Annotated in this window: 34 protein-coding genes; 20 read left to right on the top strand and 14 right to left on the bottom strand. The window is 65.5% G+C overall.

What is annotated here, in order from left to right:
- Positions 1 to 12: 12 nt before the first annotated feature.
- Positions 13 to 1,023 (bottom strand): LacI family DNA-binding transcriptional regulator, encoded by a 1,011-nt coding sequence (locus tag AB0M88_RS25385; RefSeq protein ID WP_364106285.1) that lies wholly within the window; start codon positions 1,021 to 1,023, stop codon positions 13 to 15.
- A gap of 262 nt (positions 1,024 to 1,285) precedes the next feature.
- On the opposite strand from AB0M88_RS25385, the gene AB0M88_RS25380 reads away from it, so the two are divergent.
- The 7 genes from AB0M88_RS25380 (at position 1,286) to AB0M88_RS25350 (ending at position 13,837) form a co-directional block, all read left to right on the top strand.
- On the top strand, positions 1,286 to 2,371 hold the full coding sequence (locus AB0M88_RS25380; protein ID WP_364106283.1) for a substrate-binding domain-containing protein: 1,086 nt from the start codon (positions 1,286 to 1,288) through the stop codon (positions 2,369 to 2,371).
- Between the two features lie 58 nt (positions 2,372 to 2,429).
- Positions 2,430 to 3,203, top strand: a complete 774-nt coding sequence (locus AB0M88_RS25375) for an ATP-binding cassette domain-containing protein (protein ID WP_364106281.1) — start codon at positions 2,430 to 2,432, stop codon at positions 3,201 to 3,203.
- Positions 3,200 to 4,411 (top strand): sugar ABC transporter permease, encoded by a 1,212-nt coding sequence (locus AB0M88_RS25370; protein WP_364106279.1) that lies wholly within the window; start codon positions 3,200 to 3,202, stop codon positions 4,409 to 4,411. The genes AB0M88_RS25375 and AB0M88_RS25370 overlap by 4 nt, the downstream gene beginning before the upstream one ends.
- Positions 4,412 to 4,454: 43 nt before the next feature.
- Complete coding sequence (locus tag AB0M88_RS25365; RefSeq protein ID WP_364106277.1) at positions 4,455 to 5,687, top strand: family 1 glycosylhydrolase; 1,233 nt, start codon at positions 4,455 to 4,457, stop codon at positions 5,685 to 5,687.
- A 150-nt stretch (positions 5,688 to 5,837) separates the two neighbouring features.
- Entirely contained in the window at positions 5,838 to 7,211 is a 1,374-nt protein-coding gene (locus tag AB0M88_RS25360; protein WP_364106275.1) for a PHB depolymerase family esterase, read from the top strand.
- A 94-nt stretch (positions 7,212 to 7,305) separates the two neighbouring features.
- Entirely contained in the window at positions 7,306 to 10,302 is a 2,997-nt protein-coding gene (locus AB0M88_RS25355; protein WP_364106273.1) for a glycosyl hydrolase, read from the top strand.
- A 97-nt stretch (positions 10,303 to 10,399) separates the two neighbouring features.
- Positions 10,400 to 13,837 (top strand): glycosyl hydrolase, encoded by a 3,438-nt coding sequence (locus tag AB0M88_RS25350; protein ID WP_364106271.1) that lies wholly within the window; start codon positions 10,400 to 10,402, stop codon positions 13,835 to 13,837.
- Between the two features lie 470 nt (positions 13,838 to 14,307).
- Here the strand turns inward: AB0M88_RS25350 and AB0M88_RS25345 are convergent, their stop codons facing one another.
- Together AB0M88_RS25345 and AB0M88_RS25340 are read right to left on the bottom strand one after the other, a co-directional pair.
- The gene (locus AB0M88_RS25345; protein ID WP_364106269.1) at positions 14,308 to 14,442 is read right to left on the bottom strand and encodes a hypothetical protein; all 135 of its coding nucleotides are present in this window, start codon (positions 14,440 to 14,442) and stop codon (positions 14,308 to 14,310) included.
- A gap of 1,080 nt (positions 14,443 to 15,522) precedes the next feature.
- Positions 15,523 to 15,717: a hypothetical protein gene (locus AB0M88_RS25340; RefSeq protein WP_364106267.1), complete on the bottom strand. Its 195-nt coding sequence runs from the start codon at positions 15,715 to 15,717 to the stop codon at positions 15,523 to 15,525.
- 256 nt (positions 15,718 to 15,973) lie between these two features.
- Between AB0M88_RS25340 and AB0M88_RS25335 the strand changes: the two genes are divergently transcribed.
- Both AB0M88_RS25335 and AB0M88_RS25330 read left to right on the top strand, forming a co-directional pair.
- The gene (locus tag AB0M88_RS25335; protein WP_364106265.1) at positions 15,974 to 16,681 is read left to right on the top strand and encodes a hypothetical protein; all 708 of its coding nucleotides are present in this window, start codon (positions 15,974 to 15,976) and stop codon (positions 16,679 to 16,681) included.
- A 909-nt stretch (positions 16,682 to 17,590) separates the two neighbouring features.
- A complete protein-coding gene (locus tag AB0M88_RS25330) occupies positions 17,591 to 17,836 on the top strand; it encodes a hypothetical protein (RefSeq protein WP_364106263.1) in 246 nt (81 codons plus the stop codon).
- Between the two features lie 937 nt (positions 17,837 to 18,773).
- Here AB0M88_RS25330 and AB0M88_RS25325 read toward each other — a convergent pair.
- The 8 genes from AB0M88_RS25325 to AB0M88_RS25290 all read right to left on the bottom strand — a co-directional run bounded on the left by AB0M88_RS25325 (position 18,774) and on the right by AB0M88_RS25290 (position 34,035).
- Complete coding sequence (locus tag AB0M88_RS25325; protein WP_364106261.1) at positions 18,774 to 19,643, bottom strand: YaaC family protein; 870 nt, start codon at positions 19,641 to 19,643, stop codon at positions 18,774 to 18,776.
- A gap of 388 nt (positions 19,644 to 20,031) precedes the next feature.
- Positions 20,032 to 21,897: a UvrD-helicase domain-containing protein gene (locus AB0M88_RS25320; RefSeq protein ID WP_364106259.1), complete on the bottom strand. Its 1,866-nt coding sequence runs from the start codon at positions 21,895 to 21,897 to the stop codon at positions 20,032 to 20,034.
- Positions 21,894 to 24,101, bottom strand: a complete 2,208-nt coding sequence (locus AB0M88_RS25315; RefSeq protein WP_364106257.1) for an ATP-dependent endonuclease — start codon at positions 24,099 to 24,101, stop codon at positions 21,894 to 21,896. Before AB0M88_RS25315 ends, AB0M88_RS25320 begins: the two co-directional genes overlap by 4 nt.
- Positions 24,102 to 24,830: 729 nt before the next feature.
- The gene (locus AB0M88_RS25310) at positions 24,831 to 26,114 is read right to left on the bottom strand and encodes a hypothetical protein (RefSeq protein ID WP_364106255.1); all 1,284 of its coding nucleotides are present in this window, start codon (positions 26,112 to 26,114) and stop codon (positions 24,831 to 24,833) included.
- A 786-nt stretch (positions 26,115 to 26,900) separates the two neighbouring features.
- Positions 26,901 to 28,211: a Wadjet anti-phage system protein JetD domain-containing protein gene (locus AB0M88_RS25305; protein ID WP_364106253.1), complete on the bottom strand. Its 1,311-nt coding sequence runs from the start codon at positions 28,209 to 28,211 to the stop codon at positions 26,901 to 26,903.
- Complete coding sequence (locus AB0M88_RS25300; RefSeq protein WP_364106251.1) at positions 28,208 to 31,786, bottom strand: SbcC/MukB-like Walker B domain-containing protein; 3,579 nt, start codon at positions 31,784 to 31,786, stop codon at positions 28,208 to 28,210. The genes AB0M88_RS25305 and AB0M88_RS25300 overlap by 4 nt, the downstream gene beginning before the upstream one ends.
- Complete coding sequence (locus AB0M88_RS25295; protein WP_364106249.1) at positions 31,783 to 32,514, bottom strand: DUF4194 domain-containing protein; 732 nt, start codon at positions 32,512 to 32,514, stop codon at positions 31,783 to 31,785. Before AB0M88_RS25295 ends, AB0M88_RS25300 begins: the two co-directional genes overlap by 4 nt.
- A gap of 21 nt (positions 32,515 to 32,535) precedes the next feature.
- A complete protein-coding gene (locus tag AB0M88_RS25290) occupies positions 32,536 to 34,035 on the bottom strand; it encodes a DUF3375 domain-containing protein (protein ID WP_364106247.1) in 1,500 nt (499 codons plus the stop codon).
- Between the two features lie 1,424 nt (positions 34,036 to 35,459).
- Here AB0M88_RS25290 and AB0M88_RS25285 point away from each other — a divergent pair.
- From AB0M88_RS25285 to AB0M88_RS25265, 5 genes are all read left to right on the top strand, one after another.
- A complete protein-coding gene (locus AB0M88_RS25285) occupies positions 35,460 to 36,749 on the top strand; it encodes a hypothetical protein (protein ID WP_364106245.1) in 1,290 nt (429 codons plus the stop codon).
- Between the two features lie 250 nt (positions 36,750 to 36,999).
- Positions 37,000 to 37,959, top strand: coding sequence for a hypothetical protein (locus AB0M88_RS25280; RefSeq protein WP_364106243.1), 960 nt, complete (start codon positions 37,000 to 37,002; stop codon positions 37,957 to 37,959).
- 401 nt (positions 37,960 to 38,360) lie between these two features.
- A complete protein-coding gene (locus AB0M88_RS25275) occupies positions 38,361 to 40,235 on the top strand; it encodes a hypothetical protein (protein WP_364106241.1) in 1,875 nt (624 codons plus the stop codon).
- Between the two features lie 512 nt (positions 40,236 to 40,747).
- Entirely contained in the window at positions 40,748 to 41,284 is a 537-nt protein-coding gene (locus AB0M88_RS25270; RefSeq protein WP_364106239.1) for a hypothetical protein, read from the top strand.
- On the top strand, positions 41,281 to 42,318 hold the full coding sequence (locus AB0M88_RS25265) for a site-specific integrase (RefSeq protein ID WP_364106237.1): 1,038 nt from the start codon (positions 41,281 to 41,283) through the stop codon (positions 42,316 to 42,318). Before AB0M88_RS25270 ends, AB0M88_RS25265 begins: the two co-directional genes overlap by 4 nt.
- 15 nt (positions 42,319 to 42,333) lie before the next feature.
- Here the strand turns inward: AB0M88_RS25265 and AB0M88_RS25260 are convergent, their stop codons facing one another.
- On the bottom strand, positions 42,334 to 43,455 hold the full coding sequence (locus AB0M88_RS25260; RefSeq protein WP_364106235.1) for a site-specific integrase: 1,122 nt from the start codon (positions 43,453 to 43,455) through the stop codon (positions 42,334 to 42,336).
- Complete coding sequence (locus AB0M88_RS25255) at positions 43,439 to 43,816, bottom strand: hypothetical protein (protein ID WP_364106233.1); 378 nt, start codon at positions 43,814 to 43,816, stop codon at positions 43,439 to 43,441. Before AB0M88_RS25255 ends, AB0M88_RS25260 begins: the two co-directional genes overlap by 17 nt.
- A gap of 717 nt (positions 43,817 to 44,533) precedes the next feature.
- On the opposite strand from AB0M88_RS25255, the gene AB0M88_RS25250 reads away from it, so the two are divergent.
- From AB0M88_RS25250 to AB0M88_RS25225, 6 genes are all read left to right on the top strand, one after another.
- Positions 44,534 to 45,187, top strand: coding sequence for a hypothetical protein (locus AB0M88_RS25250; RefSeq protein ID WP_364106231.1), 654 nt, complete (start codon positions 44,534 to 44,536; stop codon positions 45,185 to 45,187).
- Positions 45,188 to 45,950: 763 nt separating this feature from the next.
- Positions 45,951 to 47,177 (top strand): IS701 family transposase, encoded by a 1,227-nt coding sequence (locus AB0M88_RS25245; RefSeq protein ID WP_364106229.1) that lies wholly within the window; start codon positions 45,951 to 45,953, stop codon positions 47,175 to 47,177.
- A gap of 354 nt (positions 47,178 to 47,531) precedes the next feature.
- Positions 47,532 to 53,405 carry a putative Ig domain-containing protein gene (locus AB0M88_RS25240; RefSeq protein ID WP_364106227.1) on the top strand — a complete coding sequence of 1,958 codons (5,874 nt, stop codon included), beginning with the start codon at positions 47,532 to 47,534 and terminating at the stop codon, positions 53,403 to 53,405.
- Positions 53,406 to 53,414: 9 nt separating this feature from the next.
- On the top strand, positions 53,415 to 53,912 hold the full coding sequence (locus AB0M88_RS25235; RefSeq protein WP_364106225.1) for an Imm1 family immunity protein: 498 nt from the start codon (positions 53,415 to 53,417) through the stop codon (positions 53,910 to 53,912).
- A gap of 77 nt (positions 53,913 to 53,989) precedes the next feature.
- Positions 53,990 to 54,406, top strand: a complete 417-nt coding sequence (locus tag AB0M88_RS25230) for an Imm1 family immunity protein (protein ID WP_364106223.1) — start codon at positions 53,990 to 53,992, stop codon at positions 54,404 to 54,406.
- A gap of 1,152 nt (positions 54,407 to 55,558) precedes the next feature.
- The gene (locus AB0M88_RS25225) at positions 55,559 to 56,569 is read left to right on the top strand and encodes an ATP-dependent DNA ligase (RefSeq protein ID WP_364106221.1); all 1,011 of its coding nucleotides are present in this window, start codon (positions 55,559 to 55,561) and stop codon (positions 56,567 to 56,569) included.
- Positions 56,570 to 57,370: 801 nt separating this feature from the next.
- Here the strand turns inward: AB0M88_RS25225 and AB0M88_RS25220 are convergent.
- On the bottom strand, positions 57,371 to 57,671 hold a 301-nt coding region (locus tag AB0M88_RS25220; protein ID WP_364106219.1), incomplete at its 5' end, for an ATP-binding protein.

Raw genomic sequence — 57,671 nt, 5'->3', positions numbered from 1 at the left:
GCCCTCAAAGCGTCAGACGGTGTCGCGGCTGATGACCTGGATGGCCTCCGGCCCCGGACCGGGCGGCGGAGCAGCCCCCTCAAGCACGTTTATCACCGAGATCGCCAGATATTTGCCGAGTTCCGACATCCCGGTAGCGACCGTGGTGAGTGCCGGCGAGGTAAGCGCTCCGGCAGGAATGTCGTCGACCCCGATGACCGCGAAATCCCCCGGCGCGTTCAGGCCCTGAGCCCGCATTCCCGCCAATACAGCCAGGGCGACCTCGTCGTTGTAGGCGCAGATTCCGGTGATCTCGGACTTCAGCCGGCGCCAGTAGGCGACCGCCCGGCCGGACGAAACGGCGTTCAGGGCGGTCACGCGCGTGACCGGTTCGCTCAGGCCCAGCTCGGCGCAGGCCTGCCGGGCGCCGTTGAGCCGCGGCTGGGCGAAGGCGGCCAGGCGATCGTCGTCGGGCAGGGCGAACCCCAGGCGGCGGTGGCCGGCGGCGGCAAGGTGCTCGACCTGACGGTGCCCGATTCCGCTCTGGAAGTCGGCGAATGTGCCTCCGCCGGCGAACGCGAAGGCCGGGGTGAGCACCGTGATTCCGGAGCGGCGGACGACGTTGGCCTCGTCCTCGCTGAGCGCTTGGTGGTTGATGACCGCCGCGGGATTGATCGCTTTCCAGAGGTCGGCGATCGGACGCGCCGACCGGGGGTGCGCATGCATCACCAACGTCAGGCCGGCGGTCGCCAGGGCGAGCGTCAGGTCCTCCACCAACCGTGCGATAGCGGCGCCGATGGGCCACTCCGGTGTCAGGAACAGCACGACGTCGCTGCGCCCGGAGCGCAGGGCCCGGGCGGCGGCGTACGGGGTGTAGCCGAGCCTCTCGGCCGTGTCGAGCACTCGCCGCTTGGTCGCCTCGGAGATGGACTGGTTGGGAGCCCCGTTGAGGACGTAGCTGACCGTGGTGCGGGAGACGCCACTGTGCCGGGCCACCTCGGCGCTGGTCACGCGGGCGGTTTCCCGCGGTTCCGGTGCCGGCACGGTGACCTCCAGTTCCGTCCGCTCCGTTCGAAGACATGTCTTGCCATCGATCAACCCGAAGCCTACAGTGCGGTTACTGACACGTGTCACCATTGTCACAGACCGATGACGACCCCAGCAACGTGAAATCACCCATTCAGAGCCTCGAGCGTTCTTGAATCGTTTCACACCGTCGTCTGGTAGCCGCCGCACCCCGGCCGACTGCCGTCAAGCTCCCGGCGCCGTCCGGCGCCGTCCAGACCCGAGGGAGGGTCTCGTGCGGATGCGAACCATTGCGGTCCTCGCGATGCCGATGCTGTGCGCCGGCGCGCTGGCCGCCTGCACCAAGTCCACCGAACAGAGCTCAACCCCGGCCAGGAACGGCAGCTGCAAGATCGCGCTGCTGCTGCCGGAGAACGCCACTCCCCGATACGAAGGCGCTGACAAGCCGTACTTCGAGGCCGAGATCGCCGCGAAGGCGCCCCAATGCAAGGTTCTGTACTTCAACGCGGCCAACGACGGGACCAAGCAGAAGACCCAGGCCGAGACCGCGATGACCCAGGGCGCTCAGGTACTCGTACTGGACGCCGCCGACACGAAAGCGGTCGCGAGCATCATCGAGGAAGCCAAGGCCAAGGGCATCAAGACGATCGCCTATGACCGCACGCCGAACGGGCCGGCGGCGTACGAGTTCACCTTCAACTCCCAGCAGGTGGGCCAGTTCCAGGGCCAGGCACTCGTAGACGCCATGACCAAAGCCGGTGTGCCCAAGGGCTCGTCCATCGTGATGATCAACGGGGACACCGGCAACCTCGAGGCCAAGAAGTTCAAGGCCGGCGCGCACAGTGCGATCGACTCGTCCGGATACAAGGTGGGTGCCGAGTACGACACTCCCCTGTGGTCTCCCGACACCGCGACGACCGAGATGAGCCAGGCCATCACCAAGCTAGGCAAAACGAATGTCAAGGGCCTGTACGTCGCGAACGACACCATGGCCGGCGCCGCCATCAACGCCATGCAGCAGGCCGGAATCACTCCCCTGCCGCCGGTGACCGGCCAGGACGCGGCCACCGACGGCCTTCAGCGCATCCTGCTGGGCAAGCAGACCATGACCATCTACAAGCCGTTGAAAAAGGAAGCCGCTGCCGCCGCGGACGCCGCCATAGCCGTCGCCACCGGCCGACCGGTCTCCACCACGACGTCGGTCACCAACCCCAGCGGCGACGCGATCCCGGCCGAGTTGCTGACCCCGGTCGTCGTGACCGCCGCCAACGTGAAATCCACGGTCGTCGCTGACGGCTTCGTCAAGGTCTCGGCGCTGTGCAGCGGCGACACCCAGCCCGCCTGCCAGAAGTACGGCATTTCCTGAACGTGGCTCGGGCGCGCCACCCGACCGGGGTGACGCGCCGCGGGAAGGGACACTCCAGATGGCTGCCATCATGCGGTTGACCGACATCTCCAAGCGGTACGGCGCCGTCCAGGCGCTGAATCGCGTCAACTTCCACGTGAACGCGGGCGAGGTCGTTGCGCTGGTCGGCGACAACGGCGCCGGGAAGTCCACGCTGATCAAGGTGATCGCCGGAGCCGGGCCGGCTGACTCCGGCACCATCGAGTTCGACGGCGCACCGGTTTCGCTCACCCACCCGCACGACGCCACCCGCCTCGGCATCGCCACCGTCTATCAGGACCTGGCGCTGTGCGACAACCTCGACGTCGCCGCGAATCTGTTCCTCGGCCGCGAAGAACTGCTGAGCCGGCCCTGGCGTTACCTGCGGCTGACGAACAAGGTCGAGATGGCCCGCCGGGCCCGTGACCTGCTGGCCACCCTGCGAGTGGAGATCCGTGACGTCCGGGTCGCGGTCGCGGCTCTCTCCGGCGGCCAGCGTCAGGCCGTGGCGATCGCCCGGTCACTGCTCGGCGACCCCAAGGTGGTGTTGCTCGACGAGCCGACGGCGGCCCTCGGGGTCGCCCAGACCGCCCAGGTCCTCGAACTCATCGCCGAGCTGAGAAGTCGCGGTCACGGGGTGGTCGTGATCAGCCACAACCTGGCCGACGTCTTCGATGTCGCCGACCGCATCACCGTGCTGCGCATGGGCCGCAACGCCGGGGACTACCCGGTGCGTGACACCACCCAGCAGGAGGTCGTCGCGGCGATCACCGGGCTCGATGCCCGGGCCACCACGACAGGGGATCAGGCATGAAGACCGCTGACGAGACCATCTCCCCCGCGCCGGCCACCGCACCTGCCCGTCCGGCCACACCACGGCTGCGTTCCGGTGACATCGGGGCGCTGCCCGTGCTCGCCGGCCTGCTGATCATCTGGATCACCTTCCAGTCCCTGAACGGCGCGTTTCTGTCGCCGGACAACCTCTACAACCTGTCCCGCCAGATCTCGTACGGCGGTGTGGTCTCGCTCGGCGTCGTCATGGTGCTGCTCATCGGCGAGGTCGACCTGTCGGTGGGCTCGGTCAGCGGGCTGGGCGCCGCGGTGCTCGCGGTGCTGGTCGAGTCCCACGGCTGGAACCCGGTACTGGGGATCGTGGTGACCGTCCTGCTCGGCGCGGCGGCCGGGTTGGTCCAGGGCTTCATCCGGACCCGGTTCAACGTGCCGTCCTTCGTAGTCACCCTCGGCGGGTTGCTGCTCTTCTACGGCTTGCAACTGAGGATCCTGGGCAGCACCGGCACCATCCGGTTCCCGTTCGGGCAGGCCGTGGCGCAGATCGAGAACCTGACGTTCACCACCGCGACCAGCTACGGGTTCGTGGCACTCGCGACGGCCGGATACCTTCTGGCTCTGGCGAACAGCCACCGCCGTACCGCCAAGGCCGAACTGCCGAGCAGATCCTGGCTCGGCATCGGCGTTCGCACTGCCACGCTGGCCGTGGTCGCGACGCTCAGCGTCTGGGAGCTCAATCGAGGCAGCGGGCTCCCGCTGGCCCTGGTGATCCTGGTCGGCCTCGTCCTGGTGTTCTGGGTGCTGACCACCCAGACTCGGTACGGGCAGCGCGTCTACGCCGTCGGCGGCAACGCCGAGGCCGCGCACCGGGCCGGGATCAGTGTCACCGGAATCCGGATCTCCGTGTTCTGCCTCTCCGGCGCGACCGCGGCCTTCGGCGGCGTGATGTCGGCCTCCTACGTCGGCGCCGCCTCCCAGGAGCTCGGCGGCGACACACTTCTGCTGTACGCCATCGCGGCCGCGGTGATCGGCGGCACGAGCCTGTTCGGCGGCCGTGGCAGTGCCTGGGCCGCCCTGCTCGGCTGGCTGGTCATCGGTTCGATCTACAACGGCATGTATCTGCTGAATCTGGAGTCCGACATCCAGTACATGATCATCGGGGCGGTTCTGATCGGCGCCATCGTCATCGACGCGGTCACCCGCCGCAGCCGCAACAGCCCGATCCCCCGCTGATCGCCGCCCCGCCGCCGGCGCACACCCGCGACAAAGGAGACCCGTGAGCAGTTCCGGACAAGCCGACTTTCCGCCCGATTTCCTGTGGGGGGCCGCCACGGCCGCCCATCAGGTCGAAGGCGGCAACGTCAACAACGACTGGTGGGACTTCGAACACGGCCCCGCCACGGCAGCCAACGAATCCTCGGGCGACGGCATCGACCACTTCCACCGCTACGCCGAGGACTTCGCCCTGCTGAAGTCGTTGGGGCACAACGCACACCGCTTGTCCCTGGAATGGTCGCGGATCGAGCCCGCGCCGGGAGAGTTCAGCCGGACCGCGCTCCACCACTATCGCAGGGTGCTGGTCGCGCTGGCGGACGCCGGACTGACCGGCTTCGTCACGCTGCATCACTTCACCCTGCCGCGCTGGTTCGCCGCCCGCGGCGGCTGGCTCGGGCCGGACGCCGTCGCGCTGTTCGGCCGCTACTGCCGGCGGGTGACCACCGAACTCGGCGACCTCATGCCGTTCGTGTGCACCATCAACGAACCACAGATGCTGGCCTTGCACGGCTATCTCGAGGGCTATCACCCACCCGCGCTGACCAATCCAATCCTGTGGAAGCGGGTGGGGCCGGTCCTGCTGGACGCGCACCGCGCCGCCGTCGACGCCGTGCACCAGGCGAGCCCGGGCTCGCAGGCCGGGCTGGCGGTGCAACTTCCCTTGCTCGCCCCGGCCCGCGAGGACGAAGCCTGCCGCTCGCTGTGCCGGGAGCTGGAGGCCGAGATCATCGACCTCTATCTCGACGGTCTCACCAGAGCCGACCGCGGCGACTGGCTCGGCATCCAGTACTACCGCAAACAATGGGTCGATCCGGCGTTGCCGACCCTGTTCGCCGCTCCCCCGGCGGGCTCGGAGCTGACCCAGATGGGGTGGGCCGTGCACCCCGAGGGACTGACCCGGATGCTGCATCGCGCCGCCCGCACCGGCCTGCCCCTGTACGTCACCGAGAACGGCATCGCCACCGAGGACGACACCGAACGGATCAGCTACCTCAACCGGCATCTCGCCGCGCTGGCCACCGCGATCGCCGACGGGGTGGACGTACGCGGCTACCTGCACTGGTCGGCCTTCGACAACTTCGAATGGGCCGAGGGCTACCGGCCCAAGTTCGGGCTCATCGCGGTCGACCGGCAGCGGGACTTCGCCCGCACCCCCAAACCGAGCGCACACGTCCTGGCCCGGGTCGCCACGACCGGTCGCCTCGACGCTGCAACAAGCCAGGCCGCCATCTGAGCGTCATCTGACCCTCCGAGGAGGGCGGGGATCCTCCATGTCGGTACTGACACGTGTCACTCCTGGAAGGAGACGAACATCGTGAAGCTCCACCGCACAACACAGCAATCGCCATCGCGGCGAAGGCGGTCGCGTACGGCCGTCGCCGCCGTGGCCGTCGCCGGCCTGCTCGGCGGCTTCGCCGCAACCGATCCGGCGTCGGCGCAGGACCGGCCGGGGCCGGGAAGCGACTGGCGTTCGCTGCCCGACGGAACCTACGTCGGGCATACGACTCCGGGCGATGACCTCATCTCCTACCGCCTTCAGGTCACCGTCGCCCATCACCGGATCACCGCCGCCGACTTCTGGGAGCTCTGGGACGGCTTCGACTACTCCGCCGCGTCGGACACCTACATCCAGCAGTGGATCATCGACCCGGCCCGGCGAGCCGCCTATCTCGCCGCCGCGCCCACCTACCTGGCCCGCATGGACGCGGCAACCGCCTATGACACCGCGCTGGTCGGGCACACCGGACCGGACCGGCTGCCGCCACCGGCCGGCGACCCCTCGGTCCACCGGGCACTGCTCGAGGCCTGGAAGAACGTGCTGCAGTTGCGGCTGCGACTCAACCAGCACGTGAACCAGACGCTCGGCGACAACGGCGACGCCCCGCACACCTGGAACGAATACATCCCGCCGGCTGTCACGAAGAACCCGCGCAAACCCGTTCCGCTCGTCTTGTCGCTGCACGGGTCGGGCAACTCGATCGTCAAGGCCGAAGGCCTCGGATTCCCGTTCCTCGGCGCCCAGCAGGACTTCGTCACCCTCGTTCCCGACGACAGCAACAACGGCAACACCTACGGCAACGACGGCTCCTGGAACGTCGCCCCGGCTCCCGGCGGAACCCAGCTCAGCGACGTCGACTTCCTGCTCGCCCTGATCAAGCACGAGGAGGCCACCCAACCGATCGACCCCCACCGCATCTACCTGACCGGAATCTCCAACGGGGCCGCGATGTCCAGCTACCTCGCGATGCTGCACCCCACCATGTTCGCCGGCGTGGCGGCCTTCGCCGGTGGCGTCGGCTCGACCGGCGGATCGTTCAACGCCACCTTCCTGAGCCAGATCCAGGCAGTACTGGCGAACAACCCGGCGCCCGGCCTGCCGGTCGTCCTCGGATCCGGGGACGAGGATCAGATCAACTGGCGTTCGCCGGTTCGCGGCCAGGGCCCCGACAGCACGGCCGCACCCGGCTACCAGACCCAGGTCGCCTGGTGGAAGACCTACAACGGCCTCGCCTCGAACACCTGGGACCCGCGCTACCCGTGGGGCCAACCCCTGCAGCACAACCGGACCCTCACCAAATACACCTTCACCATCCACACCGGGCAACTCCCGGCCGCCGGCCGGGGTCCTGCGCCGATGTCGTTCTATCTGGTGAACCAGATGTTCCACGACGACCCGAACCCCTACGCCGACATCTTGTCCTGGGATTTCCTCAAGCACTTCAGCCGCAGCAGCACCGGCACGCTGAAGTGGCAATGACCGGTGGCCCGGATCAGCACAGGTGACTCCCCCGCCCGACGCACCTAGGGAATGACGTATGCGAACTATCAGCCGCATCTCAATGAAACGTTTCATGATCGCTACTGCCGCTTTCGCGTGCAGCGCACTCGTGGTGGCATCGAGCGCGAGCGCCGAGCCGTCCACCCGGCAGGGCCCGCAACAGACCGACGCCGTGACCACGATCGCCGGCGGGCTCTCGGCCACCCAGTTCAAGAACCCGGGCACGTCCTACAAGCCGGCTATCCGCTGGTGGTGGCAGGCGCCGCTGACCAACGACGAAGCACTGCGCGAAATGCAGGCGATCACCGACGCCGGGTTCAGTGAAGTGGAGATCGCCTTCTCCTCGGGTGCCTGGGCCACCGATGATCAACGCACTGTCCTGGGCAACGTCCTCGACAAGGCGTCGACCCTCGGCATCAAAGTATCCATGACGATGGGCCCGGCCTGGCCGATCAAGACGCCCAACACGGGCGCTGGCTCCGGATTCGCGTCACAGGAACTGCAGTACGGCCTCGTGCATCTGAGCGCCGGGCAGCACTACTCCGGGCCAGTGCCGGCGCCGATCGACGCCGCGAAACAGAAGCAGCCGACCACACTGGTCGAGGTCACGGCCAGCCGCGTGGTGCAGGCCGGCCCGGACGTGACCATGCCCGGCACCCCGCCGACGTCGTCGACCGTGCTCGACCGCAACTCGCTGATCGAACTCACCGGCCAGGTCACCAACGGCCAGATCACCTGGACGGCGCCCGCCACCGGGAACTGGGAACTGTTCGGCCTGTGGTCGCGGGACAACTCCGCCGAGTACACCAGCGAGTTCGACGCCTCCGCGGCGCAGCAGGCGACCAAGGACCTCGACCAGATCCAGATCGGCCCGGACAACGCGCCGAAGCTGACCAGGTCCGGCCAGGACCTGTTCGAGGACTCCCTCGAGCTGCACGCCACCTCGATCTACTGGACCCCGCAGATCCAGCAGGAATTCAAGGCCGCCCACGGCTACGACATGGCCAAATATCTGCCCCTGCTGTTCGTTCAAGGCGAATCGGACTTCCCGGTGCCGCCCAAGCAACCGGTCCCGGACTTCACCCTCTCGGATCGCAGCGCCGACAAGATCCGGCATGACTACTACGAGACCCTGACCGACCTCTACGTCAGAGACCACCTCCAGCCTCTGCAGCAATGGGCCGCGAAGTACGGCATGCAGTACAAGGCCCAAGCCTCCTACGGGCAGGACCTCGAGCCGGTCCGCAGCTTCCGCTCGCTACAGCAGCTCGGCGGCCGCTCCGAAACCGAATCCCTGGACGGCGGCGAGAACCTGCCGATCTCGACCGACGACCCGTCCTGGGCCAACTCGCTGGCGTTCCAGCAGACCATCGCCTCCGGCGTCCACCAGGGCGGCGGAACCCTGCTGAGCACCGAGCTCGGCGCGATCTTCAAGCCCGCGTACAGCATGAACCTCAGCGACTACCAGGACCTGATGGCCAAGGAATGGGCGGCCGGCGTGTCGCAGCCGTTCATCCACGGGTTCGCGCTGCAGGCTCCCAACGCCGCCTGGCCGGGCACCACCCGCTTCGGCGAGACGGTCACCGAGAGCTGGAACGACGCCACCTTCCCGCAATGGTCGAGCTGGCCGACCCTGACGAGCTACTTCGCCCGCGGAACCCGAGTCCTCGAGACCGGCACGGCCAAGACCGACGTCGCCGTCTACAGCGACGCGTTCCTGTCGGCCCGCGGCAACCAGACGCCGTTCGACGAGCAACGCCTGCAGAAGGCTGGCTACTCCGTCGAATACCTCGACCCGGTCGGCCTGGCCGACCAAAGCCACCCTCGCAACGGCGAGCTGTTCCCCACCACCAGCGGCTACCGCGCACTCGTGATCGACCAGCGCGCCATCTCCCACCAGGCCGCGGCCGCGATTCTTCAGGCGGCGAAAGCCGGCGTCCGGGTCGTGTTCGTCGGAGCACTGCCGGACCAGGACACCACCTACGCCACCGGCGTCAGCGGCGACAACCAGGTGAAGACGGACATCGCGGCGACGCTACGGCAGCACTCCGCCACCAACGTCGCCGCCCAAAGCGACGTGGCAGCGGCCCTGACCGACCTCGGCCTGACACCGCGCGTGGCCTCGCACAACACCCAGCTGCTCACCCAATGGCGGCAGGTCGACGGCGGCGACTACATCGACCTGTACAACCCGTCCGACAAGCCGGTCACGTTCGACCCGTCGTTCGACGTCCAGGGCGTGCCCTCCCAGATGAACCTCTGGGACGGCTCGACCTCGCCGATCGCGCAGTACACGACCGGCAAGGGCCGCACTTCGATCCCGATGACCCTGCAGGGCAAGGAAACCAGGATCATCGCGATCAACAAGAAGGCGACTCCGGGACTTCACGTCGTCGGTGACACCCCGCCCGAAGGCGGCCGGCTGACAGTGTCCGGCGACCGCATCGAGTTCCTGGCCACCACATCCGGCGCCCAGAACCTCAAACTGTCCAACGGCAAGACCGTCCGCATCGAGCCGCTGGTCGACAACGACAAGGACATCCCGCTGTCCGGTCCGCCCTCCAGCCGCCCCTCCCTGATCGACCCGTGGAGCCCCTGGTCGCTCACCGTGCAAACCGCGACGCCGACCGGAAGCAGCACCGTGTCGGTCCCCAACGGCCTGGGCGACTCCCAGTTCCAGCAGTTCAACTTCAAGGACTGGCGCGACATCACCACCCTGCACGGGGAATCCGGCGTGGGCACCTACACGGCCACCACCACGCTTCCCGACGGCTGGACCCCCGACGCCGCCCACGGCATGCTGCTGAACCTCGGCACCGTCGACGGCACCGCGAAAGTCACGGTCAACGGCACCGTGGCCGGATCCCAGGTCACTGACGGACAACAGTGGGACATCACCCGGCTCCTACACGCCGGAAAGAACACCGTGAACGTCGAGGTCCGCACCACCCTGCGCAACGCCGTGTCGACCTACAACAAGAAGGCGGTCGCCAGCCAGCCGTACGGGCTGCGCGGACCGGTGACACTGCAGCCGACGGCCACCACGACCGTGTACGAGTCACGCCACTGACAACGGCCGGACGCGACGCCTGTGGTCCCCGAGGGGTCACCGCTCCCCAGGCCACAGACGTCGCCGGCCCCAACCTTCCTCTTCGCTTGGAGTCCTCATGCCCTCTGCTGGCCCCAACAGCAGCCGCCGTACCGTCCTCAAGGGAACCCTGGGCGCCGCGACCGCGGCCGCCCTGGGCGGCAATCTGAAAACGCCAGCCGCCCCCACGAGCGCCGCCGCGCATGAACTGCTGCCCTCCTTCCTGACCCCGCCCCGGTCCTGGGCACCCCGCGTCTGGTGGCACTGGATGTCGCCGAACATCACCCAGGACGGCATCCTCAAAGACCTGGACTGGATGCGACGCACCGGCATCGGCGGGTTCCACCAGTTCACCGGCGACGGCAGCCGCAGCGTCTACGTCCCGGATCCAGCGGTCTACATGACCCCGGAATTCAAAGACGCGTGGCGTACAGCCATCGCGGGCGCCGCCGAGCGCAACCTCGAGGCCACCCTCTCCTCCTCGGCCGGCTGGTCGATCACCGGCGCGCCCTTCGTAGCCGGACCGGACGGCATGAAAAAGCACGTCTGGACCGAGACCCGGGTCACCGGCGACAACCGCAAACAACGGCTGAGCCTGCCCCGCCCGCCCGAAGTGAAAGGTACCTTCCTCGATTCAACGCTGACACAGAAGTCCCTCAACCCGCAGCCGGATCTGTACGTCGACCAGCGCGTCTTCGCCTACCGCGTGAACGACGCCGCGGATGCCATCCCCGGCGTCTTCTTCAGCGCCTACAGCGCCACCGCGTCCGGTCCCGTGGAGACCAACGGGGATGCCGGAGTACAGCTGAACGCCGCCGACGCCGCGAAGATGAGCAACGACTCGGTTGCCGACCCGGTCTACCTGCGTAACGCCCAGCCCTGGGTGCGGTTCGAATACGCCGAGCCGATCACCGTGTACGCCTTCACGGTCGCCGCCGGCGGCAGCTTCGGCGGCTGGGTCAACCTGATCGAGACCGGCAACGCGATCGCGATCTACAGCAGCACGGACGGCACCACCTGGGGATCCGACCTCGCACTCAAGGACGCCACGGGCAGCAACCTGTACAACGGCGTCCAGCGCACCATCGCGATCCAGCCCACCACCGCGCGTCATTTCAAGGTGCAATGGCTCGGGGGCACCGACATCGCACTCGGCAAACTCGTCCTGCGGAGCATCCCGACGGTGCACAAGTGGGAACACAAGGCCGGCTTCGGCACCGTCGGCAACTTCTACAAGATCGACACCCCGGACGGTACGCTCCCGGGCGTACCGAAATCGGCCGTCATCGACCTGACCTCGCGAATGAATGCGGACGGCACGCTCGAATGGTCTGCCCCGCGCGGGCACTGGGTGGTCGTACGCCTCGGCTACAGCCTCACCGGGCACGAGAACAGCCCGACCACCGCCGCCGCGACCGGGCTCGAGGTGGACAAGCTCGACCCGCGGCGCGTACGGGCCTACCTCAACACCTACCTGGATGAATTCGAGAGCATCGTCGCGCCCGAACTGTGGGGCGACGACGGCCTCAGCGGCGTCCTCTGCGACAGCTTCGAGGCCGGCTTCCAGACCTGGACCGACACCATCCTGGCCCAGTTCACCAAACGCTACCGCTACGACCCAGGCCCCTGGCTGCCGGCGCTGACCGGCACCATCGTGGAGAACGCGGCCGACACCGACCGGTTCCTCTGGGACTGGCGCAACCTGCTCAGCGAACTGCTGGCCGAAGCCCACTACGGCACCATCCACGACGTGGTGCACGAGCGTGGATTGCAGCGATTCGTCAGCCAGGCCCAGGAGGACCGGCGCGGCTGGTTCGGCGACGACCTGGCGATGCGCGCCCGCGCCGACATCCCGATGGGCGCCTCCCGCAGCGTCACCACCACACTCGGCGGGGTCGTCCAGGAGCAGTTCCGGCTGGACATGAAGGGCGCCTCCTCACTGGCCCACGTCTACGGACGCCCGTACGCCGCCTGCGAAGCCTTCACCATCACCGGTGGACGATACGTCCCACGGGACCTGAAGCCGTTCGCCGATCAGCTCCTGGTCGCCGGAACCACCCAGTTCGTCGTCCATAGTTCCGACCACCAGCCCCTGGACGGCGGCCCGGGCACCACGCTGGGCGGCATCGGCTGGTACATGAACCGCAACCAGACCTGGGCCGAGCAGGCGAAGCCGTTCGCCACCTGGATGGGCCGCACCGCCGGCCTGCTGAACCAGGGCACCAACGTCGCCGACATCGCCTACTTCTACGGGCAGGAGGCGGCACTCAGCGGCCAATGGCTACCCGCACCGGCCGGAACCGGCGTGCAGCCCGACGTCCCGCGCCACCACCAGTACGACTTCGTCAACGCCGAGATGCTCCTCGACGAACTCCAGATCAAGAACAACAAGCTCGTCACCCGATCGGGACAGTCGTACCCGCTTCTGTACCTGGGCGGCATGGCAGACCGAATGACCCTCCCGGTCCTGGCCAAGATCCGGGACTTCGTCCGCCACGGCGGCGCGGTCTGCGGCCCCAAACCGACCGGCTCGCCAAGCCTCGCCGACAACCGAACCACCTTCGCCCGGTACGCCCGCGAGCTCTGGGGCGACGGCACCGAACCCTTCCGCACTGTCGGCAAGGGATCTGTCATGACCGGACTGGACCCGGACACCGCCCTCGCCCGCATCCACGTCGCCCCGGACCTCACCTTCGAGCCGGCGCAGGCCCCGCTGACCTTCGTGCACCGCCGCACGGCGAACACCGACATCTACTTCGTCGTCAACAACGACCACACCAACCCGGTCACCGCCGAACTGAGCCTGCGCACCGCGGCCGCCGGCGTCGAACTCTGGGACGCCGTCACCGGCGAGGTCCGACGAACAACCTTCACCACCAAGTCCGGCCGCACGACCGTCCCGCTGACGTTGCGGGCCGCCGACTCGATCTTCGTCGTCGTCACCCGGGGACGGCCAAGTTCGGCGACAGTCGCACCCGTCAGCGAGCAGCCCTCCAACGCAACCACCGGCACCTGGGACCTGACCTTCTCCCCACCACGCGGCACACCCGACTCACTGCGGCTGGACACCCTCGTCCCGCTCTCCGGCCACAGCATCACCGACGTGAAGTACTACTCCGGGACCGTCATCTACCGCACCACCCTGACCACCGGCCTCGACCCCGCCGCCCTCCGCGATGCCCGCATCCTGCTCGACCTCGGCGAGGCCAACGAATTCGCCGAAGTGAACCTCAACGGCACCAACTTGGGCGAGATCCTCTGGCGCGCCCCATACCGTCTCGACGTCACCGGCGTCATCCGCAAAGGCGCCAACACCCTCGAGGTCCGCGTCACCAACACCTGGTTCAACCGCATCGTCGGCGACCTGCAGCCAGGCGTCACCACCCAGTACGCGACCAGATACAACAACGAAACCTTCGGTGCCAGCGCCGGCGCCGCCCTGCTGCCGTCCGGCCTCGTCGGCCCGATCAGCCTGATCATCCAGCGAGGACCCAAACCGATTCGCGTCCCCGCGTAAACCTCGAACTGCTCTTTCACGCGAACGGCGGCCCGCTCGTCCAGCAGGCGGCCGTTCCGCGATTCCATGACTGCTGCGGCTCGTAACCGGCGGCGAACGCATCCTCGGCCGGAAGAGGCGGCGGCCTTCGACCAGGTGACCGTGCCCAGGAAGACGATGCGCAAAGCATCCTAGAATGACCGAAGTTGAGGGGTCTATAGTCCATCGACAGACCCCTCAACTCGGCGCCCTGCACCCCGCTTTGATACGCGATCGGCCAGGTGCCGCAGACTCGTCGCTGAACGTGCCGGTCACATGATCACATGAGACGGGCGCTGTTCTTTCTCGCTTCTTGGCGGACGGCATCGCTGAATTGAGCGTCGATCGGGTTCTCGTCGTCGTCGGTGTCGACGCACTCCTCCTACAGCAATCGGCAGCCGCGGATCCCGGTGAGCAGGTCCTCGAGCAAGTCGAGTGCCGGCCGTTGCGGATCAAGCGGTGTCACCCCGTACCGGCGCCGGTTCGTCGTCCTCATCCTCTTCGGTGTCTTCTCTGACGAGTAGAGCGCCGAGATCGGAGACGACGCCTTCGGCAACGAGCATGGCGTCGGACACCATCTCGACCACGATCGGTAGGACGTGTCGCTGAAGTCGAAAAGCTCAAGGACTTCGTTCGGAGTTTCGACCGGTAGAGCCTTGATGTCGTCGGCCGCCAGCAGCACTTGGGTCGCCGGCATGTCCTTCACCTCGGCGACGACGTCCGCAGCCGCCTTGAGCCAGCCTGATCGTCCTGGACGAGCACCAGCCGGCAATCTGCCGCATCCACCAGGTACTCCTCGCCCGACCCGGCATCGGCGCCGAGCAGCCGCTCAGTCCTTTCACGGAGATCGCTGCCGCGTTGAGCTTGTCGGCGAGTTCACGGCCGGAGAGGTGGATGTACCGCAGTGTGGAGTCGGTATGCCGATGCCCGACGAAGGCGGCGATCGTGTGTAGCTCCTAGCCCATCCGGGCCAGGTCAGTCAGACACAGGTGCCGAGTGGTTAGCGTGGAGAATCGTTCAACCCCGGAGGCCAGCGCAAGCCTCCGGACCACTTCGACCACGTCCACAGACTCAGCGGCTGAGCATGGTTGCCCCCCCGACTCCGACAGAAACAGCGGCCCGCGGGCCCGGCCGATCCGTACCCAGTTGAAGAGGTACTGCGACAGCAACACCGCGGTCGAGGCCGAGTACGGCACCACCCGCTCCAGCCGTGCATGCCCTGGCGGACGGGTTTAGCACTTGGATCTCGTACGCCGACCAAGTACCGGGGCGGCTCGCGGATGTGTCTTGTGTCTTGAACAGGGGCTGTGGCGTCGATCAGCAGCTGCGTGAAGGCGGCGCAGCCGATATCAACGCCCGTCCTGGGATGCATTCCAGGACCGCACGGGGCCGGCGCGTCCCGACCGTCAGGAAACTACACATGCCATCGTGAAGCGGGCGGAACCGTTCCCAACGGGGATGCTCGCCCATGCTTGGGATCTCACCGAAAACAGTGTTCAAGGACCAAAACCCATCTGCCGAGCCGGGCAGCCCTCAGGAGGTGTAGTTGGTCAACTAGGCAGGTTCGCCACTCGGAAGCGAACGCCAGCCTCCCGGAAGGACTTCAGCAATTCGTCGACCCGCGCCAATGCCGCAGCCTGCGGCTCACCGTCGTACTCGTAAAGCGTCTAAACTTTCGGACCCACCCGGACGCGTTCTGCATCGGTCCGCCACTGCTCGGCAGCAGAGTTCAACGTCGGATCCGCATCCAGGATCCTCTGCACCGCCGAGCGCGCCTCGTCCCGAGTGAAGCCGCCAGCACCGATCATCGGTGAGGCCAACAGGTCATCCAGCGAGACATTGATGTGCAGCGGGTTCCACATGTTGACCAGCAGAGTACACAGGTCACTACAGGCCAACACCCGAACGAGTGACAAGTAGCGGTCAGGCGTACGTGAGGAGCGACATCCGAATTGCGGAGATCCGGATACCGCGCTGCGCCACACACGGAAGATCGATTGCAATCCTGCGGGTGTGTGGCTTCGATGCCGCACATCGCGCCGGCTCCGGCAGCAAGTCCCCCACGTCCGATCGACAAGTTGTACCGCATTGGGGGCGCGGACGGGGCATGATTGGAGGATGCCAGCATCAAAGGCCATCAGGACCACGCTCGCGGAGTCAGGCGGGCGTTGCGCATTCCCCGGCTGTGAGGAGTCCTCTGATGGCGAGGATTTCTCGGGCCTTGAGTTGGTGCGCATTCGAGCCTTTCGACCAAGTGAGCCTCGTTACGATCCTTCTTTTGATGCGCCATCGCTGCGGCAGCCTCAAAATCTCATCAGTCTATGCCCGTACCATCACATACTCATTGATCTTGATCCGTTCGAGTACACCGCCGACAAGCTACTTGCATTCAAAGAGCAGTACAAGAATCGAAACACGAAAGTTGCCAACGATGTTTCGAGTCTGCCGCTCAAGAAAGAACCATTGCCGATGCTTGCTCCGTCGTGGGTGCATCCGGCATACGCTGCGGCAGCGCAGATATGGACCACTGAGCGAGAAAATGGAAAGCAAGAAGAGTTCTGGCAGCAGACACTAACTTTGCACCCATCCTACTCAAGCAGGCGTTTGGAATTGGAGCATGTGAGGTTCTCGATAAATGCTATGTCGGGGGGCAAGGAACTCACCAACGCCGGAGGGAAGCTGGTCGATTTCCTGCTGGCGGGCGGTAACGATTCGATCTTTGTGGAGATCAAGAAGCCCGATACGCCACTGCTTCAGGGATCGCCCTATCGTGGCGGGGTCTATGGTCCGTCTGCCGAGCTTGCGGGGCGATCGTCCAAGTCCTAACCTATCGGCAGGTACTCGCCGAAAATCCCCGCCTGCTTGAAAACTCAGCGCTCGCTGGAAGGGCATGGGCCTCTCCCTGCGCCGTACTTTGTGGGGGACATTGGGCGAGCCAACTGGACCACGGCTCAACAGCGATCGTTCGAGCTGTTTAGGAACGGCCTTAAAGACGTTACGATTAAGACCTACGACGAACTATTCGACGGCATGGCAGAATTGCTCTCTGAATGAAAGTCGATGGCGGCATTCCAAGCCTTGCTGCTGAACTGTCGCCCGGGCGAACCACATAAGCCCGCGGAGCCATGATCAAGCGCACGGTCAACGGCAGAGGAATACATTCCACTCGCGTACGTTAGAGACGGATTGGCTGGTGACGCATCAGATCCAATAGCGGTCACGACCATTAAGGGCCGCTAGAGTTCAAATATACACACGGGGTGGGACCGGGGGATGGCAATGGCACCGAGCTGGCTGACGAGTCGGCAAATACAGCCGACCAAACCGCCAGTACAAACCAAGCTCCGGCGACGGCTACGAGGACCGTCGCGGCCTTGTAGTAGAACTCGGCGCGCCTTGGGCGCGGGAATATTGATAAATCGCATCGGGCTCGCGGGCTGGCACCCGTGTCCTGCAAGTGTCGTTCGAGGCGAACAGCCGCCCACGTGTAGGTACTGTAACTAAAGGCGAGAAAAACCCCTGCGACGAACGCGGTTGTCACGAAGCTGGCACGAATCCATGCCGAAACGTCGGCGAACACCGCCGCCGCAACATCGCCAGTCGCATAAAGGCCTACAGCACCAAGACCACCCGCGACATAGAGACTCATTTGCGCGCGACCGCGATACTTCTCGATCTGCCTTTCGTAGGAAGTCGGAAGAGGTTGGACGTTCCCTAGCATTTTACGGTTTCATCGTGCCAAAGGCTGTTGAAGAATCGCCGGGAAGCCGACAGGTATTCCGAAACCTCGACCGACGTGAGGCCAGATTCTCCATAGTACGTTCGCATGGCCTCCCCTATTACCACGCTCTCAACAAACAGCTCTTGAGCACGCGTTGGCGCGGCGGCGATTTCATCCTCGAGAAAAGAGCGGGCAAGTTCAATGCCATCCTGGAGACCATCCGGAGTCAGACCGATCTGATGACGCTGAAGTCGTTGTAACGCAAGCCGAACGCCAGACGTCAACGGGTCAGACGATTCTGTACCAAGACCTGCGCGTATATCGGACATCGCTACCCCCTCTCGGACGCAGTTGACCTCGACGCCGCCTCGTCAGCGGTGTCGAGTCGACATGTAGTCATGATATACATCAACGGCAGGAAGTTACATAGCCTACAGTAAATGGACCAGGTTGGGTGTAGCCGAGCAAGTTCAGGAGGTTACGCATGAGTGCCTCCACACCGGACGACCCTGTCACCAGAGCTTGGGATCTAACGTTAAACTGCGAAGCGCTTGTTTCTCAATGGGGCGAATCCCGGGAAGAACTTTCGGAGCCAGTACCAGAATTCACACGTACGTCAATAATGGGTTTCATGAGGTGGGCCGAAGACTTGCTTCCGGCCGGACATCCTCATGTGGAATTGATAAAGTTCTTAGCAACACTCGAAGGTGTCAATGAGGCTGGCCAAACCTACCGGCGCGAACTTCGGAAGCGCGAAGCGCGTGAGTACTTAACTCAGATCGCGAAGAGTATGCGCGCTCGTTATGATTTCCGGCGAAGGCCGGGCTCAATGCCGGCAAGACGCCGCAAATTCGCAATAACGGAGCGGGTCGAGGGCGATCGTCGAAGGAACACCGACAAGTGACCCGGCCCTTCGGCTGGACGCCCTCTCATCGGCATGACAATGTGTCATGCCGATGGTATCTCGGCCGGAGCTTTTTTCTGTCTCTCGCGGCCGGCCAGCGACCTAATTGCTGGGCTGGCAGATTCTTTGTCGTAATAGGCATGTCGGCGGTAAAGTGCCGTAGCCAAACCACGCCACGGACGCGAGCGTGAATCTTATCGGCCGAAGCAGCGGGACAACGCTTCGGCGAGACTCGACCCGGCAGCGTTCAAACGGGCATGGCAGGCACCCTCATCTGGGCTCGTGACCGATGCCTACGGCACCGGCACGTGATCACGGACTGCGCCGATCGTTACGGCGACGAGCTCCGGCACGACGACGAGCGCGGCGCTGAGGAGCTGCTCGATCGAGACGGCGAAAGTGCTCCGGTCGACATCCACGTACTCAGACCACTCCGCAGGCTGATAGCGGGCAAGCATCGACAGTGTGTAAAGGACAGCCCACCACGTCATGAGTGGGTGCATCGGTCGGGCGTTGCCGCCGACGGCTGGGACGAGATAGAAATCGCGGTATCCGGCGCCGTGCCGGCTGGCGATCCGTTCGAACAAAGCCCGCCGCTGCGCCTCGGACACTTGCCTTCCGTCGTCGACGACCACGTTCACGTCTAGTTCGGCCTGGCCGTTCTGGTACAGAGACAAGTCCGGAGCGGCGTCCGGCTCGGAACTCGTCCTGGCGTACTCATTGTTGCCATGGGTTGGATACGAGCGTAGATAGGCCCGCAGGTCGACCACGGGAGAGGCCGACTGCGCCAGTCTCGCGGGAAGGTTACACACCGCTAGGCTCAGCAGCGGGTGCCGCTGGTCGTAGCGGTGGTACTCCACGAAGTGCGCTGGACGGCGATCGGCGTCCTCGCGAATTGGCCATTTGGCGGTTTGCGGCAAGGCGTCCCAGAGCTGGGACAGGCAAATCGCGTGGTCCCTGTCCCAGGTAGGGGATTCGAGCAGCTCGGAAAGCCTGACGAAACTGCCACGGGAGCCCTCGGCGTACACCGGAATTGAGGAGAACGATGAGGCCAGGTTGCCGCGATTGATACCGTGCCCGATCAGCCGCCAATCGTCGCGGACGTCGGTCGCGGCCGCGATGACGGCACGCCCCGCCTGGCTGAGTCCGTAGTAGAGCAGCACCGGAGCGGTCGCGGGTCCGACCCACCGACGCCGCTCTGAACAGCTGTTCGGCCTGCTCAAGCGCTGACACGTAGGTAGCACGACGCGCCTTGTCCCTCGCTGCTGCCGGCGGCGGATCGGAGCGAGTCGATCGTAGGATTGTCCAGCTCGCTGACACCTCGGATATTCCGACCACGCCGCACATGATCGCCTACCGGCCGGAGAAGTCGCTACCTCATATCAGGCTGACCCTGCCGGATCGCGATCTCGTCTCAGCTATCGGCGACCAGGTTCAACCTGCACGCCGGATAGCCCGACGGGATGCACTGTCATCGGCTAGATCCGCGCAGAGGACTGTGTCGATCTTGGTTGACACCCTCCGGCCCGAGGCGTGGTGACGCGGCTGCCTTCAGGTCGCTGATAGGGCGTCTGTAGTCAGCGGCTGGTCTGCCAGACCTGCGACTTTGAGAGACAAGATCGCCGCGTCGACGTCGGTGGCGTAGAGGACGACGGCGAGTTCGTCTCGTGCTCGTGAGACGCAGACGTACAGGAGTCGCCGGCTCCGGTCGACGGTGGTGTCCTTGCCGCTGGCCTTGTTGCGACGATCAGTGTCGGAAAGCGCTGCAAGCCCGAGGAGCTTGTCGTAGGAGTGAGCGGGCAGGGTTCCCTCGGAGTCGTCGAGCAGGACGATGACGTTCGGAAATTCAGTGCCTTTGGTCGCATGTTGTGTGGAGTAGGGGGATTCGCGCCTGACGTAGCGCAGGTATCCGTCGAGTTCGCGGATATCGCAGGCCATGAATGCGTCCAGGACTTCCCGGGTCTTTTCGCCGAGTACCTGGTCGCTGTGTGCCCCGTCGGGGTGGAGATAGCGGGCGAGCAGCGGGACCGCTTCGATGAGTCCTTTCTGGTAGGCGTACCGCAGTGCCTTTCCCACCGAGCCAGCGCCTGCCTCGGCTACCAGCGTTCGGAGTTCCTGTACTGCGTCGCGTGCCATGGTGAGGCGCTGGCGCGCGATTCCCGGTTCGGCGATGCCATCTCGCAGCGTGGTGCTGTGCCTGCGCAGGATTCGGGGCGCTATGGCGGGATTCGTTGCTTCGCACAGTGGCAGGATGACGTTCACAAACGGGGCGATGGGCCAGGCTGTGCCTTCGTCAAAGCCGGCGGACAGCGCTGCTGGAGCTTTCGGCGGGTGGAAGGCCGCGTGCAGGCCGGCGAAGCCGAGTCGCCGAGCGGCGAGTTTATGCATGGCCACGAGGATTTTGGCGCCGCCGGGCGCATCACTGGTCCAGGCGTCATTGGATGTGCGATGTGCGAGCCATCGGCGGACGGAGTCCATGCTGGCGGCGCGGTCGGCATTTGTGGGCAGGACGAAGAAGTAGGCGTGCCCTTCTGGGGTCAGCTCGCCCGGCCGGCCTGGGACTTGCTGGTCTCCGTCGCCGGCGGCCCGGACGCGGTTGATGACCTCGAGAACTTGCCGTGAGGAACGGAAGTTCTCCGGTTTGTTGATCAGTGTCCAGTCGGGCTCCGCCGGTATCGGGCCGATGCCGGCGGCATAGATCTGCTGCATGGTGTCGCCGAAAAGTCCCAGGAGGAAGTCACCCGAGACGGTCCGGTACAGATGGATGAGGCTCCTGACGACTTCTGTCTCCGTGTCCTGGCTCTCGTCGACAAAGATGATCGGGAACCGTGCAGCGACCACCTTCGCCAGAAGCGGCTGGTTCATTAGCATGTGCGGCACCATCTTGAGGATGTCCGCGTGCCCGATTTGCCCCTTGCCGTAGTCGGGTCCGACACCGTAGGTGAATCTGCGCACAGATCGTAGGCCGTCGCGCTGGCGCTGGTAGCGGTCGCGATCCTGCTCCGCTGACTCGCGCTTGGCAGGCGTCCTAGCTTTGTCGATCTTCTCGTCGGTCTCGGCGAGTTTGGCCGCGAGCTGGCCCTCGATCCAGCGGCCGATGTCGGACTGGAATGGTGCGACCAAATTCCAGAGGAAACCGTGGATCGTGGAAACGTAGACGAGCGGATCGTCGTGAACGTCGTCGTGGATTTCGGCGGCGGCGACTTCCGTGTAGGTGATGCAGGCAACCTGCTGGGTGCGAGCACGTAGCTGCTTGCGGCGTTCGCCGGCGACATAGGCCAGTGCCTTGACCAGCGAGGTCGTCTTCCCGGACCCTGCCCCGGCGTTGACTATGAATCCGCTCTTGCCGCGCCGATCGAGAATCGCACGCAGGGCCCGGTCGGCGTCGGTGTCCGGGGCGTCGACGCGCCTGGTCATCCGGCCACCTCAGCTTCGATCTCACTCAGCCGTGCCGCGTCAGACGTCTCCAACGTCAGTTGATCACGCAACCACTCGAGGCCCTCGACGATGTAGCGTGGCCCGGTCCACTCTGCCGGGTTGGCTGTGATCAACGCGAGTGCGAAGTTGGTCTTGTCGAGGCTCTTGACGCGCCGGTGAATCGCATTGTGCAGCTGGTCCAACGACATCGTTGCCGCCTTCCTGATGTGCAGACCGAGCTGTGCTTGCTTCGGGTCTTGGCACCAGGCCAGGTTCTGCAGGGCGAAGGCCTCCTCGAAGGTGCGGCCGGCCCGATCGTCACGTTCGCCATTCCATTCGACTGACTGGCGCGTCTCGTACGCAACCCGAACATGTCCAGAATTGCCTCGTGACGGTGGGCACTTGTCCGTGTCGGGCAGTCCGAGGAGGTCGGCGATCGGCCGGATGCTCGGGATCCAGGTCGCCAGAGTTTCGTTGCTCGTGACGGCGCCGTCCTGCGTGGTCATACACGATGCCCGGCTCTTGTGTCCGTCGGCATCATCCGGCTCGCTGGTATCGGACGCAGCAGGATCGTCGTCTGCTTTCGGTCCGTGGACGCTGTCGATGTCGGTAATGACCAGAGTCGGCAGACCGAGGAAGTCGACGAGTTCCCGGAACTTGTGAGCGAAGGCCCCACCGACTTCCAGGATTGTCAGGTGGCACGACTGCAACTCGGGCGCCGACTGTTGAATCATCAACGGAAGGAGCAGGCGCTCGACGTTTCCCTCGACCAGAACCGCAGCATCAGCGAAGAACAGGTCGCAGTGAGTGAGCTTCAGATACTGGCGGAGGAAGTGCCGCGTGGCTTCCTCCGCGATGCCCCTGAACGTCATTAGGTCTCTGACGTCGGTGTGGTGGATATTGCCGTCGAGACCGGTTCGTTTGAAGTACCGGATCGGCTCGAATGACTTCTCGTAGATGACGTGTGCCGAGTGGGTGGTGACGACCATCTGCGTAGTGAATGCCGGGTCGGCTTCAGGAAGGATCTCACGGATCTTCCGGATGAACACCTGCTGGAGCTGGGCGTGCAGATGAGCTTCCGGTTCCTCGATGAATACCAGGTGAATCGGCGGACGGTCCCCGTCTGCACCGATCCACCGGTGATGGAAGTCCAGAACCTCGACGACCATGTAAATGAGGTTCTTGAAGCCCAGCCCGTTGTACTGGTCAGGCAGTGTTCGCTCGGTCCCGCCAGCAGAGCCGTCACCCGCGGGCAGCGCGTAGTGGACCCGCGCTCCGCTGCTGAGAACGGTCTGCGCGTTGAATGACGCCTTTACCACCAGACGCGGGTGCTGGAAGCCCGGGTAGCCGAGGTCGGAGAGCTTGTCCAGGGTCGACTCGAAGACCTCCGCGAAGTGCTGGTTGAGTCGAAGTTCCGAGTCCGCGATGGCGGCGACCGCTGCCAGGTCAGCTTCGCGCTGTTCGAGGTTGCGGGCATAGAAGCCGCTCAGCTTCCGAGAAAGATCCTCCGCCCGGCCACGACTCTCCCCATCAACCAGGTGGCGCTGGGCATCGAGGAAGTCGATCCTGATCAGGCCATCGAGCTTGCCGCCGAGCTTGCTCTCGCCACCGCTGACCCAATGCGGGCTATAGCCATCGTTGAACTCGAAGTTCTGGTCGCACTGGCCAGCATCCAGGACCGCGTAGGCGATCTCGTATTCACGCTGCAGTTCCCGCGTCAAGTAGTCGGTCAGCGAACACGGCCACGGCTCATAGGCCGAACCTTCCGGTCGCTTGGCCGTCGTGCTCTTGCTGCAGCACTCCTCGAAATTCTCGACCAGCTGCTTGCCGCTCCTAGGCCGATAGGACAGCCGAACCCCGACCATCTCCGACGTCCAGCTTAGATCGGGAAGGAAGTCGATCACCCGGTGCAGGTTGACATCGTCGCCTTTAAGATCCAGCCAGATGTCCAACTCGATCCGAGGAAGTTCATCAGGATCACCCGACGCGGTGTCGAAAGCATCGAATGTATCCCAGCAATCGGCCGTGAAGTCGTAAAGCTGGAAACGGCCTTTACCCTCACCGAGGAACAGTCTGAAGACCTGTGCCGCCGACGTCTTTCCACTGTTGTTCGCGCCGACGAAAACTGTGGTCTCCGGGTCAAGATCGATTCCGACCTTACGCAGCCGCCGGAAGTTCCTCACGCGGAAGTTCTTGATGTACACGCCGCTCCGCTCGGAAGGCACGCCATAGGGGCACGCGGGCATCGCAACGATAGGCCTTCTTCCCCGATCAGCCCTTCGCAACATCGATACCATCCGCACCGGTGAAAGTTTGTTGATCGAGGTGGAGCACCTAAAACCATCGATCACGATCGCAGCATCACCTCGAAAATTCACCTGTTCGGGTGACGGCGAAGCGACTGAAAGGTGCAAGCATTCCGGTTTCCAGTGCGATGAAGCAATGTAACTCGAATCCCCACACGACTTACCACTCGACGTCCGGGACTTCGTCGTGACCGGCTTTGGCGTCCCAACGCGACCCTCGTCATCGGCGAGACCACCGATCCGAAGAAGGGCACCGACACCGTTGGCGCGCACGGCCAGTACTCCTGCGACGGCTGGCGGAATACTGCCGCGGTGTTGGACGCGGCCCACACCACCCACCCGCACCGACCCGGACGGCCACGACCGTGCCGGTCGGGAGCCATGCGGCCGTCGGAAGGTTGCCGAAGACGGGTGAGCCGGTCGTCCCGCTCGCCTCGGCCGCCCTCGGCACGATCGTCGTCGCCGGTGCGGCCATGGCTTGGCCGCCTCGACCGTGCACGCCGCACTGGTCGGTGAACAAGAAACTCGTTTGCCGCCTGGGCGAAAGTGCCGACAATCTCGCTCCAGCGTCATCGTCACAGCTACAGCGTGCGGCGCACGGATGCGGCGCCTAGGTCGCGGTGGGCGCTATCGCTCTTCGAAAGAAACGGCCACCATGCAGCCATCGCCAGCAGTCGCTACGGGCACGCTCGTCCCAGTCTCCTGCGACACACCTCTGACCGGCCTTTGGTCACCGACGGCGCGGCGCTGCCGATAAGCGAGGCGACGCTCTGCTGAGCCCTCCGATCGATATGCGTCAGTCGATGACAAGAACTCGTCCGCGACGCCAGTCCGGACGGTGAGCAAACGGTCATCGAACTCCAGGCGGCTCGTCTGGCAGCGGAAGGTGATGTCGTCCGCGACAACGACTTCACGGCTCGCCAGCAGGTTCCGCACCAGCGGACTTCCGGTGAACATGCTGGCGTCGGTGACGGGCACGCCGGCGAAGGCGTGCAGTCTGACCTGATCGAGATAGCGAGAGTCCTCGGCCGCGCTCTCTTCCGTGACTTCCTCTCGAAACCGCACGGCCACGAGGTCGTCGGCCACCTGCGGGCGGCGAAACTCTCTACCTCGGACGACCTCGTAAGCTTGCCGGCGCAGCGCTTCCTCAGGTTCGGCAACCTCGACGGCGAAGGCCTTAAGCATCCCGTTTTGCAGCTCGGTCCCGACCACGATGCGGCGCATATTCACACCGTGAATATGCGCCGGCACCAGCACCTGCTCTACGCCGCGGGCCATCTGCTGGACACATCGCGAAATGCCTGACGTGGTGCCCTTGACTTCGACAACGACCACGTCGCTCAGACGGTCATCGGTGACCCGGTACCAGAAATAATCCGGCTTGTGTGACCTCAGCTCCGCCATATCGACCGCCAGGACCGGGTCATAGCTGACAGCGTCGGCGTCGACCACCCGGGTCGCGCCGGAAAGAACATGACGCTCGATCAGGTCCGCGGCGAGCGCGATGCCGAAGCTCTCCGACAACAGGGTCCGTTGATGGAACCTCACTTCGTTGGTCAACCGAGAGAGCCTCAGGTCTGGCCGGCTGTCGGCGAACGCCCACAGGTAGCGGATGACCGCCCACCGACTCGCCGTGCGTAGCGCGGTAAGGCCGGGCATTCCGCCTGCGCCAACCCGATGCAGTCCGGGTAGCGCGCTGGTGAGCCGTCCCAGCCCGAGGAGCAGGTCGAGCGGTGGCACGCCATCGCGCACGCCCAGACCGCTCAGCTCGGGGATAGGCCGAACATCAGCGTCGACATCGTCCTTCAACGCGGCCGAGACCTTCGCGGCCAAGGCGTAGTCGGAACGTACGGCGTACCTACCGGGCTGGGCGAGGCCATCCGGCAGTGTGATCGACCAATCCATCGCCATTAACAAAGCATCACATCTAGCTCCAGGGTGATCGCATCACCACGCCTCACCCCACTGGGGAACAGGGGGGCGTTCGCCGGTTCAGGCCCTGCCCACCGGATTCATACTCGATCCACCGATGAACGTTGGGGGCGCGGGCTCTGTCGGTCTTCCGGTCGAAGCATGTCGATCGGACCCTGGCTCGGCATGCGGCCACAGCAGCAGAACGCTTGGCATGGCGCCTGCACACGGCGTGCCTTTGCCGCGTCCTTCGCCGCCGCATGGCACCCCCAACCCCGTCTGCTCCCGGGCCCGGAGCCGATCCGCTGCGCCCGGCCGATCCGCCGGACGGCGGCCCGTATCGAACGACGCGCAGTCGAGCCCGGCCGGGCACCGCACGCTCGTTCCGGCCGAGCGGTCGGCAGTTGCCGGTCGAGTTCCGCGAGTCGTACAAACGTCGCCGGAGGGCAGCAGATGCCCGTAGACGTCGAATGTGATCCTGATCGACGCGCGGCCCAGCCGCTGCTGGATCGCATAGAAGTTCGAGCCTGCGGCGATCAGGTAAGCGACATGGCAGTGCCAAGTCGTGGAACCCGCGGGTGGCTGCGCAGCCGTCCCGGGCAGAGGCAGATCAAGATGTCGCCGCTCACCCAACCGGTACCCGCATGGACGGACGGACGCTCGCAGCAGCGTTGCGCCGCGATGATGGCGGGCTGCCAATACCGGTGCCGCTGGGTGCCGGCATTCCACGGGGTTCCGCCGAGGCAGTAAAGACGAGCTATCAGTCGCACAGACCTGTGCCAACAATCACGCTGGATTGCGGGCGAGCTCTCTCACGTGCGCCACTGCAACAGTGAGCGGGATTCGTTCCTGTTCCACTCGCCGGTGCCGCTGCCACGTCGTTGACGTCAACGATCGGTACAGCGTTGTCTCCGGCTCCGTGAGGTAGGGCAGGGGCCGTGCCTCACGTGCCGTCAATGGTTTGCCGTACTTGTCCTCGTTGGTTCCGAAGCGTTCCCACCGTTCGTAGCTGGCAACATCCATGAACAGGGATGCGGCGCGAACCCCTGCAGCGCGGAATTCGTTCAGGATTTCGAGGCCGTCGGCGTCCATGTCACCCCAGTAGAACAGGTCGAGGACGTCCTGAAGCCAAGGGAGCGCCGCTATTGCGCCGGCGCCTCGGCCCACGCCCTCGACGCTAATGCCGCCAGCCAAGGCCGGGAAATGGATGGCGGTGTCTTTCTTCTCGGATATCACCACAACTCGTGGTTGATATGCCGGCGATGCGGCGTCGCCGATGGTCACCGAGTCGTAGCGGCGCCGACCGGCCGCCCGATGGGCCGGATCGAGGTAGGTGAAGTGCACACGCGGGGGGTGCGGCGGCAGGAGTCCGAGATCGTCGCGGCGGCTGAGGCGGCGGACCAGCTCGTGGCGCGTGTTGAGCCACTTCGCGTGTAGTCCTTCGATAGGTACCTGGCGCGGCGTCAATCCGGTCGCGTCGTTGCAGGCGAACCATTCGCCGGCGCGGCCGAGCAAGTCGAAGTCGACGTCACTCAGCCTGTCGACCGCGGCCACCGTGGAAACCAGCACGCCGGTGCTGAGTAGATGGGGGAACCGGGTCGAGAGTTCGTTGGCGCGTCGCCGGCCGCGGGTGAGCCGTTGAGGCCAGTCGCCTCCGCACAGTTGTGCTGCCGCGTCGACATCAGCGATGACCAGGTGTGTGGGGAGTTCCTGGTTGGTGCCCATAACCCGTCGCGTGCGCGTCTTCAGCGTTGTTGCGTGACCGGCGCTCCAGGTTCGCCACCGCTGGGACCACGCTGTCGCGGCGGAGAAGTCAGCGGTGAGCGTAGTGGCGGCGGGTTGCCCAAGGGGGAAAGGGTGCGGCCATGCGCCATCAGTGTCAGATGGGTCGGGTCGGCTTTCCGCCGGCACTGCAGGGGAACCGGCTGTCGAATCGCCGGTATCGGCTGACCCTTCTATAGCCAGGGCGGAATGTGGGGCTGCGAGCGGAGCCAAAGTCGGCTCGGTGGTCACGGAGATTTCCGCTGTGAGAGTCGTGGCCCAGGTCCGGGTGAGGCGACGTTCTACGTCGGCGAGGACCTGCTCGATGGATTTCATTCGTGCCCCGTAGCGGAGTAGTCATATCCAGCCGTCTCGCCGGAGTTTTTCGGCCAGCCGTTGTCCAGGGGAGGGCAACTGGCATAGCCCGGCGTTTCCGGACGATCTGCGTCTCTGCCGTCGCTGATTCGTGCCACGAACGAAAAGTGTGTGGTCGTGTTCTTGGTGATGGCCAGCAGTTCGTCCATGTGGGGTTCGAGTGCTGTCACCTTGTCCAGCGGTGCACCGACGATGAGTTGGAAGCCCAGGCCTTTCCACGCGCGGACGGCACGGCCTGCGAACTCGGCGTCGGATTTGACGAATCCCTCGTCGAGGAAGACCGGCGCGAACCGGGGGCGGACGCGTAGCTCGTCACCGAGCCGGAAACGCAGGGCCGCGCCGACGATGAACGCGACAAGTTCCTGGCTTTCGCCGCCGCTCTTGCCGCCGAGTGAAGCGTGGGTGCTCAACAGTTGCCCGTCGGCGTCGTACCGTTCGGCGGTTACCTCGACGTGGCGGCGTACGTCCAGCAGCCGGTCGCGTTCGCTGAGGTCGGGGACCGCTCGCGGGTCGTCGCGGCGCCGCATACGGCCCATGAACTGTTGCAGCTCACGAAACCGGTGCTCCAGCTGGTCTTCGGACAACTCCCGGGTGGCGCCGGATGACAGCGTTCGCAGTTGCCGGCGGAAGCGGGTGATGAGCTCGGGTGTCAGGCGGCGCAGCCGGATACGTAGGCGGTCCCGGTTCGCGCCGAACGGCAGACCGTGGAGGATGTCGTTGATCGGGTCGAGCCGGTCCTCGATGTCCTGCACTGATGATTCCATCGCGCCGGAGAGCGGGACGAGGTCCTCGCCGCTCCATTTCATCAGCCGTTGACGCCACTCGGTGCGCCGCTCATGCAAGCCGGTCGTGAGGATCGTTTCCAGGATCAGCGCGTAGTCCGGATAAGAGGCGCTGGTCCGCCCAAGGTTGGGGTCTTCGAACGTCATCTGGTAGGCGGCGAAGATCCGCTCCAACTCGGCTTCGGCGTTCTGCGCCTGCGCCCTGGCGGTCTCGAACGCCGCCGTCAGGCGTCGTTGAAGGCGCGCCAAGTTCGTGTCGAACTGCTCGAGGTCGCCGGGGTCGCCGGGGGCGACCGCAGCGACGAAGTGGGCATCGAGCGCCGCGGTCTGCGTCTCGGACAGCGTCACGTGTTGTTCGCGCCCGAGCCGCGCCAGCTCGGCGTTCACATCGTCTTGCTGCTCGATCAGCCTTCCGTTCGCCTCTTTCAGAGCTTTGACCGTCTGGTTGAGCCCGAACACCGTCTCCTGCTGTGCTCGGAGCTCGTCGGTGAGTTCGCCGATGCGCTTTTCGAGTGCCTGCAGGCGGTCGTTGGATTCGAGGATCTCCTGGTGCAGTGCCTCGAGTTTGGCGAGGTGGTCGTCGAGGCTTTCCACATCGAGGTCATCCCAGGTTGCTCGCAGCAGGGCCTCATAGGCGCCGCGGCGCCGGTCCAGGTCGGTGCGTTCAGCGTCGATCCCTTTACGGTCTTCGTCGATGCCCAGCAGAGCCTTGTTGATGTCGGCCAGCTCGCGGTCGATCGCAGCGATCGTGTCCTCGTTGCTGAAGCCGATGATGTACGACTGTTCGTTGCGGCCATGGCTTCCGCGACTGCCGTACCGCGTCTGCCCAGCGGGAGTGACTCGATACCCTTTGCCGCCCAGCTGGTCGGAGGACTCGACGCAGTAAGCATTGCGGCCGGGCTCGGAAACATGCCGGCGCACCCAGCCAGCGAACGGAGAGTCTTTGAACTGCAGCTTTGCGGCGATCCGGCCCGGTTCGTGGTCTGCGTACCCCGGCTGTCCGAGCGGCACCCCTTCGAACGTCAGCCGGCCCTGTAGACGCAGCGGATCGATAGCCTCAGAGAAGTCCTCGAGCCGGTCCTCGGGCACGAGCAGAATCCGGGCACTGGCGCCGAGCACCGTCTCGACGGCCAGTCGCCAGCGGGCGTCTTCGGGGGCGACGTCGATCAGTTCGGCCAGGAACGGCAGGTCGGCCACCGGCAGGCCGCTGGCCCGCGCCACGGCCTGGCGCAGGTCGTCGAGGAATTTCGGCACCCTCCCGGCCCGGCCTGACAGCGACGTGCGTTCTTCGGTTATCAGCCGCCGCCGCTCGAGCATCGGAAATGATGCGGTGGCCAGGGCTTCACGGCGGTCGAGCAACGCCTGCGAGGCGCCGGGATAGTCCGCCAGGAAGGTGGTTCCGGCGGCCCTAAGTCGTTCGAAGGTGGTCTTGTCGACCAGCGGCTCCTGCAGGTAGGCGATGTCCTCGGCAAGCATCTGGCGCCGGCCGCGCCGTTCATCGCGGCGTGACCGTGTCTGGTCGATCTGGGTGGCGAGCTCTTCCAGCCGCTCGCCGCCGGCTTGGCGATGCGCGGCCTGAGTTGCGGACAGTTCGTTATTCAGCAGGGTTTCGGCGGATGCGGCCTGCGACAACTTCCCGTCGGTGCGTTCCCGGTCCGTCCCGTTGTCGGCGATTGCCTTGTCCAGCAGTGTCGCCTGACGCAGCAGGCTCCACAGCATGACCGGCGTGTCCCCGGCCGAGGAGAGGCCGAACCCGTCGATCTGCTTGATTGTCGCGCGGGCAGCTGTCAGCTGCTGGTGCTTGCCGGTGATGGGACCGAGGAGGTCGGCCTTCTGCTGCTCGGTTTGCATCGCAAGGTAGGACACTTCGAGATCGTTGAAGTGGTTGATGGCCCGGTCTGCTGCCGCGTATGTGGCAGGCCGCTCGAGGACCATCTCCTTGTACAACTCGTCCACGGTGCGGATCTGATGGCCGGACTGGATACGCACGAGCAGCCGGAGCGCTTTCGCCCCGTCGCCGTTCGCGCCGATGCCGAGCCGGGTGTGCAACCGGGTCGCGAACGCCGCATAACTGTCATGGGTCAGCAGCCGCGGAAACGCGGCCTTGAGTGCCTTCGGCGCGAACTGCGTTGCGGTGTGCTCGGCGAGGTCGGCGAGGTCGAACGCGCCATCGCAGCTCGCCATCCGCATGACGATGTCGCCGGCCTGGGTGGCGCGGGCGGGAGCGTAGTACACCCGCAGGGCGGTGAACCGGTTGCCGTGGTCGTCGATGAACGTCATGCCGACCGCACCCCAGGTGGAGCGCCCGTCCCCGCGCAGCACCTTGGGCCGTTCTCGGCCGTGCTCGTCGGCGGTGGTGTCGGTCTGGCCGCGCAGGTACGACAGCAGGTTGCGCTGCTCAGCGCTGCGTGCTCGTCCGGCGACCGCATCGTTGGAGGCGCCGTTGAACGGGGTGTCCGACGGCATCATCAAGGCGATGTACGCATCGAGCAGCGTGCTCTTTCCCGTGCCCGAAGCGCCGGAGACCAATGTTGCGCCGGGGTGGAAGTCGAAACGGACCCGGCCTTCAAAGCCGCCCCAGTTGACCAGCTGGAAGGTTTCCGCCTTCCACTGCAGAGTGCCTTCGGTGGCGCCGGAGACATACAGCAGCGGCGCCGGCGAAAATACCGGCTGACGTACAAGACCATCAGCCGGTAACGGCGCCGGTTGGGGGAACGCCGATGCCGGGATCAGTGCGTTGTCGTCGATGCTCACAGATCACCTTCGCCGTCGATGTCGACGTTGTCTTCGTCGCTGAAATCCGGCTTCCCCGTGTCGTTCTGCGACCGCAGCCAACGCAGCAGCTCCTGCAGTCGCTCCAACGGCAGCACGACATCGATGGCCGGGCTGACCTCGAATCGCTCTGCTGTGCTCAGCCCGACCAGCAGCCCGGCCCGGTTGAGCCCTTCGATCGCCTTGATGGCGCGCCGGGCATCGCCGGCCTGATCGGTGGCATGCGCGGGCCGTAGCGAAGCCACGTACTCCAGGAGGTCCTGCCGGTCGACGAAGGTGCGTGAGGCGCCAGCGGCTTCCTCGGAACGGCTTCGGGTACGCAGGTACACCATCAGAATGGTCTCTTCGCGGCTCCACGCCGTGTCATACAGCAGCGTAGGGAACCGGCCCCCATCTTCCGGAACCGCCGGCCGCTTGTAGGCGACCTCCCGGTCCACGTCCAGATGCAGGTCGAGGAACACGTCGTTGAGCCGCGACCGGAACAGCCGCGGATTGGCCGTCAGCGTCCGCCACTCCCGGGGATGGCTGTGCGCGGTGATGAACCGCTGCTTCAGCAGGGCGACCAGCGCCCGCCGCTGCGCCAGGTCAAGCGCTCCCTCGTCGCCCTCGAACAGCGCCAAGCTGCTGCTCAGCTCCCGGTCGGGATCCTCCCAACCTTGGTCAGGGCCGGCTGTCCCACCGGGGAAGAAAGTGTCGTCAATGCTCACCATGCTCCGATCCGGGTCATGAAATCAGGCCACTTCTTCGCTAAGTCCTGTCGGCTGACGCTGTGCGGACAGGATCAAGGGCACGTGCAGAGTCCGTTCGGACCCGTCGCGTCGGATCGTGCGGTACAGCTCGCGATCGTCGTCGATCCTGTGGAGACCGTCGATGTTGGTCGCCAAATGAAGCAACCCCAGCACTTCCACCGGCCGGCGCAGATCCGGCGCCAGCGTGTCGAACAGCGCCCCCAACGACCTGGGCGGGTCGTCACTGGCCAGGGACGCCTGTAGTGCCGCCTTGAGCAGTTCCAGCGACGGGCCGCCCTGGGCCAGCAACTCCTCGAGCGACAAGTCGTCCGGCCGGTCCGCGGTCACATCACGAAGCGGTGCCGGGCCAGACTCGTCCTCTGGGCGATGGAACCGCTCGCGCAGGTGCGGCATGTCTATGCGTGCCGGCAACAGCGGCAGCGGCACGCTGCTGCGAGGGCCGGCCACCGTCATCCACCGCGACAACTCCATATCCAGGTGACGCAGGGTGCTGTCGAGCTCGCGATCCCGGACGGTGTTGTGGGTTTGGATGTACTCCCGCAGGGTCGCGCTGACGCGGTTGCGGCGGGCGAGGACATCGTCGATGCCGCGGCGGACGAGACCGACGGTGCCCCGCAGGTCACGACGGTCGGCATCACTGAGGATGTCCTGCGCCAACGGGTGCGCCAGCAACGCCGACAGGTCCTCGCGCAGTTGCAGCAACAGCTCGTCGTCACGTAGGAGAGTGAATGCCCCCTCGAAGGCGCGCCCCTCGGCCGTTGCGGTCATCAACGAATCCGTGCGATGCAGGTAGTCGTCGATGACCACGCCCGCAGGGCGGTCCTCGGCCCGGAACGAGGCCAGGATCTGCGAACGCAGACTGACGAACGCCTCCTCGACGCGGGCGAAGTCACTCGGCAGCGCCGCGATGAGCTGTAGCAGCTCCCCATAGCCCTCGAGCATGTAGTCCGCGGACACCTCGGGCAGGTCACCGCCTGCCATGAGGCGGTCCCGCTCCTGTACGAGCCGGTCGATCTCACTGTTGAGGATGTCGACCCGGGCGCTGCGCTCCGGGTTGGCTTCGCTGTTGAACCGGCGTACCGCGTTGACGATGGTGGCGATGCGGTGCTCGCTGCGGCTCGCCCGCTCCCGGGTCAGACTCGTGACCAGGCCCAGAGCGTCCTGTGCATGGCTGGTCAGCGTGTACACCTCAGTGCCGTCGTCCTGCGTGCTGCGGACCAGCCACTGCCCTCGCATCCACCGCAGGCAAAGGTCCCGTCCGGATCCCGCCGGCACATCGGTCACGCCGGCGGCCCGCAGCTGATCGAGGTAAACCTCGACCTGGCTGTGCAGCCGCGCCGACGCGACGGTGCGGCTGTCGCGAGTGAACACGCTGCGGAAAATCGTGATCACTACCCTCGCCTGGCTCTTGTGTAGCAGCGTGAGAGTGGGCTGGTCGAAAGCCCCAGCGACGCGGGCGAATTCCCCGATGATGTCGGCCATTGTCTACGTATGTTCCTCCCGTGCCGATGGATCAACTCGGTGCGATCTTGTACAAGCCGCGCCGCCGCCGCCGTTGAGCGTGCTTGCCACCCTAGAAGAAGGGTCCGACATAAAAGGCCACCTGCACGCACCATCATCAACAACGACCGTTGTCGAATGGTGTATAACCGGCGATTTTCCGATTCCACTTCTCGGGTAACTGAACAACGCCAGGTCGGTGACCGGGCTCGTCAGCCGGCCATCGGAAGGCGGCCGCCTTGATGTCCTCCGTGATCCGGGTCGCTGATCCTCGGAGAGATGACCGTCAACACTGCGTGGTCCACGCCTCGTACGCGAGACCACAGTGCAGACACTGCGTCGCAGGTTCCAACTCGTCCGGCCAGACATGCGCGCACTCGGCCGCATCCCGTGCCGCAGGATCCTCACGCAGCTCTCGAAGCAGCGCTTCCTCCTCCAAGAGGGTTCGTGCGTCCTTGTCGAGCAGGTCAAGTGACCGAGCTGTGTTGTCAAGCGGGCAAGTGTCTGCGATCCTGATTTCCTGATCAATGCCGACGGGGCTCGCCAAATCAACCTCCGGTCATCGGATCTGATAGCGCCACGCGTCGGGAACGAACCGGGGAAACGCAAAACCGTATTCCCGCAAGCCCCTGATTTGTGCGCCATGCGCGCCTCAGGACAATTCATTTATCAGTTCGCTGCGCCGACCTCGGCGGCTCGCCAGACAAACTGTTCTTTACGCAGTTCACCCCCCCGGCGGCACCCTGCCCGAAGCCGGAGTGTTCTGAGTCTCGATGGGGACGGGAGTTCCCAGCCTCGGGATCTGCTTGCGGAACCGCAGGGGCAAGCCTGCCGGTCGAGGCCGGCCGCAGGGCCTGCCGCACGTCAGCGTTCACGCCGATTGCATGGCCGGACTCGCGACTACCACGCTTCGCTGGCACCCACAGCGCCCACAGCACCCCGGCAGCTGTGCACCAGCGGAGCGCATGCTCGAGCGACGCTGACGGCTGAGCGAGCGGAACGCCCCGTGACGCCGACCTCGTCGCAGACGTGATGCTGGCCGCCTCGACCGCGAGGGCGTTCTGCGGGTAGGCGGCCCCGTCGGTGGCTCGCGCCTGGGCGCCTGGGGTAGGGCGCTACCTAGTCGATAAAGCCGGCCGATCTCAAGGCGACGCTCACTCGTGCCGGCGAATCGGCGCCTCCATCCGAAGCAGCCCATCGGCACGAACAGCGAGACGGTGGTGAGCAACACGAATACGCAGGAGGGCGGCTGAGTCATCGATGGTGACACCCTCCGCGGAGCCGGCTCCGCGTACGCCCTGCCCGACTGACTCTGTGTGCGCAAGGTGTCGAGGCGGTTCTGTCGTCCAGTCGCCAAAGCTGTGCGGCGGACCCATCTTCGCTGCGAACGTTGGCACTGTGACGTCATGAGCGATGACTTCGATTTCGCTGAGCGTCACGAGTCTCGCCGGGCCCGGTCCGGCAGGCCGGCTGAGTATCTGGGGACTACGCGGATCAACGGACTTGCCGTGCAACGCTGGAAGTCTGTCGCGGGGATCATCGCGATCGCGTGGAACACCTACGACGGACCACCCACCCCCGACGGTGAACTCGGCGAGGAACTACGCAACCTCGGCGTTGGAGCCGCCCTGAGAGCCATGCCGCACTTCGGCATCGGTGGACCGGCCCTCCAGCCGGTGTCGATCCCGGGCGTCGCCGATCCACCCGAGGTCACCTGGGACGAACTGGCCGAAGCGCTGGGTCAACCGTTGCCGTACTGGCCCATTCCGCTGCAGCAGCGCAAGCTCATCGACGCGTGGCAGCCAGGCCGGGCGACGGTGCAGGCGTTGGCCGTCGATCCCGAAATGGATCTTGATGTGCTGTTGCGGCTGGCCGCGCTCTACGACCGCGATCATCCAGCCGCGCAGGTGCTGATGAGACTTTTCCGGACGGTGACCTGGCGCGAATCCCAGGCCGCCGCTCAAATGATCTCCAGCGTCGAGAGCATGACGCCCGGCAGCGCGGTCGTGATCGGTGCGCGACCGATACCAGTGCCCCGTCCCCACTCTGACGATCTGGCAGAAACGATGCGCCGAGCGGGCTGGCTGGAGATCCTCGGGCGAGCCGACCTGCTCGCCGACGCGTGCGTGGAACAACTCGTCCGCTGGGACGGCGGAAGGGACTGCCCGTTCGGCACGTCGGTCGAACTCCTACCCGGCGACCCCATCAGCGACGAGGTCATCGCCCGGCTAGAACCGGCCGCACGTACGGCCGCGTTTCGGTTCCTCGATGCGCCAACCGACGCGGAGACACTCGTGGACCCGGCCACCGACGCGCCGGCAGTCCGGGTGGCGAACCAGGACGGCCTCCGGGTTCGGGTCGCCGTCAGCCAATGGCTTCCCGCGCTGGCGCCGCTGGCCGAGCTGGTCCTCGACGACCCGATCTGGGTCCGGACGGCCGACGGCGTCGTGTATCCGGCGCCACAAGATCCCCGATGGGGCATCAGCTGGGGATATTCCGGCAACGGTCCGGGTGCTCTCGCGCTACTGCTGCACAGGCTGCTTGACGACGTCACGTCACGTGCGGCCGATGACGCGAACGGAGCACCGGAAGGCCTTGAGCGGCTCTTCAAGGTCAGCCTGCCCAAGGGAACCGTCCTCACCCGCGCCCAGCTTGAGGCCGCACGTGACGACGGCTGGCTGCCGCGGGCGCCATAGAGCGCCGCTCGTACCGGGAGCTGCCCGGTTTGCTGGGGACGACAGCCCGCATCTCGAGCGGGGGTGATCGAGCCATTCGGGCTGGGCGGCGCGCTTGCCGAACTGATGGCCTGTGTGTGAGGGTGTCTCTCACGGATCGGCGCTGCAGTGGTGCTGCGGAGCTACCAGATCATCCTTGACTTCGCCCGGGGTTCGGTCGCGCGTGCGCGCGGGAGCCCAGCGGCACCCCCTGCCCGGGAGGGCTTCACACATGACGAGCTACAGCGTGCTCCCCAACGGCCCACGAACGATCGTGGTCGCGACCTGGTCGGGTGACTCCTGCGACCAGAGCGCGAAAGTTACTACCCTGGACGACTGCATTCAGGCCCAGCGGCTGGCTGCGATGATGACCGGACTTTCCGAGTATGTGTGGGAGGCGGCCGCCTTCCTTGATAGCCACCCAACCATCGAGGAAGCGATCGGTCGTCTTGTGGCGCAGCTACGTCAGCCGCAGGAGACCATCAGCCCGGTGCCCGTGAATGCCGTCGACGGGTGCCGGCACCGCACGGAACCGAGCCACACCGGCATCGAACGGCTCCTGAACTTCGAAGCCCCCGGGATGCTCAGCACCCTCTCGCGCGCACAGCGCCTGACCATCGCCGACGAGCTCGTCACTGACGCTGCCGCCCGTACCGAAGCGCTGCGTACGCTCCCACACGGCAAAGACCCGGCCGCTGACTCCCGCGTCTGGCAGATGTGCGAGGTCGGCCGATCAACACGCACCGGCGAGGACGGGCCGCTGCCCGAAGGCGCCGCAAGCTGGATCACCCGGGCGTGGGGGCCTGAGCAGAGCCCGGCACGGCGATGGGGCTGCCGCGAGCAACTCGTCCGTATCGAGCAGCTTGTCGCGGCGTGCATCGCGTCCGGCGGCCGGGCCACAGCGGAACACGATCCTTTGGAAGCGCACCTGGTCTTCGGCGACCCGCTCGACGAGCAACCAATGCGGGTGTTCTACGTGCACCCCCAACAGAAACGACGCGGCGAGTGGGCAGACGATCCGTTCACCCCCTTGGTCATCAAGGAACACGTCGACGGATCCGGCGTGCGCACGCTCGGGACGGCACCCGCGACCGACGACGACGGCTTCGCCACGCTGCTTGGGAAATGGACTCGCACCGTGCCATACCTGCGGACGACGGACACGTTCGTGGACCCCGCCAGCTTCGATTGAACAACCGCGACCTCAGGCGCAGGACGAGCGCGCGCGAAGAACGGCCGCGACATGGCAGTGCCGCCCGGATGCCAGGCATGGTCGAGATGGAGACCGCATGCCACGGAGGCAGGAGCTGGCTGGGTCACCTATTCCTTGATTACGGGGCGGCCGGCGCCGCCGCGCTCTGGCGTCAAGTTGCCTAGCGGCCTCGCCACCACAGCGGCGAGAGGCTGACGGCCGTTTCGGCGATCCGGGCTGGTCTCGGGGTAGAGATCCCTGCGTGCTGAGTCGATCAAGCCGTCGGTGCGCGTAACGCCGGTAGCGCAATGCTCGACTGCGGCAGCCAACGACGGATCGAACAAATGTTCCAAACCGTGCCACTATGGACACCGAGTAGCGTGGAAATTACGATCCGTGGCATGGGAGGCGTTGATGCGACTCCGCAAGCCGTGCCGTTCGCGTCGGCGCATCCCTACCTGTCCCTGACCATTCTCGAGATCACCCTGGATGATCCACGACTGGGCTTCCGTCGGCTGATCGAGGAGCTCGGCAAAAAGGGCCTCAAGAGCAGAGCCGGACAGCGAAGCCTCGCCGCCTCCGGCATCGGCGACGACTTTTACTCGACCGACGGCGTTGAATGGCTGACGAACCCGGCCTACGACCTCGACGCACTCATCATTCGCTGCGATCAGGAACCCGGCTGGGCCCCGGAGTCGTCGGCCTACCGGAACATCGAATACAAGATCGTCGTCGCGTTGCGGCGCAACAAGCTGGTGGCGATACATACCGACCTGTCCTCGCTGAAAGATTCGATCCAGTCGTGGCTGGACCGGAGGCCACCACCGCCATTCCGGCGCATCAGCGAAGGCGTCATGCACGCCGCTTTCATCCGAGGCGACACCAAGGGGCTGTGGCTACGCGGCACCCACGCCAGGCGCACCACCAAGGCCGACAGCAAGAACCTCAGTGGCCGCCGCCTCGAGGACGCCCTGCTGCCGCACGAGGACTCGTCGTTCGCCATGGGATCAGCCAGAACGATGCTGCCGACCGACCTGGGCCTGGGCGCGCTCACAGGAATACTCGGCACGACGCCGAGGAACTCTCAGATCTGGTCATCGCCAACCGACGGAGCAGTCGACTTCCTGGCCAAGGCGAACGACGCGCTGATCCTGGTGGACGGCATCCTGGACAAGGGCATCTCCGTGGCGCAGCCCTTTCCGCTGCTCGCCCGCCGCGAACAGGATTTTGATGCCGTCTTCGGCGCCTTCGATCTCTCACTGCTCGATCCCGACAGCATCGCGCCGGGCATCGCCAACGGGATAGAGATCCTCGAGTCGGCCACCCTGTTGTCGGAAGCCGGCATCAGCGTCGACGGCTCCTCGAGTTCCCCCAACTTCACCCTGCATGTCGGCCTCGACGGCTCACTGGACGGGGCTATCGGCGGCCAGCTGGTCGAGAAACACGGGACCGCGTCGTACAGCTTCGGCTTCCGCGGGGAGCCCACCAACGGCCCACCGGTCCGTCGGATCCTCGAGGCGTTGAACGCGCATGGCAACGAGCTACTCACTATTTACTACGAGTCCGGACACACCGTCGTCGACAGGTCCCTGTGGAAGCGGGAACTCCGCATCCTGCCTTTCCCAAACTGGGAATTCTTCGACTTCGCCGACTTCGCCATCGACTGCGAGAAACCAGCCGTCAAGGGAGACCAGGCCATCCATGACGCGACCGCGCAGCCAGGCGACAACTCTCTGTTCGGTTGGGTGGTGAGACACTTCAGCAACGGATGGCTGATCTGCGACGATGGAAGCGGTGAGATCGCTGACTTCGTCCACCTCTCCGACGAACCTGACGCCAAGCTGAGCTTGATCCACGTCAAGGGAGCCGACTCAACCGGGATCAGGCGGCAAGTCGCCGTCGGTCCCTACGAAGTGGTCGCCAGCCAGGCAGCGAAGAACTCCCGCTACCTCTCACCAGACGCCCTGCGTACGGCATTGGAGAACCCGCGCATCGAGCACCCCGCCTGTTGGACCAGCGGGCGGCGCGTACCAGATCGTTCGGAATTCCTGGAAATGCTCAGCTACCGGCGATCGGTCGACCCCAACCACGTCGTCATCATCCAGCCACACGTCAGCGAACTGCTGCACGCCCAGGTGCGCAACGAGCGTGAACGAGGCCTGGACCACAGCCACGGCGTCCTGCGCATGAGCTTGCTGGAGGCCTTGCTCAACACGGCCCGATCCGCCGTCGTCGGGTCGGGCTCCGATCTGTACGTCTGGGGCGCGAAGCTGTGATTTGCCGGATGCGCGGGACCCCTCCACTCTGCTCAGTGCAACAACGGGTCAGCTCACCGCCCAGCTCGGCGCGCCGGTCGAGTCCTCGCTGCCGTTCGGCGAAAACCTAAGGTGTCGACTGCGCACCCTGGGATCGGTGATGGAGACATACCGGGACCAGCGGGCTCACCACTTCGACCTTCCGCTGATGGCGAGGCGAGGCGGCCGTCGGGCATCGATCGAGACCGGCTGCGAGGCGGGTCAGGCCGGCCGGCCGGCGGTAGCGGACACGTACGCCGGCGAATCCGCTCCACAAGGGATGTCGAGGTGTCTGCGCGGACCTGCAACCGCTGCAGCGCAACGAGATGAGCCTTAGTCCATCCACCAGGGACGGCCTGCTATAGTTCACGCATGCGCACTCAATCTGCGCACAGATGCGTCGTACACGTGTTCGAGTCCCCCTCCGGACACAATCCTGGTGCACTCGTGCACTATCCGACGTAGGCGGGTTCAAGCATCCTTGAACCCGCCTTTTGAGCATCTACCGCATGGTCAAAACCGGTCAGCCGGGTCTGGCGGTGGTTGCCGTGGCTGACGCCCTCTCCGCCGCCGTCATCCCCTCGCTGATACCGCCTGGCAAGGCAGAGGCAGCTCGCTGGCAGGCTCCGGCGGCGCCGATGCGGCGGCCGCCGCTCCCGTTGATCAAGCTGACGGAAAGGCGTAAAGGCACCGCGGTCTACGGGCTGACGACGTTGGGCCACAACGGCCGGCTCGCCGATAACAAGGTCTTCGGTGCGCTCGGCTGGGTTGCCGATGTCCGGCTCGACATTCGCCAGAGTGCGAATCTGATTCTGGTCGCCGCCGACGAGCACGGGCTGTTCGGGCTCAACAAGCTGGGACGTTTTCATCTGCCCGCCGCGGCCCGGAACTTCTGCCGGCTCCACACCGGTGACCGGCTGTTGCTCGCGGCCTATCCCGACGGTGGCCTGCTGGTCGTTCACGCTCCCGCGGCGCTGGACGAGGTCGTGGAGCGCGTCTACGCCGAGGCCCTTGAGGGTGAGAGCCGATGAATAGAGCATCGCTCGATTCGGCAGGGCTCGAGGCGGCTCGGCTGCTGCTGGAACGAATGGGTATCTCGCCGAGCGATCTGCTGGAGGCCGGGCCGCCCCGGCCAGCAGCACCGACGTTCGCGGAGTACGTGCCCATCGTGCGCGCTTCGATCAGCACCGGGACTTTGCGCTGTTACGGAACGTATTTCGATCGGGTCGTGGCGCGGTGGGGGTCGCGGGGCATCGATCAGGTGAATGCGTCCGATGTGCGCAGCCTCGTGGCCGACATCAAGGCCGATGCCGTGCAGCGCCGAAACTCGCGCGGCGGGCGCAGCGCCGCGGAGAACGCGATTTCGGCGCTGCGGTGCCTGTATCGGCGGGCGGAGGCGGACGGGTATCTGAGCGAGGCGGAGAACCCGGCGTTGAAGGTGGCGAAGCCGAAGCGTCTGGTGAGTACACGGCGGGCGCTACCGGACGCTCGTCTGGCGGAGATCAACGAAGTGGCGGTCGGCGGCGGTGACGACCCGGCGCTGGACGGCCTGATCATCCGGCTGCACATCGAGACGGCGTGCCGCCGTGGCGGCGCGCTGGGTTTGCGGCCGATGGATTTGGACGTCGAGCAGTGCTTGATCATGCTGCGGGAGAAGGGCGGCACGTTTCGGTGGCAGCCCGTTTCGCCAACCCTGATGTCGCACCTGGTGTCGCATGCGGTGGAGCGCGGGGCCGCGTCGGATGGTCAGTTGCTGCGGTATCGGCGCGGGCGCGGCCCGATCACGTACCGGCGGTACGACCATCTATGGGTGCGGATCGGTCTGGCGCTGACGTGGGTGGCGGTGCAGCAGATCAGCACCCACTGGCTGCGGCACACCACGTTGACGTGGGTGGAACGAAACTTCGGTGCTGCGGTGGCACGGGCGTACGCGGGGCATTCGGAGAGCGGCGGCGGTGACGTGGGGACGATCGCCGTCTACACGAAGGCGAGCATGACCGAGCTGGCGGCGGCGCTGTCTGCGTTGACGGGTGAGCCGCATCCGCTGTGTGCCGCCGGGTCGTAGCTCGGATCGGGCGTGTCAGGCGTTGGTGATGGATGGGCCGGGGTTTCCGGCGGGAAGCTCCGGCCCGGCCGTTTCGTGGTGTCGCCAGTACGTGAGGGTGTCCGGTGAGCTCGTCATGGCGGGCAGGGCGAGCGGGTGCGGTTCGCCGGTGAGGGTGGACAGGGCGAGGGCGATCTCGTAGATCTGGGCGCGGACGTAGGTGGCGGTAGTGCCTATGCTGCGGCCGTCTTCGTGGCCGGCGTAGGCGCGGGCGACGGCGTAGCCGAAGCGGCGTTCCACCCAGGTGAGGGTGGTGTGGCGTAGCCAGTGGGTGCTGACCTGTTGCACGGCGACCCAGCGCAGGTGTTTCCCGAGTCGTTGCCACAGGTAGTCGTATCGCCGATGCGTGATCGGGCGTCCGCGGCGGTAGCGCAGGATCTTGTCCTCAGGATGCTGGCCGCCGCGGTGGGCGAAGTGGTCGAGCAGTGCGCGCATGAGGGTCGGCGAGACGGGCTGCCAGCGGTCGGTTTCACCCTTCTCGTGAAGGTGAATCAGGGACTGTTCGGGGTCGAGGTCGGCTTTGGTGAGTGCGAGGGCTCCGGCTCTGCGGCATGCGGTCTCCAGGTGCAGGCGCAGGATCAGGCCGTCGAGGTCGGGGTCGTCGCCGGTGGTGGTGGCGATGCGAAAGATTTCGGTGAGTTGGTGGTCGGGGAGGCTGTGGCGGTTGCTGGCGAGCCGGCGTGGTTTGGGCACGCGGATCGCTGGGTTATTGGCCGCGCTGATGAGGCGGTCGGCTTCAGCGTGCTTGTAGAGGCAGCGCATGGCGGAGATGAGGTGTTCGGCGGCGCTGCGGCCGCCGCGTGAGTTGCTTCGCACGAGCGCGTCGTCTTTGACGCGCTGGGCCAGGGTGTTGACTTCGGTGGCGGTGGGTTCGTCGAGGCGTCGTGTCCCCCAGGCGGCGCGGATCTTCTCCCAGTAGGTGCTGTAGGCGCGTCGTGTTCCGTCGTTGACCGCATCGGAGACCCGGTCGATGTACTCGTCGAAGGTAGGGACGGCTTCTGCTGGTGGCGCGCCTTCGAGTAGCTGCTCGGGTCGTAACCCGAGCCGGGACAGCAGCAGGCGGGCGGCGGCCAGCTCGGGGTCAGCTGAGATAGCCATCGGCCGTCCTGCCGCGGTGGTCCGGGATTCGGCTTGCGACCATGTGGTCGACTGCGGAGAGCGTCCAGACGACGAGTCGGTCATGGTTGGGGTAGGCGGCGACGAGCACTTGGTCCCGGTAGCCGATATCGCAGCGATGGCGGACGGCGGCGGGCAGCATCAGGAATCCGTCGCCTGTGATCGCATGATCACCGGCGGGAACGGCGTACACGGTGATGGTGTCGATGGAGGCGTCGAGCGATAGTCGCTGCCCCGGAGCCCAATGCAGGTTCTTGAGCAGAGACCGGTCGGCGAGTCGTCCGTTATGCCCGACCGTGGTAACCGTATAGGAGACAGCAGCGTCTCGCGTACGTTGGGGCAACCGGGGCACCGGGAGCCCGGGTTCGCGCGATGAACTGCCGGCCCTCGGCTGTCTGGCTTCTGATTCAGGTCGTCCGCGCGGCGCGAGCCACCCACTGGTCATGTTCCGCGTCCATCCGTCGTCACCACAGGCAGCCTCGGGATGGCCCGCAATGTCAGCGAGCCGCCGGCCATGGTGGACTGCAGCACCTGTGAGCGATCGGCGCGCACCGGACGTACATGGCACATCGCAGTCGCCGAGGCGGGTCTCATCTCATCAGCCCAGCATGGGAATGCGGTCGCGAGGAAGGTGACGGACCTCGTCATCGCCTGACGGGCGGTGTCAATCCCTGACGACCTGCCTGCCCAGTGGGCTGGGATCCGCGCTCGGCGACTTTGTTCACTCGTCGGGGTGATCGTCGCTGGGGCGTCCAGCGACGTTTCGGTCGCCGCTCCCCCACCTACCCCGTCAACCCCCGTCACCCTCCGTCATCTTCCGCCAAGCGCGCTTGAGCGACGACCATGAGCCTACGGACACACGGCAATTCCGCGTGTTGCTGTTCCGAGCGGCGGCTGGTCGAAGCCTTGAGGGGATGTCCGCCCTGACCAAAGGCATGTGCACCTGTGGGGTCAATTCTTCTGCAGCCGCTAGAACGGCCGACGTGAACGTCTCGGTGGTAGGCGGGGTCGACAGGCCCCTAGAGCCGCCGGCCTACGGAAGGGAAAGGTAGGACGCGCGATGAACAGTTCACCTGCAAGCGGTTACGAGACTGAGGAGAGCGAGTGGCGGGCCGATGCGAAGCGTTACGGATCGCTGATCGGCGACGTCGAACTTCGGGGCTGCGATATCCCGGACAACGAGGACGCTTCCGCTCTGGTCACCGCCGGCGCCCTGGTGCTGGCGTCCACGATGTTCATCGACGAACTACTCGACGACATCCGTCTCCTGGCGGAGGTCGGCGGCACCGTCGCTGATCACGACGGTAGCTTCCTCGCGCTGGAAGAACTTCCGCCGCAGCTCGCTCACCACTACGACGGTAGGTTCGCGAGAAAGTTCCTCATTGCAGCGGTCGGGGTAACGAAGGGGCTAACAGCTGCTCGATGGAGGCCCCCGGCCTGCGTGGCGGAGGCTCTCGCCATGCACGTCATCGTCGCGCGGACCACCGATCTCCTTCTCGACCACGGCGTCCTCAACGACCAGCAGGCGAAGAACCTTGGTGCGCAATTCCAGGACGTAATCTTCGACGACACGGATTTCGAGTTTCTCTACCGACCCGAGGCTGAAGACGAGGCGAACCAGCACGCCGACGTCTGGCGCAGCGTGTCCGTGCAGTCTTGGTTCCAGCCAGCCTCGACCGAAGGCATCCATCCATTCCTGGTGGACACTCCCTGAGTTGACTTGTTTCTCGACGATCCCCCGAGGCGGAAGGACACTCGGTTCCCGACGAGCGATCGGCCGCGGTCTCAATGCACCCAGCCCGCAACCCGTAGCCCTACACCTGCAGCATCGCCGCACCAATCGCACGCCACACTGGCAGTGTGGGGGTCAGGGGTTCGAGTCCCCTCAGCTCCACCCTTCTGAGCAGGCAAAATGGGCCGGTTCTCTGTCCACAGAGGACCGGCCTAAGAAATTTGTTTGCACATGTTTGCACTGAGCGATCTTGAACTCGAGTCGGCGGACAGGGGTGGGGTCCGCTTTTGATCTTGCATTTACCTGGTCTGACCTGCGGAAACTTCCGTTCCAACAGGCGTGCACGCAAGAGCGTGCACGCCTGAAGCTCATGTCCGGATCCGGCTTCCAGTGATGCATATCACAGAATAACCTAAGTCGGCGCTTACCATCCGAATGTCTGCTGCGGCGGCGCCCCGCGGCGCGGCCGGCATCTATCCAGACGGGCTCCTTGCCAGCCACGGCTAGGGCTCGGATCGCCTGGAGGGCCGCGCCCGTCGGCTAATCTCCTTTTTTGCGCCTAGGACTGCGGGTGGCTGCTTGAAGGGCGATACGGTGGGCACCCGCTCGAAGGAATTTTAGCCCCGAACACTCGGAATGGTTCGCCGGTAGAATGCTTTTCGCTTTGCGGAGTCCGGGAGTAGGCGTCCCGGTACTACATTTCAAGATCTTCGTGACTGGTGGCGGGGTTGGTCGTTGACTCCACGTGGCTGAGACAGTGACGGTTGTGGATCTTGCTGGTTGGGATGCGGAGCTTCGGTTTCTGACCGACGGGCTGGGATGTCTGTTCAAGCGTCCGGAGCCGCGGGTGACGTTCACTTTGATGGTCCGGGCGTTGCTGGCCGATGTGGCGAAGAAGAATTCGTGGGGTCTGGCGGAGTACGCCGGGTTGCCGACGCCGCAGGCGTTCGAGCATCTGCTCAACGGGGCGAAGTGGAGTGCTGACGAGCTGCGTGACCAGCTGCGCGGGTATGTCCTTGGCGGGCTGGCTGATCCGGGTGGGGCGTTGGTTCTGGATGACACCCAGGCGATCAAGAAGGGCGTCAAGAGTGTCGGGGTGGCACCGCAGCACTGCGGGGCGACCGGTCAGGTCGAGAACTGCCAGTGCATGGTGATGCTGTCGTATGCCTCGTTGCACGGGCACGCGTTCATCGACCGGGAGCTGTATCTACCGGCTTGCTGGACCGACGATCCGCAACGCTGCCGGGACGCCGGGGTGCCGTCCGGGCGGGGCTTGGTGACCAAGCCCCAGCTGGGGATCGCGATGCTGGCCCGGACCCTGGCGGTCCTGGCCGATGATCCGGCGTTGTCGTGGAAGTGGCTGGTCGCCGACTCCGGTTACGGACGCGACGCCGGGCTCCGCGCGTTCTGCCATCAGCAGGCCGTCGCCTATGTCCTCGCAGTCCCGCGCGACCTGCGCCTTCTCGACGTCCGCGGCAGATCGTCGCGGGTCGACGCGCTGCTCGCCGACACGGATCCGCAGGCGTGGCAGCAACGCTCGGCCGGCGCTGGCAGCAAGGGCCGGCGCTACTACGACTGGGCCGCGCACGCGGTAACGGTCAAGGGCCAGCAACCTGCACCCGGGTTCACCCAGACCCTGCTGATCCGCCGGGCGATCACCCCGACGGTCACCGCCAAACATCCGGACGGGATCTACGAGATCGAGTACTTCCTGGTCCACGCCCCGGCTGGCACCGCGATCACCGCGATGATCACCGCCGCCGGGCTGCGATGGAACATCGAGGACGACAACAAAGCCGGCAAGGACCAACTCGGCCTGGACTCCTACCAGGTCCGCAAATGGGACCCCTGGCACCGCCACGTCACCATCAGCATGCTCGCCCACGCCTTCCTCGCCGTCACCCGCGCCGGCCTGGGAAAAGACCCCAGCTCCACCCCGACGACGACCAGCCCGGCAGCCCCGGCCCGCTGATCGGCTACAGCCTCGCCGCGATCCGCGGCCTGCTCGCCGCCACCACCCTCGCCCGCGACTGCCTCGACTGGGCCGCGACGATAACCCGAGACCTATGGCGTCGCGCCCACCAAGCCAGAGCCAAAATCAGCCACTACCGACGCAGAGGCGACCCGCTACCAAAAGATCTATGAATGTAGTACACGGCAGCCTCTTTGCTTTACCTGGGCATCGTGCCGGAGCGGCAGATTCGTCCGGACTGGTGATGGCGGTCGGCCGATCAACGCTGTGGGTCCTGGGCGTTCGAGGGAACCGCATTGAGGGTGCAAATCGGTAATTTCGCATGGTCTTTTTCCCTGTGAAAGGCCTGTTCGAATGGTGCTTCCCCGGCTCCTCGCCCCTGGTTCCGCTGCCGCGGGCCGCGGCGGTAAGTCGCGTCGTCTGGTGAGTGTGGCCGTGCTGGCCGCCCTGTCGATGCTCCTCACGTTCATCGTTTCCCCACCCGCCTTTGCGGCGACCTCGCCGGTGGTGACCAATCCGGGCAGCCAGTACAGCGGTGTCAACCTGCCCGCCTCGCTGCAAGCGGCCGCCTCGGGTGGGACCGCCCCGTACACGTGGTCGGCGACCGGGTTGCCGCCGGGGCTCGGTGTCAACTCCTCGACCGGGCTGGTGTCGGGTACCCCGACGGTGGCCGGCACGTACGCGGCGAAGCTGACCGCGAGCGACAGGTCGAGTCTGACCGGTAGTGCCTCGTTCACCTGGGTGACCGGTGTCGCGGCGACGGTGGCGAACCCGGGCACGGTGGCCGGGGTCAAGGGCACCCTGGTGTCCAAGACGATTACCGCGACCGGCGGCCGGACCCCGTACGTGTGGTCGGCCACCGGCCTGCCACCCGGGGTATCGATCAACTCCTCGACCGGGGTGGTCAGCGGCACCCCCACCATCGCGGCGGTGTCGACGGTCAAGGTCACCGCGACGGATGCGAACAAGATCCCTGGCAGCACGAGTTTCTCGTTCGACGTCGCCGCGGCCGCGCCGGCGGTCACGAACCCGGGCACCCGGCAGGGCACCGTCGGCCGCAACAGCTCGCTGAGCCTGGCCGCGACCGGCGGCACCGCCCCGTACACGTGGACGGTGACCGGGCTGCCCGCCGGTCTCACCCTCAACTCCACGGCCGGCGCGGTCACGGGGACGCCGACCAGCGCCGGGACCTCGGGTGTGTCGGCGAAGGTCACCGACAGCGTGGGCCGGACTGCGACCGGCACCTTCAGCTGGGTCGTCGCGGTCGCGCCGGCGGTAACCAATCCGGGCACGCTGACCGGCACCGTGGGCGTGGCGGTCTCGCGCACCATGACCGCGACCGGCGGCACCACCCCGTACACGTGGACGGCCATCGGTCTGCCGGCCGGGGTGTCGATCAACTCCTCGACAGGGGTGATCACCGGCACCCCGACCACGGCCGGCACCTCGAGCGTGACGCTCACTGCGACCGACACCACCACACGGGCCGGCAGCAGCACCTTCACCTGGACGGTCGAGACCGCGCTGACGGTGGTGAACCCGGGCACCCAGCAGAGCACGATCGGTCAGCCGGTCACGGTGACGTTGTCCGCCGCCGGCGGCACGAGCCCGTACACGTGGTCGGCCACCGGTCTGCCCGCCGGGCTGTCGATCAGCACCAGCGGCGTGATCACCGGAACCCCGACCGCCGCCACCACTTCCAGCGTCGTGTTGACCGTCAAGGACACCGCCGGGCGTACCGCCACAGCGAACCTGTCCTGGGTCACCGCGACCGGGCCGTCGGTCGCTAACCCGGGTCCGTTGACCGGGACCATCGGCGCCGCAGTGGCGACGACCGTCACCGCAACCGGCGGCCGCGCGCCCTACACCTGGTCGGCCAGCGCCCTGCCCGCCGGTCTGTCGCTCAACGCCAGCAGCGGCGCGGTCACCGGCACGCCCACCACAGCCGGCACCACCACGGTCACGATCACCGCTAAGGACGCCGACGGCCGCACCGGAGCCACCTCGTTCACCTGGGCCATCGCCACCCCGGTCACCCTCACCGATCCGGGCCCGCAGAACAGCACCACCGGGGTCACGGTCTCGACCACGCTCACCGCCACCGGCGGCACCAGCCCCTACACCTTCACCGCCACGGGTCTGCCCGCCGGCTTGGCCATCAACCCGGCCACCGGCGTCGTCACCGGCAGCCCGACCACGACCGGCACCACCACGACGGCCCTCACCGTCACCGACACGCTCGGGCGCACCGCGAGCGCCCGCGTCGCCTGGACCATCGCCGCGCCGCTCACCCTGACCGACCCCGGCCCGCAGATCGGCACCGTCGGCAAACCCACCACCGTGACCCTGACCGCGACCGGCGGCACCAGCCCCTACACCTTCACCGCCACCGGCCTGCCCGACGGGCTGAGCATCAACCCGGCCACCGGGACCATCACCGGCAGCCCGTCCACACCCGGCCCGGACACCGCGGCCGTGCAGGTCACCGACACCGCCGGCCGCCACGACAACATCACCGTCCGGTTCAGCATCGCCGGGCCGGTCACCATCACCGACCCCGGCACCCAGAACGCCACCACCGGCGAGAGCGCCACCCTCACCCTGACCGCCGCCGGGGGCGACGGCACCTACACCTTCGCTGCCAGCGGTCTACCGGACGGCCTGGCCCTCGACCCCGCCACCGGCACCATCGCCGGTACCCCGACCGGCACCGGCACCTCGACCGTCACCGTCAAAGCGATCGACGGAGCTGGGCGCGCTGACACCCTCACGCTCACCTGGATCGTGACTGCACCGGTCACGATCGCCGACCCCGGCACCCAACACGGCGTCCTCGAAACCGCCGCTGTGCTGACCCCCAACGCGACGGGCGGCAGCGGCCACTACAAGTGGACCGCCACCGGTCTACCGGACGGCCTTACTCTCGCCCCGGCCACCGGCACGATCACCGGTTCGCCGACCACGGCCGGGGGCTTCACCACCACCCTGACCGCCACCGACGACCAGCAGCAGGCCGCCACGATCAGCTTCGGCTGGCAGATCGGCCTGCCCGTCGCCCTGTCAGCACCGGCCGACCAGAACGGCACCCTCGGCCAGCCGGTCTCGATGCCGAACCTCGCCGCCGGTGGCACCGCCCCCTACGCCTTCACCGCCACCGGCCTGCCCGCCGGTCTCACCATCGACCCGGCCAGCGGAACGATTGCCGGCACCCCCACCACCGTGCAAAACACCGTCGTCACGGTGACCGCGACCGACACCACCGGCGCGGCCTCGACAGTCAGCTTCACCTGGATCATCGCGGTCGTCCCGGCCCTCGGCCCGGTCGCCGATATGGCCAGCACCACCGGCACCCCGGCCGACGGGCACGTGACCGCCACCGGCGGCATCACCCCCTATACGTTCACCGCGACCGGCCTGCCCGACGGTGTCACCCTCGACCCGGCCACCGGCGCCTTCGGCGGCGCCGCCACCACCGCCAGCACCACAGCGGTCACCGTCACCGTCGCCGACGCCGGCGGACGCACCGCGAAAACCACCCTCAACTACAAGGCCTACGCGGCGCTGCCACAGAGCCCGATCATCGGCCAAGGAAAGGTCGTCCATCTCGCCGCGGTCGCCAACGCCAACGGGGTGACCGTCCTGCACGGCAACATCTACACCGGTGTCGCCGACAAGGTTGTCAAGATTGGCGCGGACGGTGTCCCACACGACCTCGCTGGCGGTGGTACGGGCAATTGTGACGGCGCCGATGTCAAGCTTGGGGCAACCTCGGTGTTCGCCAACGATGGCACGTTTATCTACGCCAGTACGGCCTCCTGCGGGATTGTCACGATCGAACCGGACACCGGCGCCGTCAAGCGTGTCGCCCCGGGCTACTTGAGCGCATCGCAGGCCTACAACCCGACCCTCGCCGGGCACTACCTGTACACCGAAGACACCAACTGGAACCTCAATCGAACCGACCTGACCAGCGGAAGGCCGGCCGCGCTGACCAGCGTGAGCCCTTACGCCGTGCTGGTCGCCGACGACGACAACGTCTGGGATACCCAGGCAAACCTGACGAAGTATCCGCTTGCCGGCGGCGCACAGACCACCACGCGGATATCCGGTCAGCTCATCAGGACGATCGCCGTTGGCAACTACCTCTACGGCGTCAACGGAAACACCCTCGACCGCCTCGACAAGCGCGATCTCACCACCCGGATCGTCGCTGGTCTTGGCGCCCACGACGACCCGCCGCTCTACAACATCACCGGGCTCGCGGCAGACGACGGCAAACTCTATGTGGCCGACAGCTACGGCATCTCCGAAGTCATCGCGGACGCCCTCACTGCAACGCAGACCAACGCCAACACCGACCTCTGGAAATACGGCCAAAGCAACACCCTCAACAGCTCACTGCCTGCCGGCGCCGCCGGCATGACAGCCCTAAACGGCATGGTCTACACCGGCGCCAGCACAGAAATCCTCAAAACCGACATCAAGACCGGCGTCACCGAGACCTTCGTCGGCGGCGCTGCAACCGGCGGCTGCGACACCGCTAACGGCGCCGCCGCCTCCTTCAAATACGCCGACGTCCTAGGCAACGACGGCCACCTCATCTACGCCAGCACCAGCTGCGGCGTCATCGCCATCACCCCGAGCGGGGCACTACACACCATCCCCTTCTACTCCATGCAAGCCGGCGGTGCCGTCGGCGGCCACTACCTGTACCTCGAAGACAGCTGGCAACACCTAGTCGCCTACGACCTCGAAACCGGCACCGCGGTCACGCTCGGCACTCTGTGCGCCTGGTGCTACATCACCGCCGACGACACCAACGCGTGGGAGTACGACTACGACTCCCACCAACTCATCAAGATCACTGCCCCAGCAACCCGCGGCATTCCCGTCACCGCTGATCCCACGGCATTCACCGTCGTCTCAACCAGCACCAGCAACGACGGCAACGAATCACTGTGGGGTCTGACCAGCATGGGCGGCTACATCTACCTCGCCCAGTCCGTCCCCATCGACGGCACCACCACATACCAGACCGTCCTTGCAGCAATGAGCAAGACTGACGGCTCCTACCACCGCGTTCAAACGCTCACCACCACCAGCATCCCCATCCCAATGTGGGGCGGACAACCCGGCGGCCTAACCGCCGATGAATCCGGCAAAAACCTCTTCGTCATCGACATCCAACGCAGCGCCTGGTCACTTCTGAATGTCAGCATCACCACCGACCCCGCCACCGACCCCAACCGCTACATCACCGCCGACACCATCTTCGTACCATCCAACAACCAACAGGCCACGGTCACCGCAGACGGAAACGACCTCCTACCCGACGGCCCTCGCATTTCCTGGGACCCCAGCACCGGGCTCTGCGTCACCAACTGCGACGCAATCCACGTGTGGCGCCAGAAAATCTACGACGCCCACGACAGCGTATGGAAAGACATCGACTGCACGGTTCTGGAAGTGCCCGTCAAAGACCCGATCGGCGGCAATTCCCCACCGGTCAGGGCAGATTGCACGCCCGAGCAGTACGAGAAAGCCCAGATGGCTGCCTGGGTCACCCAGCAAGACTACTTCAATTTCTCCGACGGATCCCTGAGCACCAATTTCAAGCTGAAAATCGCCGAGTCAGCATGTATCCAAAGCGCGGTCAACCTGGGGTCTTGCACGTTGGCAAACATGCAGGATGCTGCATCCAGGGCGGCCAACAATATTTCGGAAGTCCTGGGCTCCCTTGCGATCATCCTTGGCGGAGGTAAATTCCTCGAACCTGGTGAATACCCGGAGTTCGTCGACAAGGCATTTGACGAACTACCCCCGTTCATCAGCAAGACTCGAGGCATCGCTTACGGCGAAAACGGGGTTGAACTCGATCCCGAAAACGCCGAAATCAAGGAAAGGGATGGAGTTGTAGGCGACTATCTCATTAGCGGCGATTTCGGCAACATCTCCGGCGAAATACTTGACTTCTTCAGGGTAAACCATCCTGAGCTTCTTGACAGTGAGGGCAACCTTGCCGCCACTTCACACACCGAAGCAAAAGTTGCATGGTGGATGCGCAAGTACAATGTCAAACAAGTCGACCTCGTCATCAACAACCCGGACGGCGTATGCGGCGGCCCGCTATCCTGTGACACGGTGCTTGACAAGATCCTGCGTCCCGACCAAACGCTCCGCGTCTGGTCACCCGCAAACTTCACGCCCGACATTTTCCCAAAGCCGTAAGGAAGAAGCATGCCACTCAACGTCTGGGTAAGAGGGGAACATCACGTCGCGCACGGCTGGGATGAGATGTCGGAAGAAGTCGAAACCATAATGAACACTCTCGGCTACGAGCAATACGTGACGATGGGACGACGCCAGGTCCGAACCTTTGTTCAAAACGCCAAACTTTCGTTCTCTGACGACCTTCTCTGGGTCGGAATCAACAATCAGACCGGATATGGAGCTTTGATATGGCTCGCCCTGGCAAGCTCCCCAAAGAAGGGCGGAATCTACAATTACACCTGGGTGTCCGACAACCCGAATCCACCCACAACTGACCCCCAAGTCATCGCAGACCCGAGTGTTGTATATTTTCACGACCCGCGCAACGCACTCCCACTTGCCGACATACGCACGGCACTAGAGGAGTACTGCCGGACCGGAACCGGCGACCGGCCCGAATCGATATCCTGGGTCCGAGGCGGAACCGACGGACGGCGATTTGACGGCAAAGCCAGCACTGACTAGCAGCTCGTCAATCGATGGTCAGGACAGCCCATAGACGTCGAAGGGGAAGGCTGACCAAATGGAAATTAAGGAATTTCATGGCAATCAGCGTTCTGCTTGATCGGCAAGAAATACTGCCGAAAAATCCTGATGACGTCGCGGCAGTAATTTCACGGATCATGAACAACCGCGATTCGGAGGCCGCGCAAATATCTGTCGGCGGCGACGACCTCCTCATCGTCAGCGTAAACAGCGAGACAGGCTACGGTGCCATAGTCTGGTTCGTCTCTCGCGGCTCGGCCCGCAAGGGCGGGATTTACGACCACGTTTGGATATCGGACAATCCCAATCCTCCGCAATCAGATCCACGCGTCTTCGCCGACCTGCAATCCGCGATCTACCACGACCGGCTCAGCACTATTCCGGCGCCTCAAGTCCAAAAGGCACTGGAAGAATATTTCGAAACCGGCACAGGGACCGTCCGCAATCCATCGAATGGGTCAAAGGACACATGACAGGTGAACGGCTAACCAGCTCAGAAGACGCCAAATGACGGCCCTTTCCGGAGCGATAGCATGCCGGGACTCGCATCTTCGCCTTACCGGCAAAGTCGCTGAAGGGCTCCGATCAGATCTATAATCCAAAATCGATGCTTAAAGGCCGGAGGGCCAGATCCCCGGCCTTTAAGCATATTCGAGACGGCCCGAAGCCCGGCGGGTTCGGATCCGGCTCGGTCCGCTATCGCCCTGCTCGCGATGGCGTTCGACCGATTTGGCTGCATTCCAGTCCTCGGCTACGCGGTCGGCGTCGCCACCGCAGACTGAGCACGACAACCCAGTCGGTGAACCCACTGATTCCACCGAAGCCCCGGGCAGTTGCAGAAGGCGATCGAATGCCTTGGTCAGCGGCACTTCGCGTTCAACGACCATCCAGACGGCTCAGAGGTTACTGACTTCGGAGAACGGCGGACGCAACGCGCTGCCCATGCCTTTTTCGCTACAGCGCTGAACCGATGCGCAAGGTCGATCCCGGCTGCTTATAACTCTCGATGTCGTTGAGCATCGTTTAAGTCTGGTCCGGCATTCAAGCGTCGCAGCCCGGCAACGACTTATCGTCGGACATCCATCACACGGTTCGTGCCAGAGCGCGAAACTCTCGAGCAAAGGCAGACCCCTAACCATGCGAGACGCCGGCCTCATCGAGTGTCAAACCCCAGCCTGCATAGCCGCTTGGCCGTGGTCGCGTAGCCAGCAGCTGCCCGGCGTAGGCGAGGAACAGCCAGCCTGGTTCGACGGCTCCGGCGGCTGCGGCGAGCTCGCCGAGTAGTCCGGCGAACGGCTCAAGCGCGCCGGGTTGGCAGCCGTCCGGTGTCGTCGGTGACGAACCGGCGCAGCAGGGCCGGGCGTCGCCACCGGGCTGAACGCCACCTGATGCGCGGCCGGCCCGTGCGGTCGCTGTCCGACGTCGGCGGTCCAGAGCCCGAAGGATCCAGTGGTGGCCGGATCAGTTCTAACGAGACCGGATCAGATCCATTGAGAACTCACACCCCGACACATCCAGCCTGACCTGCGCTTTTACGATCGGCAAGGTCGAAGATCGAATTACAAGCCAGTAGTTCGCTGCCCGCGGAGCACCTCGGCCCGTTAGCGCGGCAGGTTCGTCCTTCGGTGGGCGTCGCAGGCCCCGATCACGTCGAATTCGCCTGTGTGAGCGGCTTTCCAAGCTCCGCCAAAACGGCGGTTCTCGCAGGTCAAGCGTTTGGTTACGCGGTTAGCGTCGGGTTTTCGACCGTCGAGGGGACACCGATGTTGCGCTGGCCTGTCACGCCGGTCAGCGCTACGCCCAACCCCTCGCTGCCTGAGATCGCGAAAGCATCGACGGCCTACGAAATGAAGTGGGACGGTTTCCGGGCGATCATCTGGCGCACCGACGCCGGGATACGCGTGCAGTCGCGCCACGGTGTTGATCTCAGCGCCTTCTTCCCTGACCTGGTCGAGCCGTTGACAGCCGCGCTTCCACAGCGGACCGTCATCGACGGCGAAATCATCGTCTGGAACATCGAGCGCGGCCGCTGCGATTTCTCTCGCCTGCAACGCCGCTTGGTCGCCGGCCGGGCGCTGCCACGGCACGTCCGCCAGCATCCCGCCCACCTGGTGGCGTTCGACCTGCTGCGGGATAGTCGCGGCGTCGATTTGCTTGACCAGCCGCTGACTACCCGCCGGGCCAAACTCGAGCGGCTGCTGCACAACACGCCGCCGCAGGTCGTTATCTGCCCGCAGACCAGCGACCGGGATGTTGCGCTGGGCTGGCTGAACGACCTGGGTGTCGCCGGCGTCGAGGGCGTGGTGATCAAGCCGGCGGCCAGCCGTTACCGCCCGGGATCCCAGCTGTGGACGAAAGTCCGTACCCGCGACACCACCGAGTTCATCATCGGTGGGGTCACCGGCACCCTGCAACGGCCAGCCACTTTGCTGCTCGGACAATTCGACAACCACGGAACTTCCGGTTCGTCGGGCAGACCCATCCGATCACGGCTGAACACCGGCAGGATTTGCGCCGCGTGCTGCGCGGCCTGCCGTTCCTCGGGTCGGGCGCCGGTCATCCATGGCCCTGCCCTTTGCCTGCAGGGTGGACGCCGAACTTCGCCGAACGGCAGCCACTCGCGTTTATCCCGGTAGAGCCCACCGTCGTCACCGAAGTTGAAGTCGACACCGCGCGCGACGGCCCGTTCGGTCGCCTCCGGCATCGGGGCCGTCTGGTCCGGATCCGGCTTGATCTCCAGCCGGCAGACGTCACCAGAAGCGGCGCACATACCCAGCCCGGCCAAGCAGTCGCGGACGCGAGTGGCCCGTTGGCCGACACAGGACATCCCTGACGGAACGTCAGGGTCGGTTCCAGGCCTCCGGCCGACGCGAGGGCAGACCATTCGCGGCTCGCAACGGTCAATTCAGCCCAGTAGTCGCCGCGGAAGTTGCCGCGCGTGTCCACCGGCTGACCCGGCCGGGTGGCACCGTGCCTCTCCAAGGCCCGGGGCGTACCTTTCATCGAACTCGCGATCCCAAGACCTACCGCGCGTACCTACTTCATTTCTACCGCGGATCCCCGGGAACTCGCCGGACAGGTCTGTGACGTCCCCTCGGTTGTGAGCGCGAGTAACGGTCCCGCCCAGGTGTTGATCTTGCGAGGGAAGATGATCCCGGCCGATCCGCGGGCCTTGAATCGCGTCGGGCGGTCCGTACCGAGATGCGATCTGCCGGTGCCGTGTCGGATGGGGTTTCCCGTGCTTCTGCTCGCTGGCGAGGCCAACGAGCGGCAGGAATGGTTGCACCGCCAGGTAGGCACAGTCATCCGAAGCTCCCCGCCGGATCCTCCTGCCCTGCTGCGGGCTGCCGCCCTGTGGTGGGTGAAAAGGTGGCTGGCTGAAGGGGTGAGGACTCTGTCGGGTGCATCGTCGGACTGGCTTGGGTCCTGGCTGGCGGCTATGTACCCGAACGCGCGGTTTCGTCGACGTCTTCCGGGAGATGGGTTGCGGCGGGCAGGGTCACGGTGAAGCAGGCCCCGGTGGGCTGGCCTGGTTGGTAGCTGACGTGGCCGCCGTTGACTTCGGCGAGGCGTTGCACGATGTAGAGGCCGAAGCCGCTGCCCTGTGCGGCCGTGCTGGTGGTGGCTTGGGTGAATCGGTCGATGTCGGCGCTCACGGAATTCCCCACCTGTAGCGGTCTGACGCTCACGTAATTCCCCACCCCGTCGCTCACGTAATTCCCCAGGTGGGATAGCTGG

This window comes from Actinoplanes sp. NPDC051411 (assembly GCF_040682075.1).
Classification (GTDB): Bacteria; Actinomycetota; Actinomycetes; order Mycobacteriales; family Micromonosporaceae; genus Actinoplanes.
Note: the sequence above shows the minus strand (reverse complement) of the source record. Positions and strands in the feature narration are given on the sequence as shown.

Coding starts and splice junctions, on each gene's coding strand:
- AB0M88_RS25380 (WP_364106283.1), top strand. CDS start 1,286: ATGCGAACCATTGCGGTCCTCGCGATGCCGATGCTGTGCGCCGGCGCG.
- AB0M88_RS25375 (WP_364106281.1), top strand. CDS start 2,430: ATGGCTGCCATCATGCGGTTGACCGACATCTCCAAGCGGTACGGCGCC.
- AB0M88_RS25370 (WP_364106279.1), top strand. CDS start 3,200: ATGAAGACCGCTGACGAGACCATCTCCCCCGCGCCGGCCACCGCACCT.
- AB0M88_RS25355 (WP_364106273.1), top strand. CDS start 7,306: ATGATCGCTACTGCCGCTTTCGCGTGCAGCGCACTCGTGGTGGCATCG.
- AB0M88_RS25350 (WP_364106271.1), top strand. CDS start 10,400: ATGCCCTCTGCTGGCCCCAACAGCAGCCGCCGTACCGTCCTCAAGGGA.
- AB0M88_RS25340 (WP_364106267.1), bottom strand. CDS start 15,717: ATGTGGAACCCGCTGCACATCAATGTCTCGCTGGATGACCTGTTGGCC.
- AB0M88_RS25335 (WP_364106265.1), top strand. CDS start 15,974: ATGCCAGCATCAAAGGCCATCAGGACCACGCTCGCGGAGTCAGGCGGG.
- AB0M88_RS25320 (WP_364106259.1), bottom strand. CDS start 21,897: ATGACCAGGCGCGTCGACGCCCCGGACACCGACGCCGACCGGGCCCTG.
- AB0M88_RS25310 (WP_364106255.1), bottom strand. CDS start 26,114: ATGGCGATGGATTGGTCGATCACACTGCCGGATGGCCTCGCCCAGCCC.
- AB0M88_RS25305 (WP_364106253.1), bottom strand. CDS start 28,211: ATGAAATCCATCGAGCAGGTCCTCGCCGACGTAGAACGTCGCCTCACC.
- AB0M88_RS25295 (WP_364106249.1), bottom strand. CDS start 32,514: ATGGTGAGCATTGACGACACTTTCTTCCCCGGTGGGACAGCCGGCCCT.
- AB0M88_RS25290 (WP_364106247.1), bottom strand. CDS start 34,035: ATGGCCGACATCATCGGGGAATTCGCCCGCGTCGCTGGGGCTTTCGAC.
- AB0M88_RS25285 (WP_364106245.1), top strand. CDS start 35,460: ATGAGCGATGACTTCGATTTCGCTGAGCGTCACGAGTCTCGCCGGGCC.
- AB0M88_RS25280 (WP_364106243.1), top strand. CDS start 37,000: ATGACGAGCTACAGCGTGCTCCCCAACGGCCCACGAACGATCGTGGTC.
- AB0M88_RS25275 (WP_364106241.1), top strand. CDS start 38,361: ATGGGAGGCGTTGATGCGACTCCGCAAGCCGTGCCGTTCGCGTCGGCG.
- AB0M88_RS25265 (WP_364106237.1), top strand. CDS start 41,281: ATGAATAGAGCATCGCTCGATTCGGCAGGGCTCGAGGCGGCTCGGCTG.
- AB0M88_RS25260 (WP_364106235.1), bottom strand. CDS start 43,455: ATGGCTATCTCAGCTGACCCCGAGCTGGCCGCCGCCCGCCTGCTGCTG.
- AB0M88_RS25250 (WP_364106231.1), top strand. CDS start 44,534: ATGAACAGTTCACCTGCAAGCGGTTACGAGACTGAGGAGAGCGAGTGG.
- AB0M88_RS25240 (WP_364106227.1), top strand. CDS start 47,532: ATGGTGCTTCCCCGGCTCCTCGCCCCTGGTTCCGCTGCCGCGGGCCGC.
- AB0M88_RS25235 (WP_364106225.1), top strand. CDS start 53,415: ATGCCACTCAACGTCTGGGTAAGAGGGGAACATCACGTCGCGCACGGC.
- AB0M88_RS25230 (WP_364106223.1), top strand. CDS start 53,990: ATGGCAATCAGCGTTCTGCTTGATCGGCAAGAAATACTGCCGAAAAAT.